Origin of the sequence: Actinophytocola sp., from assembly GCF_036402745.1 — a bacterium.
In the GTDB taxonomy this organism is placed as follows: domain Bacteria; phylum Actinomycetota; class Actinomycetes; order Mycobacteriales; family Pseudonocardiaceae; genus Actinophytocola.
Map to the genome: position 1 here is coordinate 1 of NZ_DASWSJ010000254.1, position 43,637 is coordinate 43,637.

39 protein-coding genes and 1 pseudogene are annotated in these 43,637 nt (G+C 72.1%); 20 read left to right on the forward strand and 20 right to left on the reverse strand.

Annotated elements, in window-relative coordinates; genetic code table 11:
* From VGD70_RS23755 to VGD70_RS23775, 5 genes and pseudogenes are all read left to right on the forward strand, one after another.
* A pseudogene (locus tag VGD70_RS23755) lies at positions 1-459 on the forward strand (hypothetical protein); the annotation flags it as partial.
* Positions 435-644 (forward strand): hypothetical protein, encoded by a 210-nt coding sequence (locus VGD70_RS23760; RefSeq protein WP_331084913.1) that lies wholly within the window; start codon positions 435-437, stop codon positions 642-644. The pseudogene VGD70_RS23755 and the gene VGD70_RS23760, both read left to right, overlap by 25 nt.
* On the forward strand, positions 644-1,288 hold the full coding sequence (locus VGD70_RS23765; RefSeq protein ID WP_331084914.1) for a type VII secretion target: 645 nt from the start codon (positions 644-646) through the stop codon (positions 1,286-1,288). Before VGD70_RS23760 ends, VGD70_RS23765 begins: the two co-directional genes overlap by 1 nt.
* A gap of 19 nt (positions 1,289-1,307) precedes the next feature.
* Positions 1,308-2,744 carry a hypothetical protein gene (locus tag VGD70_RS23770; protein ID WP_331084916.1) on the forward strand — a complete coding sequence of 479 codons (1,437 nt, stop codon included), beginning with the start codon at positions 1,308-1,310 and terminating at the stop codon, positions 2,742-2,744.
* Between the two features lie 16 nt (positions 2,745-2,760).
* On the forward strand, positions 2,761-3,261 hold the full coding sequence (locus VGD70_RS23775) for a hypothetical protein (RefSeq protein ID WP_331084919.1): 501 nt from the start codon (positions 2,761-2,763) through the stop codon (positions 3,259-3,261).
* Positions 3,262-3,266: 5 nt separating this feature from the next.
* Here VGD70_RS23775 and VGD70_RS23780 read toward each other — a convergent pair whose 3' ends face one another.
* Genes VGD70_RS23780 through VGD70_RS23805 form a run of 6 tightly spaced genes read right to left on the reverse strand, consistent with a single transcriptional unit; the run spans position 3,267 to position 9,932 of the window.
* Positions 3,267-4,442 (reverse strand): hydroxymethylglutaryl-CoA synthase, encoded by a 1,176-nt coding sequence (locus VGD70_RS23780; RefSeq protein WP_331084921.1) that lies wholly within the window; start codon positions 4,440-4,442, stop codon positions 3,267-3,269.
* A 2-nt stretch (positions 4,443-4,444) separates the two neighbouring features.
* Positions 4,445-5,521 carry a hypothetical protein gene (locus VGD70_RS23785; RefSeq protein WP_331084922.1) on the reverse strand — a complete coding sequence of 359 codons (1,077 nt, stop codon included), beginning with the start codon at positions 5,519-5,521 and terminating at the stop codon, positions 4,445-4,447.
* Positions 5,518-6,693: a phosphomevalonate kinase gene (locus VGD70_RS23790; protein ID WP_331084924.1), complete on the reverse strand. Its 1,176-nt coding sequence runs from the start codon at positions 6,691-6,693 to the stop codon at positions 5,518-5,520. The genes VGD70_RS23785 and VGD70_RS23790 overlap by 4 nt, the downstream gene beginning before the upstream one ends.
* Positions 6,690-7,757, reverse strand: coding sequence for a diphosphomevalonate decarboxylase (gene mvaD, locus VGD70_RS23795; protein WP_331084926.1), 1,068 nt, complete (start codon positions 7,755-7,757; stop codon positions 6,690-6,692). Before mvaD ends, VGD70_RS23790 begins: the two co-directional genes overlap by 4 nt.
* On the reverse strand, positions 7,747-8,793 hold the full coding sequence (gene mvk, locus VGD70_RS23800; protein ID WP_331084928.1) for a mevalonate kinase: 1,047 nt from the start codon (positions 8,791-8,793) through the stop codon (positions 7,747-7,749). The genes mvaD and mvk overlap by 11 nt, the downstream gene beginning before the upstream one ends.
* A 41-nt stretch (positions 8,794-8,834) precedes the next feature.
* Positions 8,835-9,932 carry a polyprenyl synthetase family protein gene (locus VGD70_RS23805; RefSeq protein WP_331084930.1) on the reverse strand — a complete coding sequence of 366 codons (1,098 nt, stop codon included), beginning with the start codon at positions 9,930-9,932 and terminating at the stop codon, positions 8,835-8,837.
* A 527-nt stretch (positions 9,933-10,459) separates the two neighbouring features.
* Between VGD70_RS23805 and VGD70_RS23810 the strand changes: the two genes are divergently transcribed.
* Positions 10,460-13,855 carry a BTAD domain-containing putative transcriptional regulator gene (locus VGD70_RS23810; RefSeq protein WP_331084932.1) on the forward strand — a complete coding sequence of 1,132 codons (3,396 nt, stop codon included), beginning with the start codon at positions 10,460-10,462 and terminating at the stop codon, positions 13,853-13,855.
* A 100-nt stretch (positions 13,856-13,955) separates the two neighbouring features.
* On the forward strand, positions 13,956-14,498 hold the full coding sequence (locus tag VGD70_RS23815) for a YceI family protein (RefSeq protein WP_331084934.1): 543 nt from the start codon (positions 13,956-13,958) through the stop codon (positions 14,496-14,498).
* 58 nt (positions 14,499-14,556) lie between these two features.
* Here the strand turns inward: VGD70_RS23815 and idi are convergent, their stop codons facing one another.
* The 6 genes from idi to VGD70_RS23845 are packed head-to-tail and all read right to left on the reverse strand — an operon-like array spanning position 14,557 to position 19,881.
* Complete coding sequence (gene idi, locus VGD70_RS23820; RefSeq protein ID WP_331084936.1) at positions 14,557-15,099, reverse strand: isopentenyl-diphosphate Delta-isomerase; 543 nt, start codon at positions 15,097-15,099, stop codon at positions 14,557-14,559.
* 29 nt (positions 15,100-15,128) lie between these two features.
* Complete coding sequence (locus VGD70_RS23825) at positions 15,129-16,055, reverse strand: aromatic prenyltransferase (RefSeq protein WP_331084938.1); 927 nt, start codon at positions 16,053-16,055, stop codon at positions 15,129-15,131.
* Positions 16,056-16,071: 16 nt separating this feature from the next.
* On the reverse strand, positions 16,072-17,070 hold the full coding sequence (locus VGD70_RS23830; RefSeq protein ID WP_331084940.1) for a class I SAM-dependent methyltransferase: 999 nt from the start codon (positions 17,068-17,070) through the stop codon (positions 16,072-16,074).
* The gene (locus tag VGD70_RS23835; RefSeq protein WP_331084942.1) at positions 17,067-18,260 is read right to left on the reverse strand and encodes a DegT/DnrJ/EryC1/StrS aminotransferase family protein; all 1,194 of its coding nucleotides are present in this window, start codon (positions 18,258-18,260) and stop codon (positions 17,067-17,069) included. Before VGD70_RS23835 ends, VGD70_RS23830 begins: the two co-directional genes overlap by 4 nt.
* Entirely contained in the window at positions 18,257-18,796 is a 540-nt protein-coding gene (locus tag VGD70_RS23840) for a cupin domain-containing protein (RefSeq protein WP_331084944.1), read from the reverse strand. The genes VGD70_RS23835 and VGD70_RS23840 overlap by 4 nt, the downstream gene beginning before the upstream one ends.
* Positions 18,784-19,881, reverse strand: a complete 1,098-nt coding sequence (locus VGD70_RS23845) for a type III polyketide synthase (protein ID WP_331084945.1) — start codon at positions 19,879-19,881, stop codon at positions 18,784-18,786. The genes VGD70_RS23840 and VGD70_RS23845 overlap by 13 nt, the downstream gene beginning before the upstream one ends.
* Before the next feature lie 326 nt (positions 19,882-20,207).
* On the opposite strand from VGD70_RS23845, the gene VGD70_RS23850 reads away from it, so the two are divergent.
* Positions 20,208-20,969, forward strand: coding sequence for a DUF3050 domain-containing protein (locus tag VGD70_RS23850; protein WP_331084947.1), 762 nt, complete (start codon positions 20,208-20,210; stop codon positions 20,967-20,969).
* 50 nt (positions 20,970-21,019) lie between these two features.
* Positions 21,020-22,609 carry a class I adenylate-forming enzyme family protein gene (locus VGD70_RS23855; protein ID WP_331084949.1) on the forward strand — a complete coding sequence of 530 codons (1,590 nt, stop codon included), beginning with the start codon at positions 21,020-21,022 and terminating at the stop codon, positions 22,607-22,609.
* Between the two features lie 28 nt (positions 22,610-22,637).
* Here the strand turns inward: VGD70_RS23855 and VGD70_RS23860 are convergent, their stop codons facing one another.
* Together VGD70_RS23860 and VGD70_RS23865 are read right to left on the reverse strand one after the other, a co-directional pair.
* Positions 22,638-24,083, reverse strand: a complete 1,446-nt coding sequence (locus tag VGD70_RS23860; protein WP_331084950.1) for an MFS transporter — start codon at positions 24,081-24,083, stop codon at positions 22,638-22,640.
* Between the two features lie 26 nt (positions 24,084-24,109).
* Entirely contained in the window at positions 24,110-26,557 is a 2,448-nt protein-coding gene (locus VGD70_RS23865) for a PEP/pyruvate-binding domain-containing protein (protein ID WP_331084952.1), read from the reverse strand.
* Between the two features lie 500 nt (positions 26,558-27,057).
* Between VGD70_RS23865 and VGD70_RS23870 the strand changes: the two genes are divergently transcribed.
* Positions 27,058-28,029, forward strand: a complete 972-nt coding sequence (locus VGD70_RS23870; protein ID WP_331084954.1) for a DUF5829 family protein — start codon at positions 27,058-27,060, stop codon at positions 28,027-28,029.
* Here VGD70_RS23870 and VGD70_RS23875 read toward each other — a convergent pair.
* Complete coding sequence (locus VGD70_RS23875; RefSeq protein ID WP_331084956.1) at positions 27,996-28,409, reverse strand: nuclear transport factor 2 family protein; 414 nt, start codon at positions 28,407-28,409, stop codon at positions 27,996-27,998. The two genes, VGD70_RS23870 and VGD70_RS23875, sit on opposite strands and share 34 nt — an antisense overlap.
* A 159-nt stretch (positions 28,410-28,568) precedes the next feature.
* Complete coding sequence (locus VGD70_RS23880) at positions 28,569-29,996, reverse strand: PLP-dependent aminotransferase family protein (protein WP_331084958.1); 1,428 nt, start codon at positions 29,994-29,996, stop codon at positions 28,569-28,571.
* Positions 29,997-30,042: 46 nt separating this feature from the next.
* Between VGD70_RS23880 and VGD70_RS23885 the strand changes: the two genes are divergently transcribed.
* Complete coding sequence (locus tag VGD70_RS23885; RefSeq protein WP_331084960.1) at positions 30,043-30,975, forward strand: aldo/keto reductase; 933 nt, start codon at positions 30,043-30,045, stop codon at positions 30,973-30,975.
* 191 nt (positions 30,976-31,166) lie between these two features.
* Positions 31,167-31,586, forward strand: a complete 420-nt coding sequence (locus VGD70_RS23890; protein ID WP_331084962.1) for a PPOX class F420-dependent oxidoreductase — start codon at positions 31,167-31,169, stop codon at positions 31,584-31,586.
* Between the two features lie 134 nt (positions 31,587-31,720).
* Here the strand turns inward: VGD70_RS23890 and VGD70_RS23895 are convergent, their stop codons facing one another.
* Positions 31,721-32,089, reverse strand: coding sequence for a YciI family protein (locus tag VGD70_RS23895; protein ID WP_331084964.1), 369 nt, complete (start codon positions 32,087-32,089; stop codon positions 31,721-31,723).
* Positions 32,090-32,335: 246 nt separating this feature from the next.
* Here VGD70_RS23895 and VGD70_RS23900 point away from each other — a divergent pair, with 246 nt between their 5' ends.
* Entirely contained in the window at positions 32,336-32,860 is a 525-nt protein-coding gene (locus tag VGD70_RS23900) for a DUF1697 domain-containing protein (protein ID WP_331084966.1), read from the forward strand.
* 19 nt (positions 32,861-32,879) lie between these two features.
* Here VGD70_RS23900 and VGD70_RS23905 read toward each other — a convergent pair whose 3' ends face one another.
* Positions 32,880-33,830, reverse strand: a complete 951-nt coding sequence (locus tag VGD70_RS23905) for a GNAT family N-acetyltransferase (protein WP_331084968.1) — start codon at positions 33,828-33,830, stop codon at positions 32,880-32,882.
* A gap of 140 nt (positions 33,831-33,970) precedes the next feature.
* Between VGD70_RS23905 and VGD70_RS23910 the strand changes: the two genes are divergently transcribed.
* The 5 genes from VGD70_RS23910 to VGD70_RS23930 all read left to right on the forward strand — a co-directional run bounded on the left by VGD70_RS23910 (position 33,971) and on the right by VGD70_RS23930 (position 39,070).
* Positions 33,971-34,792 carry an endonuclease/exonuclease/phosphatase family protein gene (locus VGD70_RS23910; RefSeq protein WP_331084970.1) on the forward strand — a complete coding sequence of 274 codons (822 nt, stop codon included), beginning with the start codon at positions 33,971-33,973 and terminating at the stop codon, positions 34,790-34,792.
* Between the two features lie 103 nt (positions 34,793-34,895).
* Positions 34,896-35,102, forward strand: coding sequence for a heavy metal-associated domain-containing protein (locus VGD70_RS23915; RefSeq protein WP_331084972.1), 207 nt, complete (start codon positions 34,896-34,898; stop codon positions 35,100-35,102).
* Between the two features lies 1 nt (position 35,103).
* The gene (locus VGD70_RS23920; RefSeq protein WP_331084974.1) at positions 35,104-36,048 is read left to right on the forward strand and encodes a hypothetical protein; all 945 of its coding nucleotides are present in this window, start codon (positions 35,104-35,106) and stop codon (positions 36,046-36,048) included.
* Positions 36,049-36,231: 183 nt separating this feature from the next.
* Positions 36,232-38,487 carry a heavy metal translocating P-type ATPase gene (locus VGD70_RS23925; RefSeq protein WP_331084985.1) on the forward strand — a complete coding sequence of 752 codons (2,256 nt, stop codon included), beginning with the start codon at positions 36,232-36,234 and terminating at the stop codon, positions 38,485-38,487.
* A gap of 409 nt (positions 38,488-38,896) precedes the next feature.
* Entirely contained in the window at positions 38,897-39,070 is a 174-nt protein-coding gene (locus VGD70_RS23930) for a hypothetical protein (protein ID WP_331084976.1), read from the forward strand.
* 72 nt (positions 39,071-39,142) lie between these two features.
* Here VGD70_RS23930 and cpt read toward each other — a convergent pair whose 3' ends face one another.
* On the reverse strand, positions 39,143-39,673 hold the full coding sequence (gene cpt / locus VGD70_RS23935) for a chloramphenicol phosphotransferase CPT (RefSeq protein ID WP_331084987.1): 531 nt from the start codon (positions 39,671-39,673) through the stop codon (positions 39,143-39,145).
* 81 nt (positions 39,674-39,754) lie between these two features.
* Entirely contained in the window at positions 39,755-40,663 is a 909-nt protein-coding gene (locus VGD70_RS23940) for a DUF1996 domain-containing protein (RefSeq protein WP_331084978.1), read from the reverse strand.
* A 119-nt stretch (positions 40,664-40,782) separates the two neighbouring features.
* Between VGD70_RS23940 and VGD70_RS23945 the strand changes: the two genes are divergently transcribed.
* The gene (locus VGD70_RS23945; protein WP_331084981.1) at positions 40,783-41,691 is read left to right on the forward strand and encodes an NADP-dependent oxidoreductase; all 909 of its coding nucleotides are present in this window, start codon (positions 40,783-40,785) and stop codon (positions 41,689-41,691) included.
* Between the two features lie 90 nt (positions 41,692-41,781).
* Positions 41,782-43,530: a discoidin domain-containing protein gene (locus VGD70_RS23950; protein WP_331084983.1), complete on the forward strand. Its 1,749-nt coding sequence runs from the start codon at positions 41,782-41,784 to the stop codon at positions 43,528-43,530.
* Positions 43,531-43,637 lie beyond the last annotated feature (107 nt).

A 43,637-nucleotide genomic window follows, 5' to 3' on the forward strand; every position in this document is an offset into this window, starting at 1 on the left:
CCAGGCGCCGGCGGTGAGATCGCGCCCGGTGTCCAGCCGGGCCCCGGTGGTCAGGTCGGGCCCGGTGCCCGGGTCGGGGCGGAGGAGACCGACATGATGGCGATGGGAGCCGCCCCGCCGGCCGCCGCCGCGCCCGCCGCCGTTCCGGGGGTGGGGCGTGGCGGGCCGGTGGGGCCCGGCTACCAGCAGTTCTTTCCCCTCGGCGGCTTCGGCGCGCACGGCGGAGGCGGCGGCGACCGCGACCACCAGCGGAAGGTCACCATCACCGGCGAGATCCTCCCGGCCGACCTCGCCCCTGCCTCGATCCCCGACCTCCTCGGCGCGGTGGACGACGACGAGCCGGTCGAGCCCGCTGAGCCACCACCCGAGCCCGAGCCCGCGCCCGCGGACAAGGTCGACACGTTCTGGGAGCTCGGGGAGGACGGTGAGCTGCGGTGCGTGACGAAGCCGACCGACTAGGGCTGCGCGAGGCCGTGGCCCGGTCGCGGGCGGTGGTCGACGAGCACCTCCAGCGCTGCACCGAGGCCGAGGAGCGGGCCGCGCAGCTCAGCGACGCGGTGCGCAAACGCTGGCAACGACGCACTCAGCTTTCGCAGGGCCGGGCGACCGCCCGGGCCGGGGACGAACTCATGGGAGGGCACTGATGGAGGGGTTCCAGGTCGAGCCGGGGCACCTCGGTGTGATGGCCGGGCACATGGACGACGTCGGCGGGACGCTGACCGCGGCGGCGCAGGCGCTCGGCGCCGCGTCGGGCGGCGACCTCGGGCACGCCGCGCTCAACGCGGCGGCCGGGCAGCTCATGACCGGGTTGGGCGGCCGGTTCGGCGCGCTCGGTATCGAGGCGCAAGGCCTCGGCCAGTCGCTGCTGGCCGCGCAGCAGACCTACGGCGGTGCCGACGCGACGAGCGCCGGGGTGTTCGCTGGCCTGCACGACCCGCCGCCGATCCTCCCCCCGCCGGCCGGCGGGGAGCCCGAGGTCACCAAGCAGCCCTACTACGGCGAACCGACGAAGACCAAGCAGCCCTACTACGGCGAGCCGGCGCAGACGAAGCAGCCGTACTACGGCGGGCCGTCGACCGGCGCCGGCGGGCAGGCGGATCCGGAGATCTCCGCGGTGCCGATCATCCCGGCCGGCCCGGTGAGCAGCGGGCCGGACCCGGCCGAGGGGCTCGTGCGGCAGGTGCTGGACGGGCCGACCCAGTCCGAGCCGAACGTGACACTGCCCTACGCGGGAACGGGGGTGACCGTCCAGGAGGACGGCACCGTCGGGCCGATCATCAGCCAGTAGAGGGGAAGGGAACACGAGGATGGGCGGGACACGAAGCTTCCCCGCGCTGGGGTTCGACCCGGCGCCGGGCGACCTCGCCGCGGTCACCCAGCTCGGCGAGATGCTCGACTCCCACGCCGGCAAGCTCGGCGACGCGCACGGCTCACTCGGCTCGATGGGCGCCGGGGGCGCCTGGGAAGGCCTTGCCGCGGAAGGGTTCCAGGGCAGCGCCGGCCGGCTGGGGACGCGGGTGGGTGACATGCACGCGATCATGGTGACGGCCGGCGGGCTACTCGGCCGGTGGGTCGGCGAGCTGTCGTCGATGCAGTCCGCCGCCGACCAGCTCGAGGCCCAGGCGGCACAGGCGATGCAGCGTCTGCAGAGCGCGCAGGGCGACCCGGCGCTCGGGCTCACCGGGCGGAAGTTCACCGACCAGGCGTCGGCGCAGGCCGCGCAGCAGCAGTACCAGGCGGCCAACGGTGAGATGGCGGCCGCGCAGGGGGCGCTCGACGGCATCCGCCAGCAGGGCCGGGCGCTGCTCCAGAAGCACGAGCAGGCGGCGCAGGAGGCGGCCGCGGGGCTCACCCGGGCGATGGGCGGCGACGTGTCGGTGAGCGGGACCGCGTCCGGCTCCGGCCTCACCGTGGAGGGCAGCGCGACCGGGCCGGAGTTCAAGGACGGCGTGCTCAGCCTCGGCACCGCGGAGGGCAGCGCGCTGCTCGCGTCCGGGACCGCGGAGGGCTCGGTGTCCGCGAACGGGCTCACGCTGGAGGGCAAGGCGTCGGGCGCCATCGGGGCCGAGGGCTCGGCCGGTGCGCACATCGGCGCGGACGGGCTGGTCGCCGAGGCGGAGGGCCGCGCGGGCGCGTTCGGCGAGGCCTCCGGCAGCGCGACCTACGGCGACGCCTCGGTGTCCGGCAAGGTCAGCGGGCTCGTCGGCGCGACGGGCAGCGCCAGTGCCACGCTCGACCAGAGTGGGCTCGCCGCGGAGGCCAGCGGGTTCGTCGGGGTCAGCGCCCAGGCCGAGGGCGAGGCCCGGTACGGCGACGTCGCCCTCGGCGCGAGTGGCATGGTCTCCGCCGGCGCCGACGCGAGCGGGCACGCGAACGTCGGGACGAGCGGCATCGACGTCGGCGGCGAGGCGTTCGTCGGCGTCAAGGAGTCCGGCGAGGTGCACGCCGACCTCGGCGGTGTCACCGTCGGGGTGCAGGGCGAGGCGTGGCAGGGCGCCGGTGCCAGCGGCGGGATCGTCGCCGAGAAGGGCGACGACGGGAAGTACCACTTCGGCATCTCCGGCGGCGCGGCCGTCGAGGGCGGTGGCAAGGTGGGCGTCACCGTCGCGGTCGATCCCGGCCAGGTGGCCGACACGGCATCCGCCGGTGCGCGCGCGATCGCCGACGCGGTCGGCGGCCAGCCGGCGCACGCCGTGGCCGACGGCGTCAGCGGCGTGCTGCACACCGTGGCCGACGCACTCTGACGGGAACGAGGAGCAGATGACCATCCCCCAGTCGGTACCGCTGCCGCTGAGCTTCGAGCTGCCCGAGGGCTGGCGACCCGCCGAGCAGGCGGGCGGCGCCATGTTCGTCGCCGTGCATCCCGAGTCCGCCAACGGGTTCACCGCCAACATCACACTGTCCGAACAGGACCGCACCGACGCCGCCACCCTCCCCGAGATCGCCGACGAGGCGCTGCACCGGCTGGAGAGCGTGGCGGTGGACGGCGTCAAGGTCGAGCACCGGTCCGCCGTCGGCTCGCCCGAGGCGCCCGGGTTCACCCAGGTCGTGCGGTTCACCACCACCGCCACCGGCGAGCTCGTCCAGTGCCAGGTCCTGATGTCCTTTGAGGACACCGGGGACGCCGGGGACGCCGGTGCGGGCTCCCGGCAGGTGGTGGTGGAGGCCGCGCTCACCGCGACCCCCGAGCAGCTCAAGGCCCTGATCCAGGACTTCGAGCGGTTCGTGGCCACGATCCGCGTCGACGACGCCGGCCGGTAACGGTCCTACCGCGGCTGGTAGATGCGTTTGTGACCGGACAGCGCGGCCAGCCGGTAGGGCCCGCCGGTCTGCGGCGGCACGGCGTGGTCGCCGCCGTCCTCGGGTAGGGACAGGCCGTGGAGCTCGCGGTAGCGGGCGTAGTCGACCGGGCGGCGGCGGGCGATCGCCTCCTGGTGTGCCGCGGCGCGGAGGTGCGCGCGGTAGCCGGGCACGACGGTCCCGGCGAAGAACTCCGCGACGCTGCCGGACCCGTAGCTGAACAACCCGATCGGCTGACCGGTCAGGTCGTCCGCGCTCTCGAGCAACGAGGCCAGGCCGAGGTACATCGACGCGGTGTAGCTGTTCCCGACGGCGGCGTTGTAGTCCGTCGTGTGCCCGATGTCGCGCAGGACCCGGCTGTCGTCGCTGTCGTGCCCGCTGGAGCGCAGCAGCTGGCGGTGCGCCTTGGTGGCCATCTTCGGGAACGGCTGGTGGTAGCAGAACGCGCGGAACTCCTCGAGCGCGCGGCCGCCCTGCTCGGTGTAGTCCTTCCAGGCGCCCTCCAGCGCCTGCAGGTACGCCGCGATCGAGTCCTGCCCGTCGACCAGCGCGGTGGGCAGGTAGTTCGGCCGCCAGAAGTCCATGATGTCCGCGGTGAACAGGCCCGACGGCTCCTCGATGCGCACCAGCGCGGGGTCCGCGCTCACGAGCATGGCGGCCGCGGCCGCGCCCTGGGTCGGCTCGCCCGGACTGTCCAGCTCGTACTTCGACACGTCGCTCGCGATCACCAGGACGCGTTGCGTGCGGTCCCGGTGGACGAGGCCGGCGGCGAACTGCAGGCCCGCCGTCGCGCCGTAACAGGCCTGCTTCAGCTCGACGACCCGGGTGGACGAGGGCATCCCGAGCAGCGAGTGGACGTAGACGCCGGCCGACTTCGACTGGTCGACGGACGACTCCGTGGCGAGCACGACCGTGCGGATCTGGTCGCTGCCGTGCCGGGCGACGATGGGGGCGGCGGCCGCGGCGCCCATCGTCACGATGTCCTCGTCGGCGGCGGGCACGCTCATCGAGCGCAGGCCGATGCCCACGTGGTACTTACCGATGTCGGTGCCGTTGTGGGCCGCGAGCGTCGTGTGCGGCAGGACGAACTCCGTCGTGGCGAACGACAGGTCGTGGATTCCGATGGCGAGATCTGCGGCCATGGCTAAACCCCGATCTTCTTGGGCTCGTTGTTCCGTTCCAGGTTCACGTGGGCGCGCATGAGCTCGCCCGGGTTCGTCTGCGCCGCGAGGAGCGAGAGCTCACCGCACAGCACCGCCGCCGCCGCGATCACGGCGAGCCGGCGCGCGTTCGCACCCGGCTCGCGCTCGTCGCGGCAGCCGAGCCGGGTCAGGTTGGTCTCGACGAAGCCGAGTCCCTTGCCGTTGCCGACCGTGCCGACGATCAGGTTCGGCAGCGTGCAGGAGAAGTAGAGGTCGCCGTCCCGGTCCTCGGCGACGGTCACGCCCTGCGACCCCTCGACGATGTTGGCCGCGTCCTGGCCGGTCGCCAGGTAGAAGGCCAGCAGCATGTTCGCGTAGTGCGCGTTCGCCGAGCGGATCCCGCCGGCCAGCAGGGTGCCGAGCATGTTCTTGCGCACGTTCAGCACGGCGATCTTCGCCGCCGTGGTGTGCAGCAGGTCGACGACCACGGTTCGGGGCACCAGCAGCTCGGTGACCACGTTCTTGCCGCGGCCGAGGATTCCGTTGATGGCGGTGGCCTTCTTGTCGGTGCAGTAGTTGCCGGAGATCGACCCGTACGAGATCCCCGGGATGGTCCCCAGGATGTGCCGCAGCAGCGCGTCGGCCGCCAGCGTCGCCATGTTGTGCCCGGACGCGTCGCCGGTGGTGAACTCGAACCGGAGGAACAGCAGGTTGGCCGTGATCTCGTGGCGGAAGCCGACCAGCTCGGCGAACCTGCTGCAGCCCCGCACGATCTCCCGCAGCTCGGCGAACCGCGCGTCGATCTGCAGCGCGGCCGTGTAGGCGGTGTGCGCGTCCTCGGCCTCGACGAGCACCGAGCGGGTCATCCGCTCGTCCACGAGGGTGGCGACGATGCCGTGCTCGGCCAGCATCGAGATCTTCGCGCCGCGACCCACCGATGGCCACAGCGGTGTCTCGTAGGTGGCGAGCGGGACCTCGGTCTCGGTCGTCGCGGTGTTTCCCGAGATCCGCAGCGGTCCCACCCACCTCATCGGGACCCCGGCTATCGCGTGCTCGCCGCTCATGGTTTTCTCGATCATCTCCCACTTCCCTTCGTCGGCGGGACGTGCACGGGCAGTGGCCGCACCCCGGCGGCGGCCCACCGTTTCCGCAGCCGGGCGATCCGCGGCGGCGCCGCGGCGTCGAGCAGCGCGATGCCGCAGTCACCGCCCCCGGCACCGGACGGCTTGGCCGCGCCGCCGGCCTCCTCGGCGGCGTCGCACAGCGTGGTGAGCCGGTCGGTGAAGATGCCGAGCCGCGTCTCGCGGTCGAGCCCGGCGAGCAGCCGCCGTGCGGCGCGGATCCCGTGCAGCAGCGTGTGGTGGTCGCCCCGCTCGAGCGCGTGCTCGCAGGCGCGCACGCACTCGGCGGAGCGGACGAGGAACTCCTGGTGCGCCGCGCCGCCCCGCCATGTGTCCAGTTTGGACACCAGCGAGCCGGTGCTGGCCGGCGTTCCGGTCCAGCCGACCTCCAGGACGAGCCGGCTGGGTGGGGGCAGCCGCCGCAGCGCGAGACCCGGCCACGGCGCGCGGATGGTCTCGGCGACGCCCCGGCGCCGCGCCAGCTCCAGCACGGCGGCCCGGTCGGGCGCCCGGTACGCGAGCCAGCCGCCCCACGTGCTGGCGGCGAGGTCCCCGCCGGAGGTGTTGGGGTCGAGCCGCGCGGTCGCCAGCAAGGCCAGGCGGAACCGGGCCTCGGCGGAGAGGGGCAGGCCGGCCCGCGCCGCGACGGCCGCGACGGTGGCCACGGTCACCGCGCCGCTGGAGCCCAGCCCGAGCTTGGTGCCGCCCTCGTGCAGGCGGCTGGTGACCGAGACGTGCATCGCGGGGACCGCGCGTCCCTGCTCGGCCATCAGCTCGGTCAGCACGTCGACCGCCGACACGACGTGTGCCAGGCCGCCGCGCGCGAGCCGCTCGTCGTCCGGGTCGCATCCGGCGAGCTCGCCGCCGTGCCGCCGCAGCCGCGCGCCCCGCGGGCACAGGTCGGACACGATCACGACGTCGGCCTCGCCTGTGCCGGACCCGGTGCCGGACCCGGTGTCGGACACGGCGTCGGACACGGTGACGCTCACCGTCCGGTCGACCGCCACCAGGATCGCCGGCTGGCCCGGCTCCACCACCGCGTACTCGCCGGCGATGAACAGCTTGCCCGGCGCGTGCCGGGTGACCGCCCGGGTCCGCGCCGGGGTCGCCGGGGTGCTCGCCCGCGTCACGGCTCGTCCCCGGTCCACAGGCGAGCGCCCGGTCCCGGCCGGGCGACGACGGCCGGGCACCGGCCCGCGGCGCCCACCACCTCGGCCACCCGGCCGGCGTCCGTGCGGTGGCAGAGCACCTTGACGTTCGGTCCGGCGTCCATGGTCGCGTAGGCCGGCACGCCGTCGCGCCGCAGCTGGAGCACGCCGTCGAGCACCTCGAGCGTGGCCGGTGACAGGTAACGCACCGCGGGCCGGGCCGCCAGCATCGTCGCGTGCATGCCGAGCGCGTTCCGCTCGGCGATCTCCCCGACCGCGTCGAGGTCGCCGCGGCGCAGCGCCGCCAGCATGTCGGGCAGGTCGGCCCCGCTCGAGTCCGCCCACGCCCGGTACAGCGGCGACGTGTCGACGGTGCGCCGCATGGCCGCCCGGCTGGACACGGCCTTGGGACCGGCGTCGACCAGCGCGATCACCAGCGCCGGGTCGAGTCCGGAGACGGGCACCGGCTCCGCGTACGAGGCGAGGTCCCCGGCCGCGCCGGTGCCCTCGCCGGCGTGCCACACCGCGAAACCGCCGAGGATCGACCGCGCGGCCGACCCGGACCCGCGCCGCGCCAGGCGCGACAGCGCGGTGGCGTCGAGGTCGAGCCCGTACGCGGCGGCGCTCGCCACGGCCAGCGCGGCGAACCCGCTCGCCGAGGACGCCAGGCCCGCGCCGGTGGGGACGGTGTTGCGGGTGTCCACGACCGCCGGCTCGGTGCGTCCGGCCAGGTCCCGCACCAGGTCGAGGAACGCGACGACGCGCCGCCGGGGCTCGCCGGCCGCCGGTTCGCCGCCGAGCGTGACGGCGTCCGTGCCCGCGGCGGGGTCCAGCCGGACGGTGGTGGTGGTCGGGAAGATGTCCAGGGTCAGGGAGAGGCTGCTGGAATGGGGGAGGACGAGCCGCTCGTCGCGCTTGCCCCAGTACTTGACCAGGGCGATGTTGGGCTGGGCGAAGGCGGTCGCGGCGCCGGTCGTGCTGCCGGTCGCGGCGTGGTGGCCCCGCTCGCGCAGCCCGACCGGCTCGCTCCGGTGGTCAGCAGGCATGGTCGGCGACCTTCCCCACCGGCACGACCCAGGTGCGGACCGCGCCGGCGGCACGCAGCCGCCGCGCGACCGCCTGCGCGCGGTGCGGCTCGCGGGCCAGCGCGATCATGCAGCCGCCGAGCCCGCCGCCGCTGATCTTGGCGCCGAGCGCGCCTGCCGCGAGCGCGGTCTCGACCAGGGTGTCGATCAGGTTCGTGCTGAGGCCCGCGTCGGCGAGCAGCTCGTGGTTGGCGGTCAGCCGCGCGCCGAAGTCGCTCGCCCGGCTGTCCCCGAGGTCGCGGACCGCGGCCTCGGCCAGCGACGACACCCGGCGCACGAAGTCCTCCCGCGCGCCAGGGTTGCGCTCGAACCGCCGGCGCAGCGACTCGACCGCGTCCTTCGTCCGGCCGGCGGTACCGCTGTCCGCGATGACGAACAGGCCGTCGAAGCAGATGCGCAGCTGCCGGGCGGTGCCGTTGGAGAACAGGATGGAGTACGGCAGGCCCGTGGCGGCCGCGTCCACGCCGCTCGCCCTGCCGTGCGCCACCTTCTCCGAGGTCTGCACGAGATCGAACACCGTCGCGGCGTCGAGCCGGCGGTTGAAGAGGTTGGCGAGCGCGAGCACGACGGCCCTGGCGCACGCCGCGCTCGAGCCCAGACCGCGGCCGGGCGGGATCATGCAGTCGACGAGCACGTCGATGGCGGGGTGGCCGTCGACGCCGGTCAGCTCCTTGAACTCCGCCACCAGCTGCCGCAGGCCGTTCGTCGCCTGCGTCACCACCGGCGCGGACCCCGGCCCCGTCAGCGTGAAGGCGATCTCGTCCACATCGGACGGTGGGTGCTCGAGCAGCGCGGCGCTCGCCGTGGCCGTCAGCTGTGGAACCGGGATGGCGAGCGCCGGAGCGCCGTACACGACCGCGTGCTCGCCGAGCAGGATCGCCTTGCCGTGGGCGCTTCCGATGCCGACGGGGTTGCGTGCGGTGCCCGGGTCCGGCGCGGCGAGCTGGCGGCTCCCGCGCCGGGCGGGCGCCTTGTGTGTCGAAGGTGGCAGGCTCACGGGGCCCAACTCCTCGGTGTCGTCTTCTGTGTCCGGTGTGGTCACCAGGCCCGCTGTGTCGCGGCGACCGCCATGGCGGCGAGCCGGTCCCTGGCGGGGGCCGTCGCGCCGCTCGCCTCCAGCGCGGCGACGGCCCGGTCGGTGCGGCGCACGATGTCCCGCTCCACGCGGTCCACGGCGCCGGTCTCGGTGAGGATGGCGCGTACCGAGTCGAGCTGGGCGGCGGAGATGTCGGTGCCGATCGCCGACCGGAGGAACCGCGCCGCGCCAGGATCGTTGTCGTCGGCCAGCTCGAGCGCCGTCGCGAGCAGCACGGTGCGCTTGCCCTCGCGGAGGTCGTCGCCGGAGGGCTTGCCCGTCACCAGCGGGTCGCCGAACATGCCGAGCACGTCGTCGCGCAGCTGGAACGCGATGCCGATGTCGGTGCCGAACGCGCGGTAGGCCGCGACGAGCCCGGTGCCGGCGCCGGCGATCGCGGCGCCGACGTGCAGCGGGCGTTCCACCGTGTACGACGCCGTCTTGTACCGGTCGACCCGCAGCGCCGAGTCGACGTCCTCGGCCCCGGCGGCCTGCGCGGTCAGGTCGAGCAGCTGCCCGTACAGGACCTCCGTGCGCATCGCGGACCACACCGGCCCGACCCTGGCCTGCGCGTCCGCCCGCAGCCCGGACGTGCGGACCAGGTCGTCGGCCCACGCCAGGGTCAGGTCTCCGGCCAGGATCGCCATGCCCTGGCCGAAGGCGTTCGGAGCGCCGGACCACCGCCGCGCCCGGTGCCGGTCGGCGAACAGCACGTGCGCGGCCGGCAGCCCGCGGCGCGTCGGGGACTCGTCGATGATGTCGTCGTGGATCAGCGCCGACGCGTGCAGCAGCTCGAGCGCCGCGCAGGTGCGCAGCACCGCGGGCGCGTCGGGGTCGGACTCGGCGCCGCCCGCGCCGAGCCAGCCGAGCCAGGCGAACGTGGGCCGCACGCGCTTGCCGCCGCGTGACACGTAGCTCGCCAGGTCGGCGACCGTGGCCGCCAGGCCGGGGCCGATCGCGTCGGCCTCCGCCCGGCGGTCGGCGAGGAAGTCCCCGATCGCCGCGTCGACGGCATCGGTGATGTCGGTGACGTTGTCGGCGCGAATTACTGTTTCCGTCATCTTGGAACCATTCAGGTATCTGGAGTGTTTGCTTTAGTCGGGAGCCCGCTTTGGCGTCGTCGACCCGCCCCGTGGCCAGAAACTACCCGGGGACCCTCAAGGGTGGGTCGCGAGTCCTTCGGTGCCCGTGACTCGAGTCCCGGGGTCCATTTGGCTGATCGCGAAGATTTCGGCGCCCGCCAGCGCCGGCCCCGGTATTTAGCTGCCCTTGAATGGTCCTTGACTTCCCATTGCTATGTTCGGACGCATCCCGAATCCGGGGAATATTCCAACCAATTTTTTCCGGGGCTTCGAAAAATGAACACACAAACCGTTCTGTAGGGACGTGGAAGCGATTTGGTGGTGCCACGTGGGACCCGCAGCCCGATCGTCGGCACGGCCTGTCGCTACATCGTTCCTGCCGTTGGACTCGGAGGAACGAAGACATGACCAACGCAGTAGTCGTGGGGACCGCTCATCGCACGTTACCGAGCACCATCCGAAGGACCGAGGCGCGGCCGCCGGCGTTGACGGTTGCCCGCCAGGTCATGGTGGAGTTCCGTGCGTTGGGTCCGATAGAGGCGGTGGCCGCCGGCCGGCTGGTGGATCTGGGAGCGCCCAAGCAGCGTGCGTTGCTTTCGTTGCTGGTGAGTCGGGTGGGTCAGCCGGTGGCGGTGGATGTGCTGCTGGAAGCGTTGTGGGCAGGGCATCCGCCGCCGTCGGCGATTACCTCGCTGCAGGCGTACGTGGCCAATTTGCGCAGGGCGTTGGAACCGGATCGGGCGCCACGGACACCGGCGACGGTGTTGCGCACGTGCGCCGGGGGCTATTTGCTGGACAGCCGCGTTGTGGACATCGACGTCCACCGGTTCGGTGAGCGCGCCAAGGCGGGGTGGCAGGCGGGGGACCGGGGCGATCCACAGCAGGCGCTGAAGGAGTTCGAGGCGGGGTTGGCGTTGTGGCGGGGGCAGGCCTACGCGGAGGTCGCCGACGCCACGTGCGTGGGGCCGGAGATAGCGCGGCTGGACGAGCTGCGATTATCCGTTGTCGAAGCACGCTGCGCGGCGCTGCTGGCCGTGGGGGCCCATGGGGTGGCCGTGGCCGAGCTGGAGGCCTTCATCCAGGCCCATCCGCTGCGCGAGTACAGCTATGAGCTGTTGAGCCTGGCGTTGTACCGGGCCGGACGGCAGGCCGACGCACTGGGAGTGCTGCGGACCGTCCACAAGCGACTGGCAGAGGAGCTGGGCATCGACCCGAGGCCGGCGCTGCAACACCTCGAGCGCGAGATCCTCAACCAGGCGCCGGCGCTGGACTGGCACCCGACCCCGGCCGTCCCCACCTTGACGGTGCCCACCAGTCCCACGACGCCACCGCAGTCCCGCCCGGCGGAGCCGGCGACCTCGCCGGCCACGGACGGGGAGGAGGACGGGGAGGTCTTCGTCGGCCGTGAGCCGGCGCTGCGGCAACTGGTCGAGGCGTTGGCCGCGGCGTCGGCCGGCCGGGGGCGGGTGGTGACGGTGTCCGGGGAGCCGGGGATCGGCAAGACCAGCTTGCTGCGGCGGTTCGCCAAGCTGGCAGGGGTTCCGGTGCTCTGGGGTACCTGCCCCGAGCACGTCTCCGCGCCACCGCTGTGGCTCTGGGAGCAGGTGCTGCGTGCGGCGGGCAGCCGCTTCCCGCAGCGTCCGGTACCGGGGCAGGTGGCCGAGCTACTGGCCGGGGACACCCGCCGGCTCGTGGATGGCGTGGACCTGGCCGGTGCCACCTTGCGGCAGTTCGAGGCGATCGTCCATTACCTGACCGACGCGTCCCCCGCCGCACCGCTGGTGGTGCTGCTCGATCACCTGCATCGGGCGGACCCGACCTCACTGCGGCTGCTGGCCCACCTCGCCGAGTCGGTGCCGGCGAGCCGGCTGCTGCTTGCCGTGTCCTACCGGTCGGGCGAGGAGGAGAACCTGGCCGAGACGCTGGCCGCGCTGGCCCGCGCGGGGATGACGCGGATAGAGCTCAATGGACTGAATGCCCAGGAGACGCACACCCTGGCGAGCGCCCTCCTCCACACGGAGGTCAGTCAAACCACGGCGGAAGGACTGTGGGCCCGCACCGAGGGAAACACGTTCTTCCTGCGGGAGCTGATCAAGCTGTTGACCAGTGAACAGCGCCTCGAGCAACCCCACACGGCACCGGTGCCGGTGCCCGTGCGCGACGTGGTGCTACGCCGCGTCGCCCGGCTGCCTCGAACCGCGGCCGAGGTGATGACGGTGGCCGCCATCGCCGGCCGGCACTTCGACCTCGAGGTCGTCGCCGAGGCCGCGTCGGTCGAGATCGAGGCGGCACTGGAGGTTCTCGACACCGCGGTCGCGGCGGGCCTGGCGGTGGAGGACCAACAGCGACTGGGCTGGTTCCGCTTCACCCACGCGCTGACCGCCGAGGCGCTGTACGAGACCACCGGGCGGCTGCGCCGGGCCCGGCTGCATCGACGGATCGGTGCGGCGGCGGCCAGAGCGTGGGCGGGGAACACGGCGAGGGCCGCCGAGATCGCCCGGCACTGGTTGCTGGCCGCGGAGCTGGACCCCACCGCCGCCGTCCACGCAGCGACCCACGCCGCCGCCGCGGCCCGGGTCGCCGACGCCCGACTCGCCACCGAGGACGCCGTCACCCTGTGGCGGCAAGCCCTCACGGCCGCCGACCTGGCCGAGAAGGAAGAGCTGGACCGGCATCCGCTGCTGATCGGCCTGGGAACCTCCTTGTACCGGGCCGGGAACCACCGCGACGGGCTCCCCGTCCTCGTCCAGGCCATGGAGGAAGCCCTTGCCGCGCCTGACGTTCGCAGCGACCCGGACTCCTCCCGGCTGGTCACCGCGGCGGTCGCGGCCGTCGGCGAGCTGAACTGGTACCCCGTCGACCACGGTGACGTCGGCACCCGGCTCGTCGACGTCCTGGAGCGCGCACTGTCGCAGGTGACCGGCCCCGTGCAGCGCGCGCTGGTCCTGTCGTGCCTGGCCGTCGCCCGCTACCACGACGGTGACCCGGTGCGCCGCGCCGCGCTGTCGGACGAGGCGATGGCCCTCGCCCGCCACACGACCGACACCATGGCGCTGGCCCACGTCCTGCACCTTCGGGCCGCGGCCCTCACCGGCCCCGACCATCTCGACCAGCGCCTGCAAGCGGTCACCGAACTGCTGGCGCTGCCGGGCGTGCCGCCGCCGATGGTGGTCCGCGCCCGGCAGGTTCGGGCCCAGGTGCTTCTCACCGTGGGCCGCGTTTCCGAGGCCTCCGCCGAACTGGACCTCGCGGCCCAGCTGGTGGACGCGCACCGCGCCCCCCTTCGCGCGCAGCCTGCCTGGTCCGGCGCCGCGCGGTGCGACCGAATGGTCCAGCGCTGGGAAGCCGCGTATCTCACCGGCGCCGGCCCGGACCTCGTCGACGAGCTGCGCGCGGTCGCGGAGTCCTCCGGCGCGCCCGCGCCGCACGGCATCCTGGCGATGGCGCTGACCGAGGCCGGGCAGGTGCCCGATGCCCGGGTAGCCCTGCGCCGGATTCCCCGTGGGCACAAGGATTACCTGTGGCTGCACACCCGCTGCTGGGCGCTGCTCGCCGCGGCACGTCTGGGCGAGACCGAGTTGGTGACCCAGCTGCGCGCCGAGCTGCTGCCCTACCGCCGGCTGACCTGTTCGGTGCTGGATCTCGTGATCAGCGGGCCGGTGGCCTACTTCACGGCCGAGGCCGCCCTGGCCCTGGGTGACCAGGACGCCGCCGTGGTGGATCTCGTCATCGCTTCCGACACGGCCCAGCGGATGGGCGCCGAGCCGTGGCTGGCCAAGGTGCGCGAGGCCATCTGCCGGTGCGCGGGTTCCATGGCAGAGCTGAGTGCGGGCAGGCGCGCGGAGTTGAGCAGGCTGTCCGCCGCCGACCAGGACGGGGTGCGCCTGACGTGTGCCGGGTGATGCCGACGTCGCGAGGCTGTCCTGTCAGGGGTCCGTGCGATCCGGCGGCACCTCGTGTACCCGCTGTTCATGTTCATTCCACGAAGGGAGCGCACATCGCATGTCCACGTCCACGGAGGTCAACATTCCCGGTTATGCCGCCGGCACCTGGGTGATCGACACCGCCCACTCCGGCGTGTCCTTCCAGGCCCGCCAGTTCGGCATCGGCAAGGCCCACGGGACCTTCGACGACTTCGAGGGCACGATCGTGACCGCGGAGAACCCGCTGGACTCGTCGGTGACCGCGGTCATCAAGACCGCGTCCGTGAACACCAGGAACCGCCGCCGTGACAAGCACCTCCGCACGGACGACTTCCTGAGCGTCGAGCAGTACCCCACGATGACCTTCACCTCGACGGGGGTGCGGGTCGACGGGGAGACCTTCCTCCTCGACGGTGACCTGACCATCCGCACGGTCACGAAGCAGGTGACGCTCACCGTGGTGCCCAACGGTTTCGGCGCCGACGACAAGCCGCTGGCCGGGTTCACGGCCTCCACCGAGATCGACCGCAAGGACTTCGGCGTGACCGGTGGGGTGTCGGGTGCCGTGGTCGGCGCCAAGATCACGATCACCCTCGAGATCAAGGCCAGCCAGCAGGACTGACGGACACCCGAAAGAAGGGGACCGGCCGCGGTCCCCTTCTTTCGCGTGTGGGTAAGGGTTACCGGCCGACGGCCTCGGTGGCCACCGCGAGCACGCCGCCCAGCCAGGGGGAGTAGCGGTCCGGGTGGTCGGCCACGTCCACGCGCAGCCGGTCCGGCGCCAGCCAGCGGACCTCGGCCACCTCGGCCGGGTCCAGTTGCCAGCGCTGGTCCGCCGGCACCCGCCCGACCAGGACGTGGTCGTACTCGTGCTCGACCCGGCCGGTTCGCGGGTCCTCGGCCCGGTACAGGTACACGCCGGCCTCGTGCAGCGCCACCCCCCGCACCCCGATCTCCTCGATCAGCCGCTGGGCGGCGGCGTCGAACACGGTCTGCCCGGGGGCCGGGTGACCACAGCAGGCATTGGCCCAGCGCAGCGCGAACCGGGTCTTCACCGCGGCCCGCTGCTGGACCAGGACGCGGTCCAGCTCGTCCACCAGCATCACCGAGAACGCCCGGTGCAGCCGGCCGGGCGCGGTGTGCGCCTCGGCGACCGTGCAGGAACCGGTGGCGGCACCGTCCGCGTCAACGAGTTCGACAAGCTGCGATTCCCGAGCGACCATGGCGGGTCACCATCCTCCCGTGACTAAGGCTAGACGAGTTCCGCGGCGGGGTTGGCCAACCGCATCCGGCTCAGAATCCGAGGCCGCCATTGATAGTAGGACTGGAGTTTGTAGTATTCCCCGTCGGGCGCCGACGAGACGGCGTAGACGAACTTGCGGTCGGCGGCGTCGGCGGGATCGACGGCGTACGGAGCGCTTTTCACGAACCGCTCGATCTTTGGTTCGATTCGAACGGGAAGTGTCGTCGGATCCGGGGTCATCACGGCGAACGTGATCCGCTCGATCGTCGCGGAATCCCAGCTCAGGGTGGCATAGACGCCGAACGCCCGCTGGCTGAGCGTCAGCAGCTGCTCGCTCGGATCCGGCATTCCCAGGTCGCGAAGCATCGAGCTGACGGCCTCCGGCGTCAGGCATTCGGCGGGTGGCTCGCCGACGTACACGTTCACCGTTCGGTGGTGGTAGTCGATCCCGATCAGATTGGCTCTGTCGTCCAGGCCGTGCCGGGCGAAGAAACCGACGTTCTCCGCCAGACCGCTCGGCATGGCCGGGATGTCGGCAAGCGTTGCCAGCCCCTGCAGGTCATCCGGAGGGAAGAACGCCCAGATCTTCTTGAACCCGCCGACGACGCCGAAGTCGATGCCGTAGGAGTCGACGGGGCATCGTGCGTCGATGCCCGAGAGCAGGGCGCCGACGGGATGGTCCGTCGCCGCGGTGAAGCCGTTCGACAGAGCGAGGGCATAGGGGTCGACGTCCGGGCGCGTCGTGAAGCGGCAGTCGAGCTCTCCCTTGTGGCGTGCGCCGGTGGCCACCCGGAAAGCGACCACGGCCTGCGCGATCGCATCCCCGTACGCGGTCAGGATGGGCCAGACCCTGTCGCGCGAGCAGGTCACGTCCAGCAGCCGCGCCGACTCCTCGATGGCTGAGTAAAGGCTTGCCACATCAGTGTTCTCGGACATTCGTTCTCCAAGTTCGTTACCGGGCGAAGACCAACGTGGCGGGCGACGGGGTGGGCTGGAAGGTGACGTCGTCGAAGCCGGCCTTGGCGAGCCAGCTCTGGTAGTCGGCCCGTCGCCAGGTTCCGCCCTGCTTGCTCTTGAGCAGCATCTCCGAGCCGAAGATCAGTGGGAAGGGCGGGCCGCTCCGGTCGTCGTCGACGACGTAGTCGCTGATGACCAGCGTGCCGCCGGGCTTGAGGGCGCCGCGGAGCTTGGCGAAGATCGCGATGTTGTCCTCCGGTCCCTCCTGGTGGGCGATGTGGGAGAAGACCGCGACGTCGTAGGCGGCGGTGCCGAAGTCGGTGGTGTGGAAGTCACCGTTGACACAGGTGAACCGTTCGGCCATGCCTTCCTCGGCCACGAGCCGGCCGGCGATCGCGTTGATCGGTCGCCAGTCGAGCTGGGTCGCGCGGGCGGCGGGGTTGAGCCTGAGCCAGGTTGCCGAGTAGATGCCCGAGCCGCCGCCGACGTCGAGGATCGAGATCTCGCCGGCCTCCGCCAGCCGCAGCGTGTCGGCGGCGATGGCGGCCACCGGGACCGACTGCGCGGCGATGGCGGTGACCAGCCGCTCCCAGTGCGGGTTGTCGGCCACCTCCACCACGGCGTCGGTCAGCGGCCGCCCGGCGCGGACCACCTCGGGCAGGTCCGCCAGCGCGCCCATGTGGGCCATCTTGAGCTGGGCGAAGTCGCTCAGGCAGGTGGGTTTGCCCTCGACCAGGTAGGTGGCCGCGTCGGCGCTGTTGCGGTACCTGCCGGCGTGCACCTCGACCAGGCCCAGGCTGACGAGTCCGTCGAGCAGGGTTTGCGCGCCCCGCTCGGAGATCTCGGCCCGGGCGGCCAGCTGGTCGGTGGTGTCCGCGCCCGCGTCGAGGTGGGTGAACAGCGAGTGGCTCGCCGCCGCGCCGAGGATGCCGGTGGCCCAGTAGCCGGTGGCCAGCAGCATGATCCGGTCCGACGTCGGTTGGGTGCCGCTCATGCCGCTCCTCCCGGTGCGTCGACGAGGGGGTTCTCCGCCGGTCGCGTTCGTGGCCCCGCGTTGGCCCGCAGCGCGCCGCGCAGGGCGTCCGCGACCCGTTCGACCTGGCTCGTGCTGAGCTCGGCGTGCATCGGGATGGCGAGCTGGTGCGCGAAGAGGTCCGCCGAGACCGGGCAGGTCCGCGTCGTCTCGTACACCGGCTGCAGGTGGCACGCCCACGTGCCGTGCCCGCAGCCGATGCCCTGCGCCCGGAGGTCGGCCGCGACGCCGGCCCGGTCCACGCCCGGGGCCAGCTTCACCAGGTAGGACTGCCAGGCGTGGGTGCGGTCCGGTGGCACGTGCGGCAGCGTGAGGAGCTCGTCGCCGGCGAGCAGCTCGGCGTAGTGCGCCGCGACCGCGCGCCGGCGCTCCAGCAGCTCGTCGACCCGGCCCAGCTGCACCTGCAGGATCGCGGCGGCGATGTCGGACAGCTTGTAGTTGTACCCGATCTCGGTGAACACGGAGATCGGCAGGCCGACGACCCGCGCCTGGTCGAAGATGCTCTCGATGCCGAAGGAAGCCCGCAGCCGCGCGCTCACCGCGAGCGCCGGATCCGCGGTCAGCAACGCGCCGCCCTCGCCGCTGGTGATTCCCTTGCGGCCGTGGAAGGACAGGCAGGCCACCGGCGCCAGCGCGCCGGCCGGGCGGCCCTGGTACGTCGCGCCGATGGCACAGGCGGCGTCCTCGACGAGGAACAGCCCGTGCCGGTCGGTGATCGACTTCAGGTCCGCGTAGTCGGCGGGCAGCCCGACCGTGTCCACGGCGATCACCCCCACCGTGCGCGGACCGATCAGGTCCGCCACCGCCCGCGGGTCCACGGTGCCGGTATCGGCACGCACGTCGGCGAAGACCGGGACCGCGCCGACGTAGCGCACAGCGTGCGCCGGTGCCGGGAACGTGTAGTCGGCGACGATCACCTCGTCGCCCGGCTCGACGCCGAGTGCGAGCAGGGCCAGGTGGAGCGCGGCGCCGCAGTTGCTCAGCGCGACCGCGCCACCGACCCCGTACCGCGTGGCCAGCTCCGCCTCCAGCGCCTTGCCCCGCGGGCCCTGACCGGCGGGCCAGCCCGAGGCGAACACCTCCGCGACGGCCGCCAGCTCCTGCTCGCCCACACTCGCGCGCACCAGGGGGATCGCGTCCACTGTGGTCACCTCCCGCTCGTCGAGAAAGCGGCCGGTCCGTACCGGAGCGGCGTGATCTGGTTGACGTCATAACGGTCGCGCAGCCGCTGCACGGCGCCGGGATCCACCGTCCCGCCGGCCGAGAAGATCTCGCACAACTCGTCGAAGTACAGTTCGTGGTCGGGCGCCGGGGAGCTCGTGAACAGCATGCGCGCCGGCCGGTCGGTGGGGTTCGTGAACCCGTGCGGACATCCGGGTGGCACGAACATGCAGCTGCCCGCGCCGGCCCGGACGGCTCGGTCGCCGTGCGCGGACTCCCAGTCCTGCCAGCGTTCCTGCGTCCGGTCCACGGGCTCGAACGCCAGGATGTCGAGCTCTCCTTCCAGGACGTAGAAGAACTCCTCCGAGCGGGCGTGGGTGTGCGCGCCGACGTCGAAACCGGGTGGCACGATCACCTCGAAACAGGACGCGGAGGAGCCGTCCGCCCCCGTGACCTTGAAGGTGACCTCCTGCGCCTTGGTGATCAGCTTCCGACCCTGACCGGGTGGGACGATCAGGCCGTCCATGCGATTCCCCTCGTCGTCGTCCGTGCGAAGTCCCGCTCCAGATAGGACGCCGAGCCGTCGTGCGGGATCCGGGCGCCGTTGCGCGGTGGGGCACCGGTCCAGCTGCCCACGGCCATCTCGGCGGTGATGCCCGGGCCGAAACCCGCGATCACGCCGCTGGCGCCCGGGGTCGGCATGCCCTCGTCGAAGAGCCTGCGCAACGCGTCGAGTACGACCGCGCTGGCGATATTGCCGTATTCGGCCAACGTCGCCCTGCTGTGGCGGAACGCTTGGTAGTCGACATCGAGGAACTTGCTCAGATCGTCCAGAATCCGCGGCCCGCCGGCGTGGATGATGTAGAAGTCGAGTTTGCCGATGTCCCAGCCGTGGCTCAGGGCGAGCTCGCGCAGCACCGGCGCGAGCGGTTCCATCGTCCCGGGCACGCGGCGATCCAGCTGGAAATGGAAGCCGGTGGCACGCACGGCGTAGGAAATCCATTCCTCGGTGTTCGGAATGAGATACGAGGCGTTGCGCTCCAGCGCCACGCCGGTGCCACCGCTGCCCCGGACCACGGCGGCCGCGACCGCGTCGCCGAACAACCCGTCCGACAGCAGCGACCCGACACCGTCGTCGCCGGGCTGGTAGCACAGCGAGCAGAACTCGCAGGAGACGATCAGAACATTGCTGCCGGGGTAGGCCGTGCAGAAGTCGTGCGCCCGGTTGATCGCCGCGCCACCGGCCGCGCAACCGAGCTGCGCGATGGGAATCTGGCGGGTGTCGGACCGGAAACCCATCGTGTTGATCAGCCATGCGGTCAGCGACGGCATCAGGAACCCGGTGCACGACACGTAGATGACCGCGTCGACGTCCTGTGCCGTTATGCCGGCATTCGCCAGAGCCTGTTCGACGACCTCGGGGCACAGCTTCTTGGATTCGACCTCGTAGACGCGGTTGCGTTCCTCGAAACCCGGATGGCGGAGCGTCTCCTCGAGAGGCTGGACGACATGTCGCGTCAGCACTCCGGTGTTCTGAATCAGTCGCAGCGCCAACGGGAGCTGCGGCTTTCCGGCGTGGACCTGTTCGGCAAATTCCAGGGTCTCTTCCATTGTGATGACATATTCCGGCACACTCACCGATGGCTTGCATAACGTTGGCATGTCTGGAGTCGACCTTCTGTAGGGTTTACAAGGTCAGCTGTATCGCCTGTGCGACAGCCCCCACGGCGGCTATACGTCCACCTACCGTCGCGCATCGTGCTTGCCGTCGACTTGGTGTCCGCTTGGTGTCCGTTCGCGTGGCACTGCCACCGAAACGACGCCGCCGCCAAGTCGCTGAACAGTCCCAGCCAAGTCCCGTGCCGATGCTAGGAGCATCGAGCAGCGGGGACGGCCATGCGTCACGTCGGCCGAGTCCCGACCACCGAAGGAGAAAGATGACCGCACTAGCCGATTTCGACACCATCCGCGCCGAGCTGATCGACCACCCGCTCTACACGCAGATCGACACCGAGGACCGGCTGCGGACCTTCATGAAGCACCACGTGTTCGCCGTGTGGGACTTCTTCACGCTGTTGAAGCGCCTGCAGATCGAGGTGACCACGGTGACGCTTCCGTGGCGGCCGAAGGGTCAGGCCGAGCACGGCCGGTTCATCATGGAGATCGTCCTCGCCGAGGAGACCGACGAGGACATCGGCGGCGGTTACGTCAGCCACTTCGAGCTGTACCGCCGCGCGATGACCGAGCTCGGCGCCGACACCGGACCGATCGACGCCTTCCTCGCCGCGCTCGACAGCGGGTTCGACCCGAGGACGGCGCTGGACGACCCGCGCATCCCCGACAGCGTGCGCCAGTTCGTCGGCCACACGCTCGAGGTGGCGCTGGGGGGTGCGCCGCACGAGGTGGCGTCCTCGTTCTGCCACGGCCGGGAGAACCTGCTGCCGGACGTGTTCTCCGCGGTTCGCGCCAATGTGGACGGTGTGCTGGCGAACGCCCCGGTGTTCCGCCACTACCTCGACCGGCACATCGCGCTGGACCACGACGAGCACGGCCCGCTGGCACTGCGGCTGCTCGCGGCGCTGTGCGCCGGCGACCCCGTCCGGGAGGCGGAGGCGGCGCGGGTGAGCGTCGCCGCGATCCACGCCCGCATCGGCCTGTGGGACGGCGTGCTGGCCGAGTTCCGGGCCAGCGAGAACTGAGCCGGCGACGGCCGGAGTTTCCATCGGACACCGTAAAGGAGCTGGTCTGGATGAAGGGGTTCTTGAGCCGCAGTTCGGTGCGGAAGCGCGGTCTTTATCTCGGCATCGTGCCGGAGACGGCCGCGGCCAGGAACGGTTCGACGCCGCTTACTTTCGACCACGACCTGGACATCCTCCCCGATGCGGGACGGCGCCTGACGGTGGCCGAGCTCGCCGGCCACGTGGACGACCTGGCGGGCCGGCTGTGGGCGGCGGGGGTTCGGCCCGGAGAGCACATCGCGATCCACAAGACCGCCAACTTCGATGTCTGGGTGCTCGCCACCGCGGCGGAGCGCATCGGGGCGGTTCCCGTGATGCTGTCGCCCGCCCTGGACGGCGCGACCGTCGGCGCCCTGCTCGGCCGGCTGGGCCGGCCACACCTGCTCACCGACACGCACAAGCTCGACGCGTTGGCCGACGTGCCGCTGGCGGACCGCACCACACGGGTGATCATCGTGGCCGGTAGCAGGCCGGGGGCGGGGTCGCTCGCCGATCTCGCCGGGAGCCCGCGGGTCGCGCCGGTGTTTCGAGGGCTGGACGAGCCCGCGATGATCACGCACACCTCCGGCACCACCGGGCTGCCCAAGCTCGTCGTGCACACGCCGCGGACGATGCGCATGCGGCTTCGGCCGCAGCGGTGGCTCCTGGCGTTGATGAGGAGACAGGAGACCGTCGCGATCCACATCTCCTTCGTGCATTCGCGGATGTTCGCGGCGATGGCTCTGGCGCTGTTCAAGGCGATGCCGGTGCTGCTCGTGAACAAGCCTGGTCCGAACGACGTCGCCGAGTTCTTCCTCGAGCACCGGCCGGGCCTGATCGAGGCGCTGCCCAACTCGTTCATGGAGTGGGAGGGGCTCACCGACGACCCACGAAAGCCGTTCGCGTCGGTGAGGTACTTCAGCAGCACGTTCGACGCGATCCACCCCAGGACGATCAGCCGGCTGCTCGAGTCGTCCGAGCGGCGGGCGCCGCTGTTCTTCCAGATCTACGGGCAGAGCGAGGTCGGGCCGGCCGTCGGGCGGCCCTACTTTCCCAAGTCCATCCACCGCGCGGACGGGCGCTGCGTCGGTTACCCACTGCCGGGCTGCGCGAAGGTTCGCGTGGTGAGCCGGGACGGCAAGCGGCCGTCCGAGACGAGTCCCGGTTTCATCGAGGTCCGGTGGGCGGGCCTGGCGAAGGCCTATTTCGCCGAGCAGGAGCGCTACGACGCCAACATGCACGACGGCTGGTGGCGGACCGGGGACGTCGGTTACCGCACCAAGTTCGGCTGCCTGCACATGCTCGACCGGGAGGTCGACATGATCACCGGGGTGCGCAGCAGCCTCGAGATCGAGGATGTCGTGTTGAGCAAGCTGGCCGAGCTGAGCGAGCTCGTCCTGGTGCTGGGTCCGAAGTCCGAGCCGATCCCGGTGATCTGCACCAACGAGGACCAGCCGCTGGACCGGGCGCGCTGGCGCTCGGCCGTCGCCCAGTTCCCCCAGCTGGCCGACCCGATCCAGATCCCGCAGGCCGAGCTGCCCCGGACCGCCACGTTGAAGGTGCAGCGGATCGAGCTGTCCCGCCGGCTCCGGGAACAGATCGAAACCCTCGGGACCGGCTGACCGACGTTCACGACCGTGCCCTCGGCGGCTACCGGACCAGGTCCTGCCGCACGCTCGGCCGCCGAGGGCGGAGCAACACGACGCAGACCGCGCCGGTGACCACCACGGCCGCGGACAGTGCGCTGGCCGCGATGTAGCCGTGCACGGCCGCGGACCGGGCGTCCTCCCACAGGTGGGCGGCCGCGTAGCCGACCGCGACGGTGTTCAGCAGCGCCGCGCCGAGCGCGCCGCCGACCTGCTGGGTGGTGCGGATCAGCGCGGCGGCGGCGCTGGCGTCGGACGGGTTCTCCGCGCGCGTGCCGCTGCTCATCACCGGGGCCATCAGCAGGCCGCTGCCCACGCCGAACACCAGCAGCACGGGCAGCAGCAGGCCGAGGTAGGAGCTGTCCGGGGTCAGCCGGGTGAGCAGCACCTGTGCGATGCCGATCGTCAGCAGGCCGCCGGCGATCAGCAACCGGGGCGCGACGCGGGGCAGCAGGCGGGCGGTGAGCTGGGTGGAGACCAGGAAGCTCACCGCGACGTAGGGCAGGAAGGCCAGCCCGGTCTCCAGCGCCGGGAACCGCATGACCGACTGCAGCTGGTAGGTCATGAACAGGAACATGCCGAGCATGGCGAACTGCGAGGCCACGACGGCCAGGTTGGCCCCGACCCGTACCCGGTCGGCCAGGACCCGCGGCGGCAGCAGCGGGTGGGAGGTCCGGGTCTGCCAGAACCCGAACACGGTGAGCAGCACGACCGATGCCGCCAGCAGCCCGAGGATGAGCGGGGAGCCCCAGCCGTGCCGCTCCGCGTCGCCGAGCGCGTAGACGAGCGCGGTCAGGCCGGCCCCGACCAGGACCACGCCCACCAGATCCAGCCGCCCGCCAGGAGCCGGCCGGGTGTGCGGTACCAGTTTGCGCGCCGCGACGACGACCGCGGCCGCGATCGGCACGTTGATGTACATGCACCAGCGCCAACCCAGATCGCTGGTCAGGATGCCGCCGAGGATCAGGCCGACGGCCCCGCCCGAGAGCAGGGTGACGCTGAAGAACGCGAACGCGCGGGCGCGTGCCCTCGCCTCCGTGAACATGATGCTGACCAAGGACAAAGTGGACGGTGAGAGGACGGCCGCGAACGCGCCCTGGAGCGCCCGCGCGGCGATCAGCGTCGTCGCGTTCCCCGCCGCGCCGCCGAGCGCCGACGCGGCGGCGAACCCGACAACCCCGATCAGCAGCGTGCGGCGCCGCCCGATGAGGTCCCCGAGCCGGCCGCCGAGCAGCAGCAACCCGCCGAGCGTGAGCGCGTAGGCGGTGAGGACCCAGTGCCTGCTGGCGTCGGCGAGCCCGACGTCGTGCTGCGCGGACGGCAGCGCGATCACCATGATCGTCGAGTCCAGCGTGGCCATCAGCTGCGCCGAAGCCAGCGTCACCAGGCCCCACCACCGGCGGTCGCGGCCGGGCGTGCTGGCCCGCACGGCCTGGCGGCCTTCGGTCATCGCCGGCCCCTGCTCAGCGCCCGCCGTCACGGTGCCGGGTGGATCTCGACGGTGCCCGCCGTGCCGTCCACGGTCACGGTCGAGCCGTCGACCAGCGTCTCGGTGGCGTTCCCGGTGGCCAGCGTCGCCGGGATGCCGTACTCCCGGGCGATGATCGCGGCGTGCGACAGCGGCCCGCCGGTGTCGGTGACCAGCGCCCCGATCCTGGGGAACACCACCGACCAGACCGGCGACGTGGACGGGCAGACCAGCACGTCCCCGACCTGGATCCGGTCGAACTCCTGCTCGTCGCGCACCACCCGGACGGTTCCGGTGTAGCTGCCCGCCGCGCCGGGAAGCCCGCGCACGGTGGACTTCCCCGACTCGTTGCCGCTCACCGGCGCGCCCGAGACGTTCGCCATCGACCACTGGAACGCGCCCATGACCGTCCGCACCTCGACGGGCAGGCCGTCCATGGAGGGCGGCGGCCCCGGTGGCCGGCCGTAGCTCGGGGGTCCCGGGTTCCGCAGCGCCCACCGATGCTCCCCGCGGCGGCGCTCGACCCGCCCGCGCAGGTCCGTGCCGTCCACGAGCGCCGCGAGCACCTCCTCGACCTCGACGAAGAACACGTGGTCCGGCTCGTCCAGCCGGCCGAGCCCGACCAGGCGCCGGCCCGCCTCCAGCGCGGCCCAGCGCAGCAGCGCGTAGGGCGCACTCACCGTCGGGTACTCGTTGTCCTCCCGCACCGGGTACGCCTTCTGCGCGCGGGCCAGCAGGTGCTCGAAGCGCCGCAGCTCGGTGGGGTCGTCGATGGCCGCCCTGGCCCGCGCGGCGGCGGCCTCGCGAACCGCCACCGGGTCGACCGCGGGCGCCGTCGGGGCGAGTGCGGCCGCGCGGGCGAGCTGGTCGCGCACCAGGGAGAGGATCAGGTCGGGCCGTTCGCCGAGGGCCGGGGTGGCCAGCTCGTAGTGCAGCGCCCGGCACCCGTACTCCCGCCGGTAGGTTTCGACGGCCGCGGCGAACTCGGGATCGTTCTCGCGCAGGGCCCGCACCGAGGTGAGGTCGTGCGCACCGGCCAGCCGCGTCGCCGCGAGCTCCGCGAGGTGCCGAATATCGTCGGCGGGTTTCGTGCTTTCCGGTGACAGCCCGGCGAACAGCTCGAAGACCTGGTCGCCCGACCACTTCAGCTCCTCGGTGAGCAGCAGCGCCAGCTCACCGAGTGCGATCGAGACCGCGCCGACGAGACGGAAGTGCACGCCGCTGGCGTCGCGGTGCAGTTCCCGCGTGTCCGTGAGCCGGCCCACCAGGTCCTCTGTGGACAGTGCGGGCAGGTCGGCCGACCGCAGCCGCTCGATGCGCCGGATGAACGAGTCGCGCAGCCCGTCGTACCACTGCGCGAGCACGGCGCCGACGTGGTCGGCACGCGCGGCGGTGACGCACCTCTCGATCCGCGCCCGCATCGGTTCCTTCCCGCCCAGCGCCACGATGCCCCGGTACTGCCAACCGCCGACGATCTCCAGCCGCAGGCCCTCCAGCAGCACCCCGAACTCGGTGAAGGCGGCCCGCAGCGCGTCGTTGTTGTCCCGCACCAACTCGCGGGTCATCGGCAGCAGCGGCGTGGGGGAGTGGGTGGACTCCTTGACCCAGAACCCCTCTGGCGGCTCGACCGGGATCGGCACCGGCTCGGGCTCCGGATCCGCCAGCGCGGTGATCGGCCGTACCTGCAACAGGAAGAGCCGGTCGCCGGCGATGGCCCATTCCAGGTCGCTCGGCCCGCCGAACTCGGCGGCGACCCGTTCGGCGAGCCCGGCGATCCGCCTGACCTGCTCGACGGTCAGCGCGCCGTGGTGATCGGCGGTGTTGTCGACCTCCTCGCCGCGGACCACCCATTCGTCCGGGGTGACCTCGCCGGCGACCAGCTTCTCGCCGAGGCCGGGTACCGCGCTGACCAGGATCTCGTCCCGTGCCCCGGTGACCGGGTTCGCGGTGAAGGCGACTCCCGCGGCATCGGCCTGCACCATGCTCTGCACCAGCACCGCCAGCGGCGAGTCACCCTCGCGGCCCACGCTGGTCCGGTAGCCGCGCACGGTGGTCGTCAGTCCGGACGCCCAGCACGTGCGTACCGCGTCCACCAGTTCGTCGCCGCCGCGGACGTCGAGCACCGTGTCGTACTGGCCGGCGTGCGAGGCCTGAGCGCCGTCCTCGTCGACACCGGAGGAACGCACCGCCAGCGGGCCGGGAAGCCCGGACCCCGCGGTCACGATCGCCTGCCGCAGGTCCGGATCCAGGGGCGCGGCGAGTAGCTCCTCCGCGGTAGGCGCCGAACCGCCGAGCTGAGCCCCCAGCACGTCGGCGAGCACCACAACCCCGTCGGGCACCCGGAAACCGGCTCGCCGCATCCGCGCCAGCACGGCGGCTTTCGCGCCGGCGCGGGCGGTGTCCAGGGCGGCGTCGTCGTCGAGGGAGACGATCGCCGTTCCCGCGATCTGGTTCATGGTCGGGCTCCTCGGGCCGGCGCCACCCAGGTCCGGGGTGGCCGGTGGGCGGGGTGAAGAGGACCGCGGCCGGTCGGGCGCGGACTTCGGGGGCCGTGCGTTCTGGTGGATCCGCGCCGGCGGGGCATACCAAAGGTGGCCCGAAACATTGACGATGCGCTCCCCACCTGTCACTGACAGTGTGCAGGGACCGTAGTAGCGCGATCTGGCTCTGTCAAACGAAATCTGCGCCAAAATTGCCCGGCTACCGGGCTATGCGCCCATTTCCGGGCGGTGAATTTCAGTTGCTCGACCGGTTCTCGACCAATGACCCTTGTGAACTTGGATCAGGTCGCAGAACTGGTCGAACCGGTGCTTTTCGATGGTCGCGTCCCACCGGCCCGCGGACCACTCGTGCCACGGTGGCGCACGCCGCCATTCCGGCGCCGCGGCCGTCGCCGGTGGCCCCGGTTTCCTCGAACCAACGGCAAGGCGATTGTCTTCGCCCTACGATCGTTCGCATGCTGCTTCGCCGGACGGTGCGGATGATCATGGTCCTCGTCGCGGTCCTCACCGTCGCCCTCGCCGGGGCGGCCGAGGGCGGCGCGCGGACGGCGCGGGCCGAGGAGCACCGGCCGCCGCACGTTCGGCAGTTGCTGTTCTTCAACCATGCCTACGGAGTGCTCGACCGGGAGACGGCCGATGCCATCGAGCACTCCGGCTATCTGCGTGACTTCGCCGACTTCCAGGTCCGCACCACGACCGGCGCCGGCGGGCAGACCTGGACCGGTCGCTACGTGTACGGCCGCGAGACCTACCTCGAACTGTTCGGGGTCGGCGATCTGCCCGGCCAGGACGGCGCCTTCGGCAGCACCGGGATGGGCGTCTCGACCGAGCGGGCCGGCGACCTGGCCACAGTGACCGAGCGGCTGCGGGAGCAGGGGATCGCCAACCCGATCGAGTTCCGCCAGACGCGTGACTTCGGCGACGGCGTCCCGGTGCCGTGGTTCGACGCCGTCTTCACCACCGGCCAGTACGACCGCTTCGGGCCCTGGGCGATGGAATACCTGCCGGAGTACCTCGCCGACCCGCGCAGCAACACCGAGCCGGCCGGCTACCCCGGCGACGTCGGCCGGGAGCGCTACCTGTCCGACGGCTACCGCGACCATCTCCTGCGTGACGTGACCAGCATCCGCCTCGCGGTCTCCGCACGCGACCTCGCCAACACGGTGCCGCTGCTGCGGGCCGGCGGGTTCGTCGTCCGGCCCGTCGCGGACGGAGGCGTCGTTGCCGACCGCGGCGGCACCACGATCCGGTTCGACGCCGTTTCGCCCGACCAGGCGGGCCTGCGCCAGGTCGAGCTGTCGCTCAACTGCCTCGTGGCGTACCGGCACGAGGAACGGATCGGCCGGTCGACCCTCGTCGCCGGCCCGGGCATCCGTGCCGTGTGGACCTTCGATCAGTCCCGGGCGGCCGACGGAACGGCGAAGTAGTCGCGAACCATGGCGATCCGCCCGTCGCGGACGCGGAAGATCTGCGCGAGTGACATCGTCGTGCGCTGCCCGTCCGGGCCGTCGAACACCGGGTCGATCTCGGCGACGAACACGTCGGGTGCCACGGTGTCGTGCAGTACGTAGGCGGTCTCCTCGACGTTCACCGTGCCGTGGAAGGCCGGCTCCTGGTGATACGCCCCGATTCCGGCGCGGATGGCGTCCCGACCGACCAGGCGACGTGGCAGCGGATGACCCTCGGGCACCAGCGGCGCCTCGAATACGCCGTCCTCGGTGAACATCTCCGCGATCGCGTCCGGGTTCCGGGTGATCGAGCCGGCGTACAGATAACGCTCGAAGATTTCCTTGTGTGTGCGGGTCACTCTCTCCAGCCTACCCACCGGCAATTCGACCCCGAGCAGGGCTTGTTCTGGTCCGGTGAAATCGAGAACGTGAGATTATGAGCGCGTCCAAGAGGTCTCGGCACGTTTCTCCGCGGCCTGGATCCACCGGCAGACGCCCCGGTCCCCTGGACACGGTTTTCAGGGTGTCTCCGCGCTTCCAGAACGCAACGCGTCGCGGAGGAGTGCGACGGCCGGCGCGATCTCCGGGTCGCTGATGTTGCCGTACCCGAGGACGAGCGCGCGCCCCGCCGACCGCGCCGGCGGAGCGCGGTAGTCGTCGAGGTCCGCCAGGCGCAGGCCGGCGGCGGCCGCGGCCCGGACCGCCGCGCGGGTGGCGGTGCCGTCCGGTAGGTGCAACACGATGTGCAGCCCCGCCGCGGTGCCGGCGACCCGGCCCTCCGGCACCCGGGCGCCGAGCGTCGCGACCAGGAGGTCGCGGCGGGAGCGGAACCGCCGCCGCGCCGCGCGCAGGTGGGCGTCGTACCACCCGCGGTCGATGAAGGTGGCGAGCGCGAGCTGGTCCAGCACCGGTGGCGCGGCGGCGACGAGGTTCGCCGCCCGCAGCGCCGGGGTCAGCACGGCAGGCGCCACCAGCCAGCCCAGGCCCAGCGCCGGCGACAGCGTCTTGCTGACCGAGCCGAGGAGGACGACCCGGCCCGGATCCATCCCCTGCATCACGGCGACCGGGTGGTGGTCGTAGCGGAACTCGGCGTCGTAGTCGTCCTCGATGACGAAGCCGGCCACCTCGCGGGCCCAGCGCACCAGCCGCGCGCGGCGCGCCGGGGAAAGCACCGTGCCGGTGGGAAACTGGTGTGCCGCACCGACGATGACGGCCCGGGCCGGCGTCCGCGCGAGGTCGTCGACGCGGAGGCCGTCGTCGTCCACGGGCACCGGGTGCACGCGCAGGCCGGCGCTCGTCGCGGCGTCCCGCAGCCGCCCCCACCCCGGGTCTTCCACGGCCACGTCGGCGATCCCCTCGGCGCGCAGCGCTCGGCACGTGCGGACCAGACCGTCGGTGACGCCCGCGCACACGAACACGGACGCGGCGTGCGCGTCCGCGCCGCGCGAGCGCCGCAGGTACTGCGCGACGGTGGTCCGCAGCACCGCGTGCCCGGCGGGGTCGGGCAGGCCGAGGTCGTAGTCGACGGCCGAGCCGGTGACCGCCCGGACCGCGTCGGCCCAGCGGCGGCGCGGAAACGCCCGCAGGTCGGGCAGACCGGGCGCGAGGTCGTACCGGACCGGTGGCGGCGTGCGGGTACGCGGTATGCGCGGCGACGGCGCGGTGTCCGGTGACCACGAGACACGCGTGGCGGAACCCACCCGGGCGGCAAGGAAACCCTCCGCGACGAGCTGCCCGTACGCCTCCGTCACCACCCACCGGGAACAGCCGAGCTCCTCGGCGAGCGCTCGGCTCGGTGGCACGGCGGCGCCCTCCGCCAGCCGGCCGTCCCGGATCGCGGTGCGCAGCGCGTGCGCCAGGCGGTCGTGCAGGCGGCGCCGGCCCCGCGCCGCAGGGCCGACATCCAGCAGCGTCGCCCACGCGAGATTGGTCTGGGAAACCGCCACGAGATTGGAGCGTACCGCCGATCCGAATCCACCTACCGTGACGGACATGATGGACAACCTGGTTCTCGGTGCCATGTGGTTCGGCACGCTCGCCGACGAACGCCGATCGTTCGAGATCCTCGACCGCTTCGTGGACGCGGGAGGCGTCTGGATCGACACCTCCAACTCCTACGCGTTCTGGGTGGACCCGACCGGCTTCGGCGGCCAGAGCGAGACGGTGCTCGGGCGTTGGCTGGCGAATCGTCCCGGCGTCCGCGACCGCGTCAGGATCAGCACCAAGGTGGGCGCTGAGCCGACCGTGGCCGGGCGGTTCCCGGAGACGGCCGAGGGCCTCTCGGCCGGGGTCGTCAAGCGCGGGATCGAGGACAGCCTCCGCCGGCTCGGCACGGACCACGTCGAGCTGTACTGGGCCCACGTGCCCGATCCGGCCACCCCGCTGGAGGAGTCGGTCGCCGCCTTCGACGAGCTGGTGTCCGCGGGCACGGTCGGCCGCATCGGCTGCTCCAACTACCCGGTCTGGCAGGTCGAGCGGGCCCGGCAGATCGCGCGGGCCCACGGCAGCGTGGGCTTCACCGCGGTGCAGCAGCACCTCACCTACCTGCGACCACGCCCAGGGACCAGACTCCAGGAAGCGGCCCGGTTCGGTGCGGTCACCGACGAGGTGCGCCATTACCTGGAACACCACCCGGACCTGACGCTGTGGGCGTACACGCCGCTGCTGAGCGGCGGCTACACCCGCGCGGACAAGCCGCTGCCGGCGATGTACGACCACCCGGGCACCACCCGCCGCCTCGCGGTGCTCGACGAGATCGCCGCCGAGACCGGCACGAACCGCAACCGGGTGGTGCTGGCGTGGCTGAGCCCGGCCGCCACGCCGATCGTCGGCGTCAGCACGGTCGAGCAGGTGGACGAGGCGGTGGCGGGGGTGTCCCTGGAGCTGACCGCCGAGCAGCGCGAGCGCCTGGACGCCGCGGTCTGACCCCGTCGGTGTCCCGGACGTCGCGACTTTCGGCGGGCTCGCCGTGGTTGAGGAGCCGGTGGCTGGATATGCCCCGGGGGGCGTGATCCGCCGGGTTCACCCGCCGCCGGCCGTCGAGTGGCGGTCGTTGGTGCCACGGGTAACTTCGGGTTCGCCGTGTCATCACAGAACGTGAGAGAAGGGACAGTGTCGTGCCGAAGCCACCGGTGCCCCCGGAGATCAGCGAGTTCCTGGCCAAGCCGAACCCGGCGGTGATCGCCACCGTCCGTCCGGACGGGCAGCCAGTCTCGGTAGCCACCTGGTACGTGTGGGACAACGGGCGCATCCTGGTCAACATGGATGAGGGCCGCAAGCGTCTCGGCTACCTCCGCGCGAACCCGCGAGTGTCGCTGACCGTGCTCGACGGCGATGACTGGTACACCCACGTGAGCCTGCAGGGCCACGCCGAACTGCGCGACGACCCCGACCTGACCGACATCGACCGGATCTCCAGGCACTACACCGGTCAGGCGTACCCCAAGCGCGACCGCAAGCGGGTCAGTGCCTGGATCACCGTCGAGCGGTGGCACGGCTGGGGCAAGCTGGAGAACACCGACGTGGCACACGCCTGAGTCACGGCGACCTCGTCGCCCAGCCGTCGACAATCGGCGCGATCTCGTCACGGGAGGAGCTGCCGGGCGACGTGGCTGGTCCGCTCGCGACGACGAGCGGACCAGCCCGCCTGCGGCCGGATTCGGGGTCGGTGTCAGGCCTGAACCTCGAAGTCCTCGAACTCGGCGATCTGCCGGACCTCGACCTCGACCTCCTGGAACAGGTCGGCATACCGCTGGGCGAACTCGACGGCCTCCGCCAGGTCTTTGGCGTTGATCAGCGCGAAGCCGCCGATGACCTCCTTGGCCTCGGTGAACGGCCCGTCGGTCACGGTGATCCCCGCCCTCTTCGCCTTGCGGACCAGCGAGCCCTTCTCGGACGGGACGACGCCCTCGCCCATGATCAGGATGTCCTTGTCGATCGAGTCCTGGATGAACGCGCCCATCTTCTCGATGAACTCCTGGCTGGGGTTCCACGCCTCCGGGACCCGCTCGTCGAGCCGGTGCATCATCAGAAACCGCATTGCTGCTCCTCGTTGTCTGGGGCTGGGGTCCGGTCGTCCCGGACGGGATGACCAGGTCACCTCGGCGTCGGACGACGGCACGCTGCTTCGACACTTTCCACCCAGGAAATTTCCCCCGCCACTCCAACCACCGGAACCTCAGGGGACCGTGACGGCACCTAACCACCATCCACCCCGATACCCGCACCATTCGCCGGGACGCAACGCACACTTTTAATCCCGGGGAGGCGGACTAATCTTCCTTTCGTGCCGACCTATGTCGCGTTGCTGCGCGGGATCAACCTGGCCGCGAAGCGCCGGGTGGCGATGGCGGACCTGCGCGCGTGGCTGGCCGAGCTGGGCTACGCGGACGTGCGGACCTTGCTGCAGAGCGGCAACGCGGTGTTCCGCACGGCGAAGCGCCCCGCCGCGGTCCGCCGCGAGGTCGAGGCCCGGCTCGCCGTGGGCGCGGGCTTCAGCATCGACTGTGTGGTCCGCACGGCCGACGAGCTGCGTGCCGTGGTCGACGCCGATCCGCTGGGCTCGGTGGCCGACAACGGTTCCCGCTACCTGGTGTCGTTCCTCGACAGGGCCGCCGTCGCGCCGGCCTTCGCCCCGGACGCGTTCGCCCCGGAGCTGTTCCACGTGGGACCGAACGAGGTGTACTTCTGGGTCCCGGACGGCATCCAGAACTCCAAGGTGCTGGCCGCCTTCCCCACGAGGAAGGGCGAGGTGGCCACCGTCCGCAACTGGAACACGGTCACCAAGCTCCTGACGATGACCGAGGCCTGACCCGGCGCTCAGCCGGCGCTCAGCCGGCGTCCACGGTGCGGCGCCAGACGTCGATCACGAGCACCGGGCGCATGCCGACCGACTCGTAGAGACCCAGCGCGGGCGTGGTGTTGTTGGAGTCCACGTGCAGGATCGTGCCGGTCCGGCCCGCGGCCGCGTCGGCGGCGAAGGCGTGCCGGAGCAGGTACTTCGCGATGCCGCGACCGCGTGCCTCGGCGAGGATGCCGACGTCGGCGATGTAGCCGCAGTTCTCCTCGTCCACGAACTGGTCGGTGCACTCCAGGACGCCGACCGCGCGCCCGTCGAGCTCGGCGACCCACAGCTGCGACCAGTCGAACGTCGACTTGCGGTCGAGGTTCGCGTGCCACGTCTCGTACGGGTCCCACGCGAAGCCGAAGTGGTCCGCGAACGCCGTGTGCAGGACCTCGTGCGCCACCCGGCGGACCGTGTCGCCCTCGGTGGCGCGCCGCAGGACCACGCCGGCGGGCGGGGTCGGCGTCGGCACCGGCCGGACGTGGTCCACGCGCATCCGGTGGAACGTGGTGGCCAGGCCGAACCCGTGGGCCGCGAGCCGGTCCCGCAATGCCTCGTCGACGCGGTAGGCGCCGTGGTCGACCCGCACGCGCGGCAGGCCCCGCTCGCGCCCGATGTCCCCGGCCCGCGCGAGCGCCCAGGCGAACAGCCAGCCGGCGACCGCCGCGTCGGGCGCGACGACGTCGAGGTCGACGAGGTCCCCGTCGCCCTTGCCGGACGTGGTCGCGTAGCCGACGGCGCGCCCGGCGGGGTCGAACACGAGCCGGGCGCCGAGCTCGGGGTCGAAGCCTGGCTCGGTCAGCTCGTCCCGCGCGTCGTCGACCGTGTAGTCGGCGATCCCCGCGGCCGCGCGCGTGTAGTCCCGCACGAGCCCGGCGATCGCCGCGACGTCGTCGAGCCGGGGTGCTCGAGCGGTGTGCCCGCCGGGAAGGTCCACCGCGCCATGGTGCCCGGGGCGCGGCGCCGTGTCGACGGATATGCCCGGCGAGAACCCGGAGCGCTGAGTGTCCGCTCCGATGCGCTGAGTGGCCGACCGGTCATGCGGGCCACCGGGGACCACCCGTACGATCTGGCCACATGTCCGGTCTCAGCTTGATGACCTTCAACATCGGCAGCCCCTCGGAGGAGCGGGCCCACCGCCAGCTGGCGTGGCTCGCCACCCGGCACGAGGACGTCTTCGTGCTCACCGAGACCAGGGCGTCCGACGGCTGCCGCCACCTGGCCGACGCGTTCCGCACGGCCGGCTACGCCGTGGTCTACCCCAAGCCGGGCCCGACCGAGTACGGCGTGATGATCGTCAGCAGGCTGCCGGTGCGGGTCGACCCGATCGCCGAGCACCTGTCGTTCCTTCCCGAGCGGGTGGCCGGCGTGCTGGTCTCCACCGCGATGGGCCTGGTCCGCGTGCTGGGCGCCTACGCGCCGACCCGCGACGCCACCGCCGAGCGCACCGAGCGCAAGCGCCGCTGGCTGTCCGAGTTCTCCGCGGCCCTGGGCGCCGGCGGCCTCACCGACTCGGGTGCGGAGACCGTCGTGCTCGGCGACCTCAACGTCATCGAGCCCGACCACGAGCCGAGCTACACCACGTTCCGCTGGTTCGAGTACGACTTCTACCGCGGCCTCACCGACAAGCACGGCCTCGTCGACGCGTTCCGGCACATGGAGCCGGAGCGGGTCGAGCACAGCTGGATCGGCCGGACCGGGGACGGGTACCGCTACGACCACGCGCACTGCAGCAAGAAGCTGGCCGCGGAGATCTCCGAGTGCGAGTACGTGCACGAGCCGCGCAGCACCCGGCTCTCGGACCACTCCGCGCTCTCGGTCACCTTCACCAGCCTGCCCACCAGCGAGCTGAACACGATGGACCCCTTCGAGGCCGCCAGCCCGCCCACGCTTTTCTGAGATTTCCCGCCCGCCCGTTGGGAAACACACTGCTTGGCCAATACCGTGCGGGGGTATGGTACGGTCATCGGGAAGCTGACCCACGGAGCAACGGGAGACCACGGTGTCCACCTCTACGTACACGGTGACCGGAATGACCTGCGCGCACTGCGTCGGCGCGGTGAAGGAGGAGGTCGGCCGCATCCCGGGCGTCACCGGCGTCACCGTCGACCTGTCCACCGGCCAGGTCACCGTCACCAGTGACCAGCCCGTCGACGCCGACGTCGTCCGCGCCATGGTCGACGAGGCCGGCTACGAGCTGGCCAGCTGACATGGCGATCTCCGGCACGACACGCAAGCTCGGCGGGTTCGGCCTGGCCCTGGTGGTGGCCTTCGCCGCCGCGTACGGCATCGGCCAGGCGGTCGGGCCGGTCGCGGCCGAGCCGGAGGCCGCCGCGGCGCACGACGGCATGGGCGGCGCCGACGCCGGCATGGGCGGCCACGGCGACACGCACGGCGGCGCGGCCCCGGCCGTCCCCAAGGGTCTGCTGGTCTCCGCCGACGGCGTCACCCTGGACGTGCTCACCGGCGGCCTGCGTGCCGGCGTCCAGCAGGACTTCGCGTTCCGCATCCTCGACGACCACGGCGCACCGGTCACCACGTTCGCCCCCACCCACGACAAGCTGATGCATCTCGTCGTGGCCCGGCGCGACCTGTCCGGCTTCCGGCACGTGCACCCGACCATGGCAGCCGACGGCACCTGGCGCATCCCACTGGCCTTCCCGGCCGCGGGCGACTACCGGGTGTTCGCGGACTTCCTGCCCGGCGGGCACAAGGAGGGCGTGACGCTCGGCGCGGACGTCCCCGTCGCCGGCACCTACCAGCCGGTGCCGCTGCCCGCTCCCGCGCTCACCGCCACCGTCGACGGCTACCGGATCACCCTCGCCGGCACGCTCACGCCGGGCACCACCAGCAAGCTCACCCTGTCGGTGGACAAGGGCGGCGTGCCGGTCACCGACCTGCAGCCCTACCTCGCCGCCTACGGCCACCTGATCGCGCTGCGCCAAGGTGACCTCGCCTACCTGCACGTCCACCCGGACGGCGAGCCGGGCGACGGCAAGACCCGGCCCGGGCCCGCGATCACGTTCTTCGCCGAGGTGCCCACCGCCGGCACCTACCGGCTCTACCTCGACTTCAAGCACGGCGGCGTGGTGCGCACCGCCGAGTTCACCGCGGTCGCGGCACCCGGTGGGTCCGAACCACACGGGGAGAAGTAAGTGAGCGAGCCTGCGAGCGAACCATTCAATACAGGGCGACCGCGAGCGGCATCACCGAGCCTGCGAGGGGATGTCGGGAGCGAGCTTGCGAGCGAACCATTCAATGCAGGGGGACCGCGAGCGGCATCACCGAACCTGCGAGGGGATGTCGTGAGGGAACAGACGGAGCTGGTCATCGGCGGCATGACCTGTGCGTCGTGTGCGGCCCGGATCGAGAAGCGGCTGAACAAGCTGGACGGCGTCGAGGCCAGCGTCAACTACGCCACCGAGAAGGCCGTCGTGTCCGCGCCGGCCTCGGTCACCGCGGACGTCCTCGTGGCCGTCGTGGAGAAGATGGGCTACACGGCCGCGCCGCCCACCCCAGAGCCGGCGCCCGCCGAGGACGCGCCGGAGGACCGGGAGGTGCGCGCGCTGCGCACCCGGCTGCTGGTGAGCCTCGCGCTCTCGGTGCCTGTGGTGGCCATGGCGATGTCGTCGTGGCTGCAGTTCGAGTACTGGCAGTGGGCGTCGCTGGTGCTTGCCGCGCCGGTCGTCGTGTGGGGCGCGCTGCCGTTCCACCGGGCCGCATGGCTCAACCTGCGGCACGGCGCGGCCACCATGGACACGCTGATCTCGATGGGCACGCTCGCCGCGTTCGCGTGGTCGCTGTACGCGCTGTTCCTGGGCACCGCGGGCGTGCCCGGCATGGAGCACCCGTTCCGGCTCACGATCGAGCGCGGCGCCGGCGACGGCAACATCTACCTCGAGGTCGCCGCGGGCGTCACCACGTTCATCCTCGCCGGCCGGTACTTCGAGGCGCGGGCCAAGACCCGGGCCGGGGCGGCGCTGCGCGCGCTGCTGTCGTTGGGCGCCAAGGATGTCGCGGTGCTGCGCGGCGGGGCCGAGACGCGGGTGCCGATCGAGCGGCTGGCCGTCGGCGACCGGTTCGTGGTGCGGCCGGGGGAGAAGATCGCCACCGACGGCGTGGTCGAGGACGGCTCGTCCGCGGTGGACGAGAGCATGCTCACCGGCGAGTCGGTGCCGGTCGAGGTCGAGCCGGGCTCGCGGGTGGCCGGCGCCACGGTCAACGCCGGCGGGCGGCTCGTCGTGCGGGCCACCCGGATCGGGTCGGACACGCAGCTCGCGCAGATGGCGAAGCTGGTCGAGCAGGCGCAGACCGGCAAGGCCAAGGTGCAGCGGCTGGCTGATCGGGTGTCGGCGGTGTTCGTGCCGGTGGTCATCGTGCTCGCGTTGGCGGCGCTGGGTTTCTGGCTCGGCACGGGTGCGTCCGTGTCGGCGTCGTTCACCGCGGCGGTGGCCGTGCTGATCATCGCGTGCCCGTGTGCGCTGGGGCTGGCGACGCCGACGGCGCTGCTGGTCGGCACCGGGCGGGGCGCGCAGCTGGGCATCCTGATCAAGGGCCCGGAGGTGCTCGAGTCGACCCGGCGGGTGGACACGATCGTGCTGGACAAGACCGGCACGCTGACGACCGGCCGGATGTCCGTCGTGGACGTCGTGCCCGCCGGCGGGGTGTCCGAGTCGGAGCTGCTGGTGCTGGCGGGAGCGCTGGAGGACGCCTCCGAGCACCCCATCGCCCAGGCGGTCGCCAACGCGGCGCGGGAGTGGGTCGGGTCGTTGCCGCCGGTCTCGGGGTTCGCCTCGGTCGACGGGCTCGGTGTGCGCGGCGAGGTCGAGGGGCATGCCGTCGCGGCCGGCCGGGTCGTCGCCGACCACGACTGGCTGCCGGAGCTGCCGCCGTCGCTCGTCGCGGCGAAGGCAGCCGCAGAGGAGCTGGGCCGGACGGCGGTCACCGTCGCCTGGGACGGTGAGGTGCGGGGCCTGCTGGTGGTGGCCGACGCGGTCAAGCCGACCAGCGCGGCCGCGGTGCGCCAGCTGCGGGCGCTGGGCCTCACGCCGGTGATGCTCACCGGTGACCACGAGGCGGTCGCGCGGGCGGTGGCGGCGGAGGTGGGCATCGACGAGGTCGTCGCGGGTGTGCTGCCGGCCGGCAAGGTCGACGAGGTGCGCCGGCTGCAGGCCTCCGGCCGCGTGGTCGCGATGGTCGGCGACGGCGTCAACGACGCGGCGGCACTCGCCCAGGCCGACCTCGGGCTGGCGATGGGCACCGGCACGGACGTGGCGATCGAGTCGAGCGACCTCACGCTCGTGCGCGGCGACCTGCGGGCCGCGGCGGACGCGATCCGGCTGTCCCGGCGGACGCTGAACACCATCCGGGGCAACCTGTTCTGGGCGTTCGCGTACAACGTGGCCACCATCCCGCTGGCCGCGGCCGGGCTGCTGAACCCGATGCTCGCGGGCGCGGTGATGGCGTTCAGCTCGGTCTTCGTGGTGACGAACAGCTTGCGGCTGCGCGGGTTCTCCGTGCTGCCCGAGAACGGCGTGACGCCCGCGGACGGCACGCCGTCCGCTTCGCGGCGCTCGCTCGCCGATGCCGCCTAAGGCCTGTCTCGTAGATCATCGTGTGAGGTCCTGCGCCGACTGCGCCGACTGCGCCGACTGCGCCGACCACCGGAACCTCAGGGGACCGTGACGGCACCCAGCCACCGTCCACCTCGATACCCGCACTATTCGCCGGAACGCAACGCACACTTTGAATCCCGGGGAGGCGGACTAAGCCTGTCTCGTAGATCATCGTGTGAAAGTCTGCGCCGACCACCGGAACCTCAGGGGACCGTGACGGCACCCAGCCACCATCCACCTCGATACCCGCACCATTCGCTGGAACGCAACGCACACTTTAATCCCGGGGAGGCGGACTAGTGACGGCACCCAGCCACCATCCACCTCAATACCCGCACCATTCGCTGGGACGCAACGCACACTTTAAATCCCGGGGAGGCGGACTAGCATGTCCCGCGGCGGTGCGGTGATCGCGGAGCCGTTCCGCCGCGAGCTCGAGCGGCTGACGCTGTTCCCCGTCGAGGTGATCATCTCGACGCTGGGCGCCGAGTTCGTCGCGCTGGGCGCCGCGCGGCTCGCACTCGAGGTCATGGCGGGCCTCCTGCACGTGCCCAACAGCTGACCCAGGCCGGCGTAATCGTCGGATGTGTTGGCTTGTGCAGCTTTGTTGGCATATCCCAGCCAACGAGGTCGGTCACTCGGCACGGGCGGCGACAGCCCGCGCACAGTCGAGCGACTCGGCATGGGTCGTGTCCACCTCCAGGTCGTAGGCCACGCCCCGGTGGACCACGTCCGCCTGGGACGCGGCCATCCCGGTGACCCGATCGCCCCGGGCGAGCTCACGGCCCGTGGCGACCGCGCTCGCACACCGAACACCGACCCACAACACCGCCACCCCCTCCAACGCCCTCCGCCACCGCTGCTGGGACGCCGCACCACCGAGGAAGACCTCATCGACGATGACCCGCGCACCCGCCCGCGCCATCGTGGCGACCCCCTCGATCCACGCCAGCTCCAGGGTCCGGAACTCCGGTCCGACGACCACCCCGCCGTCCGGCGCGAACTCGATCCCCGCCTCCGACGCGCGCATCGACGCGGGCATCGCCTGGATCAGCGTGTCGACCCCGAGGACCAGCCACGGATCGGGCAGAACCGCCTGCAGGCACCGGGCGATCCCGGACTTCCCCGAGCTGGAGCCACCATTGAGGACGATCACCCGAGTCATCACCGCGCCACAGTAGAGGCACCGCGGCTGGGCGATCCCGGGCGTCGCGTCAGGGACGCGGACGCGACGCCCGGGACGGGCTCACGGCCGGCCGGGGAGCCGGTAGTTCGCGCCCAGTACGGTGCCGCGGTTCGGCTTGTACTGGTCGTACCCGCGGGGGTCGCACTGCAGGCCGCCGTTGATGCAGTGGCTCACCATGGCGGCGAGGGTCGGCTCGTCCCACGCGTTGAAGAAGTCGTAGTGCCAGGAGTAGCCCCGCCCGCTCGCCAGCCGCACCCGTGAGGTGTCGCCGTCGACCGGGAACGCGATCTTGAACTCCAGCATCGGCACCGGCTTGGGATGCGAGGCCGGGCAGTAGCCGTCGACCGGGTAGGCCATATGGCTCTTGTGGTCGGCCGAGTCCAGGTGCACGCCGTCCCAGCAACTCGGGGCCTGGTAACGGATGTTCAGCTGGGTGCCCACGTCACAGTGCGTCGGGAAGTCCCAGTTGAAGAAGCTGTTCCCGCACTCCCAGCCCTCGATGTGCCCCGGCGCCGTGCGGAAGTCGTCGAGGGTGGCGGCCGGACTGCCGGCCACGTAACGGAGTCCGGGCGGGAACGGCCGCACGGCCGCGTAGTCGATGATGCCGGACTTGTAGTAGATGACCTGGCGCCCGTTCGGGATCACCGGCGTGTCGCCGTTGAACATCGTGGGGAACCAGTACGCGGACAGGTCGTCGGGCGCGAGGCACGACGTCGCGCCGACGCCCGCGCCTTGGAGCGACGCCAGCGTCGTGTACGCGTTGGTGGTGGTGTTGCCGGCGAAGCTGTGCTCGTGCGACGCGCCGGGCAGGTTGGGGAAGACGATCGGGTCGTCCGGCAGCCGGTGCGCCACCGAGCAGTTGACCTGGAACTCGTGGTGGGTGACGTCGTCCGCGGCCTGGCTGGTCGGGGCGACGGTGAGCAGTGCGGTGACGGCAACGCCGCACGCCACCGCCAGATGTCGTTTCACGGGTGACTCCTCCTCGGCAGGGATCGAGGGAGAGCGCTCTCCCATGAGAGTGGCGAACGGTGCCGGGTGCTGTCAAGGCCGGGTGTTTCGCCGGCCCCGCGGCCGGGTACGCGCCCGGCATGTCGAGAGCGGTGCGATTCGAGCGGTACGGCGGCATCGACGTCCTGGACGTCGTGGACGTCGACCCGCCCGAGCCCGGGCCCGGCGAGGTGCTCGTCGAGGTCCGCGCGGCCGGCATCAACCCCGGCGAGGCGGCGATCCGCGAGGGCAAGCTGCACGAGCGGTGGCCGGCGACGTTCCCGTCCGGGCAGGGCAGCGACCTCGCCGGCGTGGTGGTGGCCGGTGACTCGTTCGCGGCCGGCGACGAGGTGCTGGGCTTCACCGACGCGCGGGCGAGCCAGGCCGAGCACGTCGTGGTCCCGGCGACGCAGCTGGTGCGCAAGCCCGCGGGTGTGCCGTGGGAGCAGGCCGGCGCGCTCAAGGTCGCCGGCACCACCGCCTACGCCGGCGTCGAGGCGGTCGGCGTGCGCGAAGGTGAGGTCGTCGTGGTCTCCGGGGCGGCCGGCGGGGTCGGCTCGCTCACCGTGCAGCTCGCGCACGCCCGGGGCGCGGCGGTGATCGGCCTGGCCGGCGAGGAGCACCACGACTGGCTGGCCGCGCACGGCGTGGTCCCGCTGGACTACCGCCGGCCGGAGCTCGCGGACCGGATCCGGGCCGCCTCGGGGAGGGTCGACGCGTTCCTCGACACCTACGGCGGCGGCTACGTCGAGCTGGCGACCGAGCTCGGCGTCGACCCGTCCCGGATCAACACGATCGCCGACTTCGCTGCCGCGAAGGAGCACGGCACCCGGGCGGTCGGAGGCGCCGAGGCGTCCACCGCGCCGGTGCTCGCGACGCTCGCGGAATGGATCGCGGTGGGGGAGCTGGAAGTGCCGATCGCCCGGACCTACCCGCTCGACCAGGTGCGCGAGGCCTACGCCGAGCTCGAGCGGCGGCACACTCTCGGCAAGATCGTCCTCGTGCCCTGACTTGACATCCCCGTAACACACGGACGACACTCGGTAGGCGAGTGGGAGAGCGCTCTCCGAACCCACTCCACCCCTGCTGAGGAGACCGCAATGACGCGCGTTCCCCCTGTCTCGCACCGACATCGCGCCACCACGGTGCTCACGGTGCTCGCGGTGTTGGCCCTGCTGCTCGGTTTCGTGGTGGTCACCGCGAGACCGGCGTCGGCCGCGCCGAGCGTCGTGCGGGTCACCGGGTCCCAGGGCAGCTGGCAGCTCACGGTCGACGGCGCGCCGTACACCGTCAAGGGCCTGACCTGGGGTCCGCCGGTCGGCGAGGCCGCCGCGCGGATGCCGGACGTCCACGCGATGGGCGTGAACACCGTCCGCACCTGGGGCACCGACGGCACCTCCCGGCCGCTGCTCGACGCGGCCGCGGCCAACGGCGTCAAGGTGATCAGCGGGTTCTGGCTCCAGCCCGGCGGCGGCCCGGGCAGCGGCGGCTGCGTCAACTACGTCACCGACGCGAACTACAAGTCGACCGTGCAGGCCGAGTTCCTCCGCTGGGTCAACGAGTACCGCGACCACCCGGGCGTGTTGCTGTGGAACGTCGGCAACGAGTCGATCCTGGGCATGCAGAACTGCTTCGGCGGCACGGAGCTGGAGAACCAGCGGGTCGCGTACACCCGGTTCGTCAACGACGTGGCCCGCGCGATCCACGCCGCGGACCCGAACCACCCGGTCACCTCGACCGACGCGTGGACCGGGGCGTGGCCGTACTACCAGGCGTACGCGCCGGACCTGGACCTGTACGCGGTCAACTCCTACGGCGCGGTGTGCGACATCCGCCAGACGTGGATCAACGGCGGCTACACGAAGCCCTACATCCTCACCGAGGGCGGGCCGCCGGGGGAGTGGGAGGTGGCCGACGACGCGCACGGCGTGCCCGCCGAGCCGTCCGACGTGGCCAAACGGGACGGTTACCCGGCGGCGTGGAACTGCCTGATGTCCCACCACGGCGTCGCGCTCGGGGGGACGCTGTTCCACTACGGCACCGAGCAGGACTTCGGCGGCGTGTGGTTCAACCTCCTGCCGGGCAACGAGAAGCGGCTCTCGTACTACTCGGTGGCCCGTACGTATGGTGGCTCACCGCCCGCGAACACGCCCCCGGTGATCTCGTCCATGTCGTCGTTGGGTGACGTGCCGGCCGGCTCCGCGTTCACCGTCGACGTGTCCACTTCGGACCCAGACGGCGACCCGATCTCCTATGACTTGCGGCTGAACAGCAAGTACATCGACAACTCCGGTGCGCTGGTGCCGGCGTCGTTCAGCGGGTCCGACCCGTTCACGGTCACCGCGCCGGACCGGCTCGGCGTGTGGAAGGTCTACGTCTACGCGCGGGACGGGCACGGGAACGTCGGGATCGAGTCGCGGTCGTTCCGGGTGGTGCCGCCTTCCGTTCCTGGGACCAACATCGCGCAGGGACGGCCGACCACGGCGTCGTCGTATCAGGCGCAGGGGGACGGGGCGCCGTACCTGGCTTCGCTGGCCACCGATGGGTCGTTGACGTCGCGGTGGGCCAGTGACTGGAGTGACCCGCAATGGGTCCAGGTCGACCTCGGGTCGGTCGTGTCGTTCGACCACGTGCAGTTGGTGTGGGAGGCCGCGTTCGGTCGCGCCTACTCGATCGATGTCTCCGACGACGGGTCCTCCTGGCGGTCGGTCTACTCGACCACGTCGGGCAACGGTGGGGTCGACTCGTTCGACGTGGCCGGGTCGGGACGGTACGTGCGGGTGTACGGCACTCAGCGAGGGACCGGGTGGGGCTACTCGCTCTACGAGTTCGGCGTGTACCGCCGCTGAGGGCGGGTGGGCCTCCGGCCCCCGGTTCCACGCTACCGGCTCGGACCGACAGTTCTCGGGCTGTGCACAGGCGCTGTCCACAGTGACCGTTTCTGTCGGTGGCCGTC

Bases quoted from the DNA above. Each gene is read 5' to 3' on its own strand.
- VGD70_RS23765 (WP_331084914.1), top strand. From the start codon at position 644: ATGGAGGGGTTCCAGGTCGAGCCGGGGCACCTCGGTGTGATGGCCGGG.
- VGD70_RS23770 (WP_331084916.1), top strand. From the start codon at position 1,308: ATGGGCGGGACACGAAGCTTCCCCGCGCTGGGGTTCGACCCGGCGCCG.
- VGD70_RS23775 (WP_331084919.1), top strand. From the start codon at position 2,761: ATGACCATCCCCCAGTCGGTACCGCTGCCGCTGAGCTTCGAGCTGCCC.
- VGD70_RS23780 (WP_331084921.1), bottom strand. From the start codon at position 4,442: ATGGCCGCAGATCTCGCCATCGGAATCCACGACCTGTCGTTCGCCACG.
- VGD70_RS23785 (WP_331084922.1), bottom strand. From the start codon at position 5,521: ATGATCGAGAAAACCATGAGCGGCGAGCACGCGATAGCCGGGGTCCCG.
- mvaD (WP_331084926.1), bottom strand. From the start codon at position 7,757: ATGCCTGCTGACCACCGGAGCGAGCCGGTCGGGCTGCGCGAGCGGGGC.
- VGD70_RS23805 (WP_331084930.1), bottom strand. From the start codon at position 9,932: ATGACGGAAACAGTAATTCGCGCCGACAACGTCACCGACATCACCGAT.
- VGD70_RS23810 (WP_331084932.1), top strand. From the start codon at position 10,460: ATGGTGGAGTTCCGTGCGTTGGGTCCGATAGAGGCGGTGGCCGCCGGC.
- VGD70_RS23815 (WP_331084934.1), top strand. From the start codon at position 13,956: ATGTCCACGTCCACGGAGGTCAACATTCCCGGTTATGCCGCCGGCACC.
- idi (WP_331084936.1), bottom strand. From the start codon at position 15,099: ATGGTCGCTCGGGAATCGCAGCTTGTCGAACTCGTTGACGCGGACGGT.
- VGD70_RS23825 (WP_331084938.1), bottom strand. From the start codon at position 16,055: ATGTCCGAGAACACTGATGTGGCAAGCCTTTACTCAGCCATCGAGGAG.
- VGD70_RS23830 (WP_331084940.1), bottom strand. From the start codon at position 17,070: ATGAGCGGCACCCAACCGACGTCGGACCGGATCATGCTGCTGGCCACC.
- VGD70_RS23840 (WP_331084944.1), bottom strand. From the start codon at position 18,796: ATGGACGGCCTGATCGTCCCACCCGGTCAGGGTCGGAAGCTGATCACC.
- VGD70_RS23845 (WP_331084945.1), bottom strand. From the start codon at position 19,881: ATGGAAGAGACCCTGGAATTTGCCGAACAGGTCCACGCCGGAAAGCCG.
- VGD70_RS23850 (WP_331084947.1), top strand. From the start codon at position 20,208: ATGACCGCACTAGCCGATTTCGACACCATCCGCGCCGAGCTGATCGAC.
- VGD70_RS23855 (WP_331084949.1), top strand. From the start codon at position 21,020: ATGAAGGGGTTCTTGAGCCGCAGTTCGGTGCGGAAGCGCGGTCTTTAT.
- VGD70_RS23860 (WP_331084950.1), bottom strand. From the start codon at position 24,083: ATGACCGAAGGCCGCCAGGCCGTGCGGGCCAGCACGCCCGGCCGCGAC.
- VGD70_RS23865 (WP_331084952.1), bottom strand. From the start codon at position 26,557: ATGAACCAGATCGCGGGAACGGCGATCGTCTCCCTCGACGACGACGCC.
- VGD70_RS23870 (WP_331084954.1), top strand. From the start codon at position 27,058: ATGCTGCTTCGCCGGACGGTGCGGATGATCATGGTCCTCGTCGCGGTC.
- VGD70_RS23885 (WP_331084960.1), top strand. From the start codon at position 30,043: ATGATGGACAACCTGGTTCTCGGTGCCATGTGGTTCGGCACGCTCGCC.
- VGD70_RS23895 (WP_331084964.1), bottom strand. From the start codon at position 32,089: ATGCGGTTTCTGATGATGCACCGGCTCGACGAGCGGGTCCCGGAGGCG.
- VGD70_RS23910 (WP_331084970.1), top strand. From the start codon at position 33,971: ATGTCCGGTCTCAGCTTGATGACCTTCAACATCGGCAGCCCCTCGGAG.
- VGD70_RS23920 (WP_331084974.1), top strand. From the start codon at position 35,104: ATGGCGATCTCCGGCACGACACGCAAGCTCGGCGGGTTCGGCCTGGCC.
- VGD70_RS23925 (WP_331084985.1), top strand. From the start codon at position 36,232: ATGACCTGTGCGTCGTGTGCGGCCCGGATCGAGAAGCGGCTGAACAAG.
- VGD70_RS23930 (WP_331084976.1), top strand. From the start codon at position 38,897: ATGTCCCGCGGCGGTGCGGTGATCGCGGAGCCGTTCCGCCGCGAGCTC.
- cpt (WP_331084987.1), bottom strand. From the start codon at position 39,673: ATGACTCGGGTGATCGTCCTCAATGGTGGCTCCAGCTCGGGGAAGTCC.
- VGD70_RS23945 (WP_331084981.1), top strand. From the start codon at position 40,783: ATGTCGAGAGCGGTGCGATTCGAGCGGTACGGCGGCATCGACGTCCTG.
- VGD70_RS23950 (WP_331084983.1), top strand. From the start codon at position 41,782: ATGACGCGCGTTCCCCCTGTCTCGCACCGACATCGCGCCACCACGGTG.